Here is a 57671-nt window from a genome sequence, read left to right on the forward strand (position 1 = left end):
GAGGAGGATTGAATATAAATTTATAGTTGGAATTGTAAGTAGACTGGATAAAGAAAAAGTGGGCTAACATGCGTAGTTATATTGACCAGGAAATTCTTTTGACTTATATCAAATTCATGAAAAATACTTTTTATAAATATAAATTGTTAATAAAAACCGCTAAGGAAACTTAGCGGTTTCTTTTTAAAAAGGAGGGATTTGCGTATGAATAGGATCGTAACTGTTTTACTTGCAATTATTATAATGGGGTATTCCATTTATAGTTGGAATGATACTTCGAAACAGAGTGTACTAATTTTACAAACGCTTTTAGGGTTTCTGTTAGTTAGTTTAGGGGTGCAAAATTTAAAAAATAACGAAGATGTAAAATAGCACACCTTATTTATTGAAGGTGTGCTATTTATATAACCCCGTCGTATACATTTCCGTCAATGTATGTACTATCTCTTCTAACTCTAATTTTCTATCATTTTTCACAATCGTCCAAAGAAACATCTCATTCATCGCGAACCAAGCACGTGCTACAATTTCTTTATTTAATTCAGGCTGTGCTAATGCACTTTCTTGAGAGTACGTAATATCCTGCGTAATATTGTTTATAAAGCGTTCCCGAATCTCGTCCCATTTTTGACGTATCTCTTTTGATAATCCAATCGCTTCTTGTACAACTTGCAAAATAGCTCGTTCTTTCTCTGCTAGTTGTAGAAATGCTCTAACTTGATTTTGAATCATTTTATGTGCTTCTTCTTTCGTTTGAGGCGAAAAGGAACGCTCGGCAATATCATAAAATTGATTCATGACATCTTCCATTAAAACGATGAGGAGGTCGTCTTTGTTTTTAAAGTATACATATGCGGTTCCATAACCAGTTTCTGCATGTTTAATAATTTGTGTAATTGTCGTTTTTTGAAATCCGTTATGTATAAAAATCGTGTAGCCAGCGTGTAATAGTTTCTTCTTTGTTTCTAAGGAGCGGTGTTTTCTTGATGAAAGAGTATTGTTTTTCAAAGAATCACCTCTTTATACTGAAATATCTGAAAATATAACTGTATTGTAAAAGAAATGCATATATAAAGTCAACTGACATAATATCATTGACGTTATATCAACTAAGGTGATATATTTCAATTAGTTAGAATAAAAAGAAAATTAAAAGAAGGTGACACCATGTATAAAGAACCATTTCAACCAGCTTATGAATATGCGCTTGAATGTGATAAACATGATGAACTGAAAGATTTTCAAACTGAATTCTATAAAAAAGAAGGAACAATATATTTAGATGGAAACTCATTAGGACTACTTTCAAAAAGAGCAGAAAAATCGTTACTTACGTTACTAGATTCATGGAAGGAGTATGGTATTGACGGTTGGACAGAGGGTGAGCATCCGTGGTTTTTCCTTTCGGAGAAATTAGGTGAATTGACAGCACCTCTTATTGGAGCTTTACCGGAAGAAACAATTGTAACCGGTTCCACAACGACGAACATTCATCAAGTAATCGCGACATTTTATGAGCCAAAAGGAATACGTACAAAAATTCTTGCTGATGAATTAACATTCCCGTCAGATATATATGCACTTCAAAGTCAAATTCGTTTAAAAGGATTAGATCCAGATGAGCATTTAGTACGAGTGAAGAGCCGTGATGGTAGAACACTTTCTGAAGATGATATTATTCACGCAATGACAGATGATATCGCGTTAATTTTATTACCTTCTGTACTATATAGAAGTGGCCAAATTCTTGATATGAAACGTTTAACAGCGGAAGCACATAAGCGTGGTATTCATATCGGATTCGATTTATGTCATTCAATCGGTTCTATTCCGCATTATTTCAAAGAATGGGATGTTGATTTCGCAATTTGGTGTAATTATAAATATTTAAATGCAGGACCTGGTGGTGTTGCGGGCCTTTATGTAAATAAAAAGCATTTTAATAGACTTCCTGGATTATCAGGGTGGTTTAGTTCTAGAAAAGATAAGCAGTTTGATATGGAACATACATTAACAGCTGCTGATCATGCAGGTGCTTATCAAATTGGTACACCGCACGTATTAAGTACTGCACCGTTAATCGGTTCTCTTGAAATCTTTAAAGATGCTGGAATAGAACGTTTACGTGAAAAATCGCTACATATAACAAGATACATGCTTAATTTAATTGATCATGAATTAAAAGATTTTGGGTTCACAATTGGCAATCCATTAGAGAATGAAAAACGAGGCGGACACATTTATTTAGAGCATGCAGAAGCAGCACGTATATGTAAAGCGCTAAAAGCAAATGGAGTTATCCCTGATTTCCGTGCACCTAATGGAGTAAGACTTGCGCCAGTTGCTTTATATAATACATACGAAGAAGTATGGCATTCTGTTCAAATTTTAAAGAAAATCATGAAAGATGAAGAATATAAGCAGTTTGAAAATAAGCGAGAGGTTGTGGCATAAACATGAAATCATCAGAGTGGATTGATATTTCACAACCGCTAAATAATGATATTGCCACTTGGCCAGGAGATACACCGTTCTCGTATGAAGTTTCATGGTCAAAAGAAGAAAGTGGTTCAGTAAATGTCGGAAAGTTAACGATGAGTATTCATACAGGTACTCATATTGATGCACCGTTTCATTTTGATAATGATGGAAAGAAAGTAATAGATTTAGATGTTCAAGTTTATGTCGGCCCAGCGCGCGTCATAGATGTTTCTAATCTTGAAAGCATTGGGAAAAAGGAATTAGAAAGCTTTTATTTAGAAGGCGTAGAACGCTTGTTGTTACGCACATCTTCACATGGTAAAGCGAATGAATTTCCAGATGTAATCCCGCATTTACGTGCTGATATCGCACCATTTCTTTCTGAAAAGGGAATTCGTTTAATTGGGGTTGATGTACCATCAGTTGATCCATTAGATGATAAAGAATTAGCAGCGCACCATCAATTGTTTAAACATGGCATACACATTTTAGAAAATGTCGTACTAGATCATGTAGCAGACGGTGATTATGAATTAATCGCATTACCACTTGCCTTAACAGATGCAGATGGAAGTCCAGTTCGAGCAGTTATTAGACCAATATAAGTAGAAATATATAAAAGGGGCGTTTGGCTAATATGAAAGAAAACGAAAAGGTAATTATGGAAAAAGGAATTCATACGGACTTTAAAGAGAATATGACGTACGGGGAGTATTTACAATTAGATAGTTTACTATCTTCTCAAAAGAGATTATCAGACCATCATGATGAAATGTTATTCATCGTGATTCACCAAGCAAGTGAACTTTGGATGAAGCTTATTTTACATGAGTTAAACGCAGCAATCGAGTCTATTAAAAATGATAAATTACAACCAGCTTTTAAAATGTTAGCACGTGTATCAAAAATTCAGTCGCAAATTATTCAATCTTGGGATATTCTTGCGACATTAACACCATCAGAATACATTGAGTTTCGTGATTCACTCGGTCAAGCTTCAGGTTTTCAATCGTATCAATATCGTATGATTGAGTATGCGCTTGGCTATAAAACGCCGCATGCATTAAAAATTTATGAAAAAGATCCAGAATTACACGCTCGCCTTCATACAGCGCTACATGCACCAAGTTTGTATGATGTGGCAATTCAAGCACTTGTAAAAGAAGGATTCCCTATTCATAAGGATGTGTTAAATCGTGATATTACGCAGCCTTATGAAGAAGATGCAACAGTAGAAGCAGCATGGATAGAAGTGTATGCAGATGTGAAGAAATATTGGGATTTATATCAGCTTGCTGAAAAATTAATTGATATCGAAGACTGGTTACAACAATGGCGTTTCCGTCATATGAAAACGGTAGAACGCATTATCGGACATAAAATGGGAACAGGTGGATCTTCTGGTGTATCTTATTTGAAAAGGGTACTTGATCAATGTTTCTTCCCAGAGCTTTGGAATGTTCGCACGAAATTATAAAAAACAAACCTGTCAGTTCATTACTGGCAGGTTTGTTTTTTATTTGAACGCAATTATGTTTTAATGAAAGTTACAAGATATAATAAATTAGGTAATGAATTAATTGGAGGTAAAGTTTTGGATTTCAAGCAACTAGAAAATAAATTTGAAAAGAAAAAAGTAAATATATTTCTCGTTTATCAAAAAGGTGAGTTAACAACTGAGTATTATAAAACGTTAGAGTGTGAAAATAATCTATTTAAAATAAATTCGATTACAAAAAGCATTGTATCTATATTAATTGGTATTGCAATCGATAAAGGCTATATAAATGATATACATACACCGATTACAAAATGGATTCCAAATATACCAGAAGAAAAAAACGAATTAACAATTTATCATCTATTAACGATGACTACAGGTGAAGATTGGAAAGAGTTCGGAAATGGAGTAGTGTTCCCAAATGATTTTGTAGAATCAGAAAACTGGGTGCAATACATATTAGAAAAACCAATAATTGAAGAACCCGCTACAAAAATGAATTATAACTCAGGGTCTTCGCATTTGCTTAGTTATATTATTCAAGAAGCTACTGGAATGTCGACAGAACAATTTGCAAAAAGATATTTATTTGATCCGTTAGAAATTACCGAATATGAGTGGCAGCAAGATCCTCAAAGCATATATGTTGGTGGATTTGGTATGAAAATGAAATCTAAAGATTTATTAAAACTCGGATTATTATGTTTGCAGAATGGATATTGGCAGGGAAATGAAATTGTATCCTCGAAATGGTTAGAAGAATCAAGTACACCTCTATTTGAAACGTATGAACATGTCGGGGCATATGGATATCACTGGTGGGTATTGAATAACGAAAGATTTCACATACCGTATTGCATGTATTTTGCTATGGGATACGGCGGACAATACATCATTATCATACCTCAATTAGAGCTTGTTGCTGTAATAAGTAGTCATATGCCAAAACGTGGACTCGTTCCATTGAAATTATTTATTGAACATGTACAAGAGAAGGATAAGTTGATATAAGAAGAGGAGAGAATGTATGAGAAGTGTAAAAACATTATCTTTATTTAGACTATGTTTAAGTCTTCTAGCATGTAGCGCCATTATTACGCAATTTATAATAAGGGCACAAGTGAAACCGTTCAATCCAGTTAATTTTTTTAGTTTTTTCACGATTGAAAGTAACATCTTAGTAGCAGTTATTCTCCTTCTTAGTAGTATAGGAACTGCTACATTTGGTCGATCAGAACAGTTTGGTATACTTCGTGGTGCAGCAACTGTATATATACTTACGACAGGACTCATTTATTTTTTACTATTAAGAGGATTAGAAGAATCACTTCAAACCGCAATACCATGGGTAAATACGGTGCTGCATTATATCATGCCAATTGCCATGCTTTTAGATTGGATTTTAAATCCACCAAGTAAGAAAATTACTTGGAAACAAGCTGCAAGTTGGCTCTTATTCCCGTTTTTATACGTTGTATATAGCTTAATTCGTGGTTCAATCGTAAATTGGTATCCATATCCTTTTTTAGATCCAAGAATGGGTGGATATGGTAAAGTGCTTTTATACAGTATAGGGATAGCAGTTGTAATTGGCGCTATTTGTATATTGGTAAGATTTTTAGGGAATCGAAATTTTAGGAAAGAATTTTAAAAATGAAAGAAACCCCAACTGTTTAGCATATGAACAGTTGGGGTTTCTTTTTATCTACTCGTCTTCTGAAACGACATTTTTATAAACTTATCCGTCTTCGTTTCAAACTCTACATCAACAAATACACCATATTCTTTCCCATCCTCACGTAGCCACAATTTAAATTTTTCGATTGTTATTTGAACGGTTTTTGGTTTTCTACCTATATGAAGATAATCAATAATCTCAGCTTTTGGGTATTGTTCTTTCGTCTTTTCTACAGCAAGTTTACCCCATTTGGCATAAGGAGGCTGCGCGTGAACAATTGATGGCCCAGTATATATGTTTGAACATGTTGTTATGAACAGGATGACGAGTGCGATACGTTTTAACAATTTCTTCATAATGAACTCCTTTTATCTTTTTTTATATTGTTTACATATTTTTTTAACGATATGAGTTTGGATTTTTTTGTCTTCTTTACATAAAAGCGAGTCTTTTACAAAACATAACCAAGAAATCATTTCCGTAATTAAGGAGGGAAAATTATGCGTCAAAAAGCTATTTTAAAAATAGCAATTTTACTTACGTTCATTGGGCTATCTTTGATGGTAAGTAGTATACAACTAAAAAATGTAGAAGCTTTTTCTAATCAAGTCATTCAAAGAGGAGCATCTGGCGAAGATGTCATTGAACTGCAATCTCGTTTGAAATATAACGGGTTTTATACAGGAAAAGTGGATGGTGTTTTCGGATGGGGTACATACTGGGCACTTCGAAATTTTCAAGAGAAATTCGGATTACCTGTTGATGGTTTAGCTGGAGCTAAAACGAAGCAAATGCTTGTGAAGGCAACGAAGTATGACAAGTCGACTGCTAATAAAGGAACAACAACGAATAAAGGAAATAGTGGTGGTACTGCACAAGAAAATAAACCATCTCAAAATAAAGGGACAAATGTTCCGAATGGTTATTCTCAAAATGACATTCAGCTCATGGCAAACGCAGTATATGGAGAATCTCGTGGAGAACCGTACTTAGGGCAAGTTGCAGTAGCTGCGGTTATTATAAACCGAGTTACAAGTGCATCATTTCCAAATACCGTTTCAGGAGTAATATTTGAACCGAGAGCCTTTACGGCGGTTGCGGATGGACAAATATATTTAACACCAAATGAAACAGCGAAAAAAGCTGTATTAGATGCACTAAATGGATGGGATCCAACAGGAAATGCATTGTATTATTTCAATCCAGATACAGCGACAAGTAAATGGATTTGGACTCGTCCACAAATTAAAAAGATCGGAAAACATATTTTCTGTAAATAGAGCGGAGGTGGAACTATGTTACGAGGTATTATAATCGTATTATTAACAGTCGGTGTAGTTGGAACGGGTTACTGGGGCTATAAAGAGCACCAAGAGAAGAATGCAGTATTAATTCGAGCGGAAAATAGCTATCAACGGGCGTTTCATGATTTAGCATATGAGGTTGATCTATTGCACGACAAAATTGGAACAACGCTTGCAATGAATTCACGTGCATCTTTATCACCTGCATTAGCAGATGTATGGAGATTAACATCTGAAGCGCGTTCGGATGTAGGACAACTTCCTTTAACATTAATGCCTTTTAATAAAACGGAAGAATTTTTAGCGAATATCGGTGATTTTAGTTATCGTGCAGCCATTCGTGATTTAGAAAAAGAGCCGTTAAATGATCAAGAATATAAAACGTTGGAAACTTTATATTCAAATGCGGGAAATATACAAGATGAGTTACGAAAAGTACAACATCTAGTTTTGAAAAATAATTTACGCTGGATGGATGTTGAGATGGCACTCGCATCAAATCGTGATCCTGCAGACAATACAATTATTGACGGTTTAAAAACAGTAGAGAAAAACGTTACATCGTATTCATCTACAAACTTTGGACCTACCTTTACTAGTGCACAAAAAAATAAAAAAGGTGGATTTGAAGCGGAAGGGAAAGCGATTTCTAAAGATGAAGCAGCGAAAATTGCAAAATCGTTTTTGAACTTAAAAGGAAATGAAAAAGTAGATGTTGAGAAAAGTGGAAAAGGTGCGAAAGAATCTTTCTATAGTGTGAAAATAAAAGATCCAGCAACGAATAATGAGTTTTATATGGATATTACCGGAAAAGGCGGATATCCAATTTGGGTTATGAATAATCGTGAAATTAAAGAACAAAAAATTAGTTTAAATGATGCAGGAAGTAAAGGTTTGACATTTTTAAAGGACCATAAATTTAATAATATGGAGCTTTACGATAGTTCGCAATATGATAATGTTGGTGTATTTACGTATGTAGTAAATGAGAATGGTATACGAATCTATCCAGAAGCAATCCAAATGAAAATTGCTTTAGATGACGGTTCTATCGTTGGATTCTCCGCAAAAGAATATTTAGCATCACATCAAAAACGAACAGTTCCATCAGCAAAGCTAACGGCAGCAGAAGCAAGAAAGAAAATCAATCCAGATGTTAAAGTTATGGAAGAACGAAAAGCTGTCGTAGTAAATGATTTGCATAATGAAGTACTTTGCTATGAGTTTATAGGTACTTTAGGGAAAGACACGTACCAAATTTTCATTAATGCAAATAGCGGCGCAGAGGAAAAAGTGAAGAAAATGCAAGCTGTTGAAAAAATTTATGATTAAACTTTAATAGTAAAGTGGTGAGAATAATGAAGATTCTAATATATATGTTGATGCTTTGTTTTTTAATAACTGGATGCAGTATTGGAAAAAAGGACAATCCAAACGAAAAACCAGAGCAAAAAAATGTTTCGACGAAAAATGTTAATTACACGAACAAACCAAATAAGCCAAATGAAAAAGCAGCGGACCATTTAGCATCTTTAGCCGCAAGTGTGCCAGGTGTGAATGATGCAACTGCGGTAGTGGTCGGCAAATATGCAATTGTAGGTATTGATGTAAAAGCGAAACTTGATCGAACTCGCGTTGAGTCCATTAAATACTCCGTTGCAGAAAGTTTGAAAAACGATCCTGATGGTGCTAATGCAGTCGTTGTAGCAGATGTTGATACGTATGAACGACTGAAACAAATTGGAAAGCAAATTAAAAAAGGAAAAACAGGTGAAGGTATACTTGATGAGTTAGCTGCAATCGTTGGCCGTGTAATGCCACAAGTTCCAAATGACATGATTGAAAATCGAGAAACGAATCCAATTAAAGATAATGATAAACAATTACCAAAAGATGAAGAACAAGAACTAAGAAAAGAACAGAATGACCAATCAAATAATCATTTGAATAAATAAAGTTAACCCCGTACTTAATTGTACGGGGATTTTTCATTATAATATTTAATATTCAGTTTATTTTTAAGGGAATATATGGTTTAATTATGATGGGAGGGACAACTGTTATGATGAAAAAAAGCGCATTAATAGTCTGTAGTTTATGCTTAGGTTTCAGTATGACAGCGTGTGAACAGAAGAAAGAAGTGAAAAAACAAACAGCGACTTCTTCTACTGTGATGGAAAGGCAGCAGAAAGATTCTATCAATTTAAATCATTTCTCGAACATAAATGAAGGAATGACTTATACAGAAGTGAAAGATTTAATTGGTTTTGATGGTAATTTACTTATAGAAGAAGGTGTAGAAGATTCTACACAAATTAAACAAATTTTTTCTTGGAAGGGAAGCGATCCAACTTCATTAGTTGAAATTACTTTTTTAGATGGAAAAGTAATTTCAAAAGCGCAGCAAGGTTTAAGTTAATAAGTTGAAAATGGGAGAGTTTCGCATGAACATACATACAGGGGAAATTCAATTAGTTCCGTATAAGGAGAAATATAAGGAAGTTATACAAACATTTACTTTACCAAGTGAACAAGTTCAATTCACATCAGATCCAGGTGAATTATTGGAGAAAGCAAAAAGTGATCGAACAAAAAATGTGATTGTTATTTTAGATTACAATGGGGTACCTGTCGGTCTTTTCGCATTGCAAACAGGAGATAGAGTACAGGAGTTCACAAACAATGAGGATGCTTTACTTTTAACATCATTTTCTATAAATCACAATAGAAAAAGAAAAGGATATGCTAAAAAGTCATTGGCACTATTACAAGAGTTTGTAAAACGTTATTTCCCGATAAAAAATGAGGTTGTACTTGCTGTAAATGAAAAAAATATTCCTGCACAAAATTTATATGAAAAAGTTGGTTTCCAAGATAAAGGCTTTAGAAGAATGGGACCAATTGGTCAACAAATTATAATGCATTTACCTATCATAAAATAATGAGAAGAAAACTTACTCTTGCATAATAAAGTAGTAAGTTTTTTTATTTAGACCGATAAGAGAATATATATTAAAAGGCTTTATTTAGGAGTAAAGAAATTATAGATAGATACATAAAAAAATAAAGATATTTGAAAAACATTAAATTTAGTTAGTTCTACAATTACTAAATAATACTTTTTGGGGGCGCAACTTTATGGAAATCATTCAATTACTAAAGAAGGATGACTTATTTAATAGGGCAATAGATGTTTTTTGGAAAGAATGGGGTGAGGAAGGTGGGCGTGCATTTTATGAAGATTGTATGATTCATGCTTTAACTGATCCAAATGACATACCGAGTTTTTACATTGCAAAAGTAGATGATAAAATTATCGGAACATATGCATTAATTCGCAATGATTTAAATAGTCGTCAAGATTTGAGCCCGTGGCTAGCATGTTTGTTTGTAGATGAAAAATTTAGGGGTAACTCTATTGGTGAAAAATTGTTGAATCATGGACTGCTAGAAGCTGCAAAAAGAGGGTACCATTTTCTTTATCTTACTTCAGATCTTAACGGCTATTATGAAAAATATGGATGGGATAAAATTGGAGTTGCTTATGGACCTAGTGGAGGATGCATACCTTTGTTTAAAAAGTCAACGGCTCTATAACGAAAGCACTTTTTATTCAACAAACAGATGCCTTCGTTAAATATCTTTACATCAACTTTAAAATACATTTAAACGAGGAGAAACGATATGACAATTTATATTGCATTACTAAGAGGAATCAATGTAGGTAGGCATAAGGTAATCAAAATGGCGGATTTAACACAAATGTTTGAATCCATAGGGTTAAAACAAGTAAAAACATATATTCAAAGCGGTAATATTATGTTCGAATCCGAAAAAGATATTGATTTTCTAAATAAACGAATACAATCGGAAATTAAAAACGTTTTTGGTTTTGATGTCCCAGTCATGTTAAGAACACGTGATGAATTTATAAATACGATAAAAAGGTGTCCTTATGAAGTCGATTCATTGCTTGAAGGGGAAAGTATACATGTTGCCTTCTTAGCAAATGAACTTTCTGAAAAAGAAAAGGATCAACTACTTATGCAAAAAAATGAAACTGAAGATTGTTATATACGTGAAAAAGTTGTGTATTTGTTATTCAAAAACAGCATTAGAAATTCTAAATTAATGAACCAGTTTCAGAAGCTACATACACCAGCCACAATAAGGAATTGGCGGACTGTGAATACATTAAAAATGATATTTGAGGATATGTAAATTTAAAAAGGTGAGATTTTCTGTATATAGAAAATCTCACCTTTTTATTTATATTGTTTTGCGACTATAAGTTCGACAATAGGATAAATAAAGAAAGAAGAACAAAGGGTGATAAAAAGAGGAAGATTCTTTATTTCATCGAGTAATAAGAATGCAAATCCTTCTGATGCTATTAAAATAAAAAACATAAGGCCTATTAGTACAAAATAAGCAATTTTAAAGCTTTTATATTTAATTTGTTGTCCCATTTCATCTTGGCTTTCTTCTGATACTCCGTGAGGATCTCCCCACGTAATATGATTGATGAGGTAGCCAATTAATATAGCGCTTGTGAAGATTGTTCCACCTAAAATCACACCTTCAGAAATGTATTTATAGGCTCCGTGTATAAGTATTCCAAGTAACGATAAAATGATTGTTGGTAAAATGAAATTTTTGCGATTCATATTAGAAATGACACCTCCTATTATGTAAAAAACTCTTTACATTCATAGTATAAAATTGGAAAAGTTTTATGTCAAATACTTTTTACATAAAGGGACAAAAATGTGATATTTTGTTTTTACGATAAACAAAAAATTACATTACATCTGAATGTAAAAGAATGGGCTCGCATATATTTGGAAGGGATGTCAGATTAATTTAGGGGGTAGTTATGTCTATTCTATTAAAAGCTGGTGCTGATGCAGGAAATAACGGTTTGAAGTTAATGGTGAAAGGGCAAGACCCTATTTTTATTCCGAGTATATATTCTTTATATATAGGAGAGCCTACAGGATTGTTAGATGAGGTAGATGTTTCATTATCTGAATTAGAAAATCACATTGACGTGACCATTAGTTCTCCATCGCTAATGTTAAATAACGTGCGGTATATTGTTGGAGAAAAAGTCATTCAAGATCAATTAAAAGGTACTGAGGTTGAGAAGAAATCGAATAAGTCAACTGATGAGTTAATGGTTATTACAATTCTATCTGGTTTAGCGGTAAGTGCTATGCGTCAAAGTCCAACTTCAAGTCATATTAATATTCGTTACGATTTATCTGTTGCTCTTCCTATGCAGCTTATTACACAAGAAATAGCTGCGGAAAATGCGAAACGTTATATGGGTAATCATAAAGTTGTGTTCCATTATCCAAACGGACGTGATGTTACGATTAATGTATCTATCGAGTTTTGTAAATGCCTACCTGAAGGTGCTTCCGGGACGTGGGGCATTGTATATGATGAAGAAGGAAATGTTGTGAAACATAAAATAGAATGTGAACAAAATCAAGTTTCAGAAATTGATTTTGTTGATAAAACACTATTATCTTTTGATATTGGTGCCGGAACGACAGAGGAAGTAGTTTCTCTAGGTGTTAACTTTAGACCACAATTAAGTAAGGGTTTATCATACGGTGTGAAAGAAACGTTGCTACAAATTATTACGAGATGGAACCGGAAATATCCAACAAAGACGATTGATAGCATTACAGAATTTAACCAAATTTATTTACATGAAAAGCACCCGCGAAATGCGTTATTAGTTGAAGAATCACAGCCGGCATTATTAGGTTTAGCAGCGCGTGTCGCAACGGATATCATAAATAAAATTGATGATATGAAAGATGATCCATACGTATTTATTTATGGCGGGGGCGCAGTAATTATTAAAAACAGTTTGAAAATGATTTTAAAGCAAAAAGGACGATTAACAAATGTAATTTTTGTAGATAATCCGTTATTTACAAATGCACGTGGATTATTAGTATACACTTGTTCACCAAAATATAGAGAGCATAAGCAAAAAGAGTTAGGGTTTACAAACTTAACGATAAGTTAGTTGGTGGAAGTATGCGATCTAGGCGATATAAACGTGGTGATCGGGTAAAAATCAATATTCATAAGTCGGTATCACCTGAAATGCTTGCATGGCTAAATAAACAATCGAACCCAACGAATTTCTTTTTCTTTGCAGCGCAGCAACTTTTTAAACAAGTAGGAGATATTGATGTGTCAAAAGCTATACCTAGTAGCCATGTTTTCTCATTATACGTAGAGCCATCTTCCATATTAAAAGTTGAAGTAAACCCTTTTAAAAACGTACCACTAGAAGCTAATAAATCCACCGAAAATATAAAAAAAAAATCATGGGAATCTGTTGATCAATTAGATTGTCCGTTTTTTTAAACATAGAAAAATATAAGAAGTGCCCATCACTATACATATGGATACAGTGATGGGCTTTTTTCATGTAACGAATAAAAGGGCACAAATTGTGGTGTGCCCCTTCTATACGTTATTCACCTATATTTTAGAAGTATGTTCAGTAACAGCATGAATTATGTCTTTCCAGTCATCAGGATGATTCTCATGTCCTGCGCCTTCGAGGGTTAATAGGACTGAGTTAGGAATTTCATCAATAAGTGCGAGAGCATGTTCGAAAGGGAGTGCTGTATCGTCTGTTCCGTGAATAACTAATGTAGGTGATTGTATGGAGTGAAGCACACCTTCATAAGCATCATCACCCTGGAGTAAAGCGTGATTAAACATACTTAATAAATTGTTAGCTCGTTCTATTTCTTGTATTACTTGTTTATAGACTCTGTTTTCATCAAATGTTCGTTTGGATCCACATAATAGGCGAGATCCGGAAACTAAATATTCTGCTACAACTTTATCATTGGTCCAATCTAAATGCGTGCCATTTGCATGATGTGTTAAAATTTTTTCATCCATCGGAGGTAAATCGCGCGTGTTATTGTCAGATCCTATTACACTTGTAGCTAATAATGTTAACGACAATATTCTTTCGGGATATTTTACAGCAGCAATTTGAGCTATCATGCCACCTAAAGACATACCAAATAGATGTGCTTGATCAATATGATAAACATCAAGGACTCCGATTGCATCTTCTGCCATATTTGTAACTGTATAATTGGAAGTACCAGGTTCATATGAAACAGATCGCCCTACATCACGGTTATCAAAACGAATAACAAATTTCCCTGTGTTAGCCAACTGTTCACAAAATTCTTCATCCCAATAAACCATTGAGCACGTAGCACCCATAATTAATAAAACAGCTGGGTTTTTAGGGTTTCCAAAGCTTTCTGTACATATATCAATCCCGTTTATTTTAAATATCTTTTCAGTCATAAAGTTATCCCCATTTCTTTTGAATGTAATTAAAAATACAGTTTTGAATGATTCTAAGGTGTGTGTAAGATTCATTTTGGAATTCATAATCTTTCTTACGTAATTACCTCCAAAAATAAGTTTATGATAATTCAAGGCAAAAAATTTTGAGAAATATTTGTAAGTAATTAAAATAAACAGCAAGGAGGAATGGAAATGAAAGCAATTGTTATAGATCAATATGGTAGTGTTGAAGAATTAAAAGAAAGACAAGTTTTAAAACCGGATGTTAAAGATAACGAGGTATTAATACGTATTCTCGCAACATCTATTAATCCTGTTGATTGGAAAATAAGAAAAGGGGACTTACAACAACAGTTACGATTTTTATTTCCAATCATTTTGGGGTTAGATGTAGCTGGAATTATTGAAGGAATTGGGGAAGAGGTAGAGTGTTTCAAAATAGGAGATAAGGTGTATACGAAACCTGAAAATATAGGACAGGGTTCTTATGCTGAATTCATCACAGTAAAATCGGATTTAGTATCCTATATGCCTACAAATCTAAGTTTCGAAGAGGCAGCTTCGATTCCTCTTGCAGGACTTACAGCGTGGCAAAGTCTTGTAGATTACGCAAAAATAAAAGAACATGACCGAGTACTTATTCATGCTGGAGCTGGCGGAGTTGGAAGTTTAGCTATCCAAATCGCAAAATCATTTGGAGCTTTTGTTGCGACAACTGCAAGTAGTAAGAATGAAGAGTTTTTAAAGTCTTTAGGAGCGGATCTTATTATTGATTATAAAAAAGATAAATTTGAAGAACTATTATCAGATTTTGATATTGTGTTAGATACAATAGGTGGAGAAGTACAAGAAAAAAGTTTTCAAATTATAAAACCTGGTGGTGTGTTAGTTTCGATTGTTCATGAGCCAATTCAAAAAGTAAAAGGGATAAAATCAGGTTTTTTATGGTTAAAACCAAATGGAAAGCAACTAGAAGAATTATCAGATTTAATTGTACATGGAAAAATAAAACCAATCATAAGTAAAGTTGTTCCGTTTAATGAAGCAGGGGTTAGAGAAGCTCATATTTTGAGTGAAGGTCAACATGTTAGAGGTAAGATTGTAATGAAAGTCGGAGGATAATGTTTGAACCACAAAAAAACTCAGAAACAAATACTATCCCAAAAGTCACATTTTCATTTTGGGATAGTATTTCTTATTGGACATGTAATGTTATCTCTATCATATACATTTTCGTATTGTATCATGTAATCTCTCTAAACCAATTAACATATCTTTTTCATTTAACATAGAATAGCTAATTCTTAATTGGTGATTATTTATTTCGGGATTTAATAGACAAGCTGTTCCTGGTAAAAAAGAGACATCTACTTCATTTGCTATTTGTAATAAGCTAAAGGGATCCATCGAGTCAGGAAGTGTAATCCATAAATTAAATCCACCATTTGGTATTTCAAATCTTATTTCTGTAAGTCGTGATAACATATCAATCGTTATATCACGTCTAATTTGTAAAGCGGTACGTAATTTTTCTAAATGGTTTTTCATACGTTCTGCACGCAGGAAAGGTAGAAGTGCTTTTTGTGTTAATAAAGGACTACCGATATCCATTGAACCTTTTACAGCATATAACCATTCGAAAATAGGTCCATCAGCAATAAGCGAGGCGATACGCAGTCCAGGTGCTAACGTTTTACTAAATCCTTTTATATATATTACGTGGCCATTCGTATCAAAATTTTTGATAGGAGGGGGAACAGTCGCACCCTCAAAATATATTTCTCCGAAAGAATCATCTTCAATTATAAAAAACTTATATAGCTCTGCTAGTTCTATAAGTTCCATTCTCCGTTCTTTACTCATTACTGTACCTGTTGGGTTCTGAAAAGTCGGATTTGTATACAATAATACGGGATTTTTACTTTGACAAATATCATCGACTAAATCGGCTCGAATTCCATGATTATCAAGAGAAATTGGAATGATTTGAGCGCCTTTATTGATAAAAATATCAAGTGCGGCACTGTAACACGGACTTTCCACTAATACAATATCACCAGGTTTTAATAATGTTTGAGCAATTAAATCAATTCCTTGTTGAGCGCCGCTTGTAATTAATAATTGAGATGGGTCTGTCAGTAATTGCTGGTGTTCATTTAAGTAACTTGCTATTTCAACTCGCAGTTCATAATCGCCTTGAACTGGCCCATACGTTGCTAGGATCATCTGGTCTTTATCTAGTATTTTATGCATTTCATCGGCTAAGAATGGATTTGGTAATAAGCGAGGATATAAAATTGCTTGTGAAAAATCGTAATATTTCCGGTGCTGATTCATTGCATATTGAGATCGCATAACATTAATCGTTTTCGTTTGTTGCCATGTATACGGAATTGGTTTGAAATCTTTCTTTCCATTCTTATGTATATAAGCACCTTTTCCTTGCTCAATGCGTATATATCCTTTCTTTTCTAACTGCTTATATGCTTTACGAACTGTTAATAGGCTAATCTGCAAATCTTCGGCCATAGAGCGTAAAGACGGAAGTGCATCACCATGTGAAAGCATGCCACTTTGTACTCTTTCAACGATTTGCATATATATTTGCTTGTAATACGGTATGTTGGATTCTTTACGAAGGACAATCTTCATGGTTCCACCTTTTTCGTTTTTATTTCATTAAAGCGAAAAATATAGAGAGAATCAACTACAATTTTAGGTAACTGTTATATACATAGATACACTGTTATACACCATACCTTCTATACTCATGGTAAGAGTGAAAAGGAGGAAGAAAAATGGTTATTTTCAATTATATTTTAGTATGTATTATTTTCGGAACAACATTTTTAACGATAAAAATCGGAATTGAAGCAGGAGCACCTCCATTATTTTCAGCAGGCATTCGTTTCTTTTTAGCAGGAGTAATTTTGATGATTATATTTAAGTTAAAAAGAAAAGAAATTATGCCACATGTATTTTCAAAACGTATTATGTATGCTGGTTTTTGTTTAACGTTTATGACATTTGCATCACTGTACTGGGCAGAACAATTTATTTCTTCGGGATTAGCTGCTGTACTTTCTGCAACGGGACCGATGATGATTTTGTTTTTACAGGCAAGGAGAAATAAGACGAAATTACAAAAGGAGCAACTACTAGCTTTAATTATTGCACTAATAGGTGTTGTTTTTGTTTCTTTACCAGGAATGCACCAAGAAGTAAGTTTCATATGGAGTATTGCTTGTGTTGTTTTAATAATAGGAGAGTTATTTTACGGAATAGGCTCTATTCGCTCAAAAGAAATACTTTCGGATTTACAAAGTGTATCACCATTTCTCATAAATGGTATTCAAATGTTTTATGGAGGAGTTTTACTATTAATCGTGTCTGCCGTAGTAGAACAACCGAATGTATCTGTATTAGCCTCATGGAGTGTACAGTGGCCTATTTTATATCTTATTTTTATCGGATCAATTGGTGGGCATGGATTATATTATTGGCTCTTATCAAAAACAAATCCTGTATTCCCGTCAACGTGGTTATATGTATCACCGTTAATCGCTATTATAGTAGGCTATATCATATTAGGAGAACCTTTAAACCCTACAATGGGGATAGGTGCTTGTTTTATTTTGGCTGGTGTATTTTTAGCTAATCGATCCACACTCCGGACTTATTTCAAACAAGGGAGATTATTTGAGAAGGAAATGTAGTAGAATCAAAAACACAGTTGGAAAAATAACCAACTGTGTTTTTTTACTTAATTTACTTTTTTTATAAATCCTTTATAATGACGTTTCACAAGCTGACTTTCTAATGTCTTCATTGTTTCAAGTGCTACACCGACGATGATAAGTAAGCTTGTACCACCAATTTGTGCAGAAGGTGGTAACGTAGCAATTTTTGTGAATACGAGCGGTAAAATGGAAATTGCACCTAAGAAAATCGCACCAATAAATGTTAAACGGTATAAAATTTTCGTTACATATTGTTCTGTTGATTTACCAGGACGAATACCAGGCACATATCCATTTTGCTTTTTCAAATTCTCAGCCATTTGTTCAGGATTTACTTGAATAAATGCGTAGAAGTATGTGAAAGCAACGATAAGCCCGACATAAAGTGTCATTCCAAATGGATGTGCAAAATCAAGATTTGCAACTATCCATTTGGAGACGCTTGAATCGGGGAAGAGCTGCGCAATTGTACGCGGCGTCATTAAAAATGCAGAAGCAAAGATTACTGGAATTACACCAGCACTATTTACTTTAAGAGGTAAATGAGTGTTTTTTGCTCCTTGATATTGATTGTTTCCTGAAACAGCTTTTGCATATTGAATCGGTATTTTACGCACTGCTTGTTGTATGTAAATAACGCCAACAACTATCGCTAAAATTACGAGACCAATTAAGACCATCTTTATGATGTGCATGAATAATTGATCGCCTGCATTTTGAAATTGTTGCAAATAAATTTGGTTCGCAACATTTGGAATCGCTGCTACAAGTCCTGCGAAGATAATCATCGAAATACCATTACCTACTCCATTAGCGGTAATTTGTTCACCTAACCAAAGTAAAAATGCAGTACCTGCAGTTAAAACTGTCGCAATAAATAAGTATGTAGTCCAGCTTTGATCTGTTATTAATTGTCCGCCTGCTATATTATTAAAACCATAAGACATCCCAATGGCTTGTATGAATGCGAGAATGATTGTAAAGTATCGAGTGAATTGAGCTGATTTCTTACGGCCCATCTCACCTTGCTTTGCCCATTCCGAAAATTTAGGTATAACATCCATTTGTAGTAATTGTACTATGATGGAAGCTGTAATATAAGGTGTAATACCTACAGCGAAGATTGAGAAGTGTTGCAGTGCTCCTCCGCCAAATACGTTTAGCATACCTAAAACGTTAGCTTGATCTTGTACTTTTAATACCTCTGCGTTAGTATGAGGAACTGGAATAAACGTGCCAATTCGAAAAACGATTAGCATCGCTAGCGTAAAAAGAATTTTGTTTCTTATCTCAGCTACTCTCATGAAATTTGAAATCGTACGAAACATGTTGTCGCCTCCTATATTTTTATCAGTTTAAAACTGATTATTATATCCCGATGAAGTAACCACAAACCTCCTTCCGCATTAAATTCATTTGACAAATGGAATTTTATACATTTTGTAGTTTTCTCGGATATAAAAATATAAGGTTTTTTAGCGACCTATAAACTTTTCATAATCATTCAATACACATAATATATCGAATAAATTAACAAATGTACATACATACACATGAAAAATGAATGAATAGGGGCATTTTTTACATTTATTTAATGCTAGATTGATAATTAGGAACGTTTTATGTATTTGTATTGAAAGGATTCCGTGGAAAATATTATGGTGTAGCTGTAGCACACGATAACCTCAAGGAAATATTCAAGGATGTTGAGAAAACTCATATATTTAGTCGTGAATTAGAGAAACAGTAGTGAAGGAAAATCTTTCTTCTATAGAGAATATTTCTAACGCAGGAATCTAAGTATATAGGCTCTAATGAAAGGAGAATTCACATGAACACATTTGTAAAGGACAAGTTTTATGAAAAGAGAAATCAATTATTTGAGGAAATTACTTTGTTAAGTGATGCTCAATTTAATAGAAAACCAAATAAGGATAAATGGAGTATAGCACAAGTTTGTCATCACTTAGTTTTATTAGATGAGAGAGTTATAACGGTTATTTCGTCAGGATTAAAAAAGATGGATAGTTTCCAAAATGAGCGTAAAGAAATTCATACTATTGTATTAGATAGATCGATAAAATTTATAGCACCAGAAATGATTAAACCAAGTATAGAACCATTTGAAGTGCTGCAAATGGTTGATTTGTTAAACGACTCTAGAAAAGAATTGATGCGTTTTCTGAGTTCAATAGAAGATGAATCTAAATTGGTAAAAAAATCAGTGATGCATCCAGCTCTTGGAGAACTATTTCTTGATCAGTGGATAGAATTAATCTATTTGCATGAACAGCGTCATATAGAACAAATCAAAGAGGTCAAATTGCTTTGTGAAGTTGAAAAGTAAAAATTATTATCTATTTATTGAGCGATTTAGGAGAGCATCAAGGGTTTGAGTGATAAAATACAAGTCTTGATTAAAATTACGATGAATTTAGTTGAAAGCAACCAATAAGCAGAAGAAAATACGAAACTAGCAGATCTTACTCTTGAATAGGAAACGAACATTCAAAAAAACTGAATCCGAATTGCTGTATAAGTGTAACCCCGTCTTAAATGAAGAACGGGGTTATTATTTTTGGAAGTAATCTCAGCATTTTCATTTAGAAGGAAATAAATTAGCAATGAAATCCGAAAATGTAACCAGCATTACACACTATATCTTTAAGTTATAATGATTTCCGGAAATGAGTTATATGTCCATAATTATACATCTACTGTTGGTTTAGCGCTCTTCATACGTTAGAGGAAGAAGAAAATACGATTCTGCTAGGGGGGGATATGCATTTTATTCTCTATATTTTCACAACAGAACCACCTCCAAAATTATCTTTTGTAGTTGAATTTTTCCGAATAATAAGTTACATTTTTTAAGTTCAAGCAACTTTATAGCAGTACAAAAAGGGGAGAAATATTGTTATTATGCAAAAAATGAAATGGAAGACCTATTTATGTTATTTTGTTATTTTTATACTTCTTGGAACAGCAGTAATAGTCAAGCCATCTATCTCAAAAGCTGAGGAATCTGATGTTAATATTACATTGTTAGGTACGGCAGATATTCATGGTAGATTTATGCCCTGGGATTATGCGCTCGATGGTGCAAATACGAGCGGAAGTTTAACACAGCTTTATACGGTTATAAAAAAGGTACGTCAAGAAAATCCAAATACCATATTAGTAGATGCTGGGGATACAATTCAAGGAAACTCAGTAGAATTATTCAATGATAAGCCACAATCGCCAATGATGGTAGCGATGAATACAATGGGATATGACGCCTGGGCATTTGGAAATCATGAATTCAACTTTGGATTAGATACATTGAAAAAAGTTAGTGAGCAATATAAGGGAAAGACGTTAGCAGGAAATATTTATAAGGAAAATGGAGAGCGTTTTCTTCCTGCATATACGATTGTTGAAAAAGGTGGAATTAAAGTCGGGATAATTGGTATGAATACACCAATGATTAGTGATTTTGAAAAAGGGACAGATCATTTGGATGGTTTAGTAGTGAAAAATCCAGTAGAAGAGACAAAAAAGGCAATTAATGAATTAGAGGGTAAAGTAGATGTAATGGTAGGGGTTATGCATATGGGACTAGAAAATGAGAATGGAATCCCTGGTACTGGTGTTCAAGATATTGCGAATGCTTGTCCGGAACTAAGTGCTATTTTTGCAGCTCATATGCATAAACTTGTTAAAAAAGAAGTTGTAAATGGCGTTATTATTACAGAACCAGATAAATATGGAACACATATCTCGCGTATTGATCTTACTTTTACAAAGCAAGATGGAAAGCTGGTTCTAAAAGATAAAACTGCTACCGCTATACCTGTAAAAAATACTGATGGAACAACAGTAGTATCTGATCCTACACTTGAAGACACACTGACACCTTTTCATGAGTATGCGAGAGGAGATGCAAATGTTGTTGTCGCTCAATTAAAGGGTAGAAACCTTGTTCCTGAAAATGAAATAAAGGGTATTCCAAGTGTGCAGATCCAAGAAACACCTTTATCAGATTTCTTTCATGAAGTCATGCTCTACTACAGCAAAGCAGATGTAGTAGCCCATCAAATTGATAACGATAATGCTCGTTTGGATGTAGGTCCTATTAAGAAAAAAGATATTGCGTATAATTATCAATATGCTTTGGGAGAAATTACAGTATATAAGGTAACTGGGAAAGACTTAAAAGACTATATGGAATGGGCGGCAGGGTACTTTAACTCATCTCGTGCCGGAGATGTAACAGTTAGCTTTGATAAAACCCGTCGTGCTTCTAAATACAGTACGAATGATTTCTTTGGAGGCGTAAAATATGAAATTGACTTAGCAAAACCATATGGAAGTAGAATTACAAATTTACGTTCTATTCGTACCAATAAACCAATCAAAACGAACGATGTTATGACACTAGGAATGAATGCATATAGAATGGAGGCTCTTCAGGCAAAAGGTGGAGCTTTAGAGGGGCGTAAGTTTGAACAAATTTGGTCATCTAAACAAGAGAATGCATTCGGGGAAACTGGTGGAACCATTCGTAACCTTGCTATTACATATTTAAAAGAGGTAAAGAATGGTGTATACACACCAAAAGTTATGCATAATTGGAAAATTACTGGCGTGAATACACATTCTTCAGAGCATAAGGCTGTAGTGGATCTTGTAAATAAAGGGATTTTAGAAATTCCAAAAACAGAAGATGGAAAATATACAAATATAGCATCTATAAATACTAAAGATTCAATTACAAAAGAAGAGATTGTAGCACTCTCACAAAAAGTTAATATTAATCCAAATCAGTTTAATCATGTAAAAAGAAAAGGTGAATTTTACAAAAAACTTAGTAGGATAATTAAAAAAATATAAAATAGATAGCTTTCATGCAAAAAACTATTAAACTTGGACATACCATTATCCTAAAAAAGTTTGTGATCGGTATGGAAATATAAAGAATCAACGATAAAAAATCCCCTGGATCATTAAACAAATCCGAGGGATTTTTTATTTGAATAATTATGGTTTTATTTCTTACTATGCATATTTATTATATGCTTTAAAAGAACATACCTCGAGCTAATAACATGCAATAGATGTGTCCTTTACTATATTTAAATGGGAGACAAATTAAAGATATTTTTGACAAAATAAAAAAGCCTGAAACTCATATGAGACTTCAGCTATCTCATAATGTTACAATCCATGCAACTATAGACATACATAACAACAATATATTAAAAAATCTAAATTGTAGATGCGCTGCCTCACTAAAATATTTATATACTATATACATCATAAAACAAAACACGCACTTTCTTTTTCTTGTTTATCAAGGTCATTAGTATTCATTTGATCCATCTTTATCCTAAATCAACTTCATGTCCAAAATATAATTTAAAATAAGTAATATAAATTATAAGATGTCCTATAATAATTGTTATTTTAATAGCATTAAACCTACTCTTAAAATAGTAAAGAGTGGGTTTTTATGTTGTTATTTAGATGTAAGGGTACTTTGATTAGAATGAATATAGATAATTAACAACTAACCAATTGGATGAGCGCCTAAAAGAGCTCTTTTTTTATTGAAATTAATATACATATGTGTGTCGTTCTTTATTTATATCATCGGCCATATATATGTAATTTTGCATAATGTTACATGAATTTTGTATTTTCTCTTTTTTCCGACATGAATAGACAGTATACTTTGTACAAGCTTTCTATTTCAAAAATTATACGAGGTGAAAAAATGAAAAACAAAAAGACATTAACTAAGGTAGCTTTAACAACAGGCTTAGCTTTAACAGCTGTAGCACCATACGGAGTAGGTCATGCAGAGGAAACAGATCAACTACAAGTTCAAATTCAGGAAGAATCGTTCCGTTCGGGTGAACTTACACAACCGTCACAAAAAGCGCCAGAGAATGTAGTAAAAGATGCTCTGAAGGAGAAAACAGAACAAGCTCTTTCTCCAAAGCAAGTCAATGGGGAAACAGGAGTAGATTATAAAGTTCTTCAAAAACGTGGTTCATATGATGGGACTACACTTGTACGTATTCAGCAAACATACGAAGGAAAAGAAGTATATGGCCATCAATTAACTGCACACGTAGATAATAACGGTGTTATTAAAAGTGTTTCAGGCGATAGCGCGCAAAATTTAAAACAAGAAGAATTGAAAAAACCTATCAATCTATCAAAAGATGAAGCAACACAATATATTTATACGAAATACGGGAACGATATCAATTTTATTACTGAGCCAGAAGTTAAAGAAGTTATTTTTGTTGATGAAAATAATGGACAAGCTAGCAATGCATACCAGGTTACATTTGAAGCTGCAACACCAAACTATGTTTCCGGAACTTATTTAGTAAATGCACAAAATGGTGATATGTTAAAAAATATGGTACAAGAATCTAACTTAAAAGCAAGTGAAAAACTAGTTGGAGCATTAAAGAAAAGTAAAAAAAGTAATCTTACATCATTAACTGGAACAGGAAAAGATGATTTAGGTATATCACGTACATTTGGTATCTCTAAACAAAATAATGGCACATATGCTCTTGCTGATTATACAAGAGGACAAGGAATTGAAACATATGATGTGAACTATAGAGACATTACTAAAGAAGAAAGCTATTATCCTGGTACATTAGCAACTAGTACTTCGACAACATTTAACGATCCAAAAGCAGTAAGTGCTCATTACTTAGCAACAAAAGTATTTGATTTTTATAAAGATAAATATAAGCGTAATAGCTTTGATAATAAGGGACAAAAGGTAGTTTCAGTTGTACATGCTTGGGATTCCGGAGATACGAATGATCCGAAAAATTGGCAGAATGCTTTAAGTGCGAATAATGGAAGTATGCTTGTATATGGAGATCCTATCGTCAAAGCATATGACGTAGCTGGCCATGAATTTACACATGCTGTTACTTCTAGCGAATCTAATCTTGAATACTACGGTGAATCTGGTGCGATTAATGAGGCGCTATCTGATATTATGGGAACATCTATTGAGAAATACGTAAATAATGGAAGCTTTAACTGGACGATGGGAGAACAAACTGGATCTGTTTTCCGTGATATGGAAAACCCGGCTTCTGTTCCATCTTCACTTGGTGTACCTTATCCAGATGATTACAGTGAATTTAATGATTTTAATGGATGGGATCAAGGTGGCGTTCATTTTAATTCAAGTATTATTAATAAAGTTGCGTATCTCATTGCACAAGGTGGAACTCATAACGGTGTAACTGTTAAAGGGATTGGTGAAGATAAAATGTTTGATATCTTCTATTATGCAAATACAGATGAGTTAAATATGACTTCTAATTTCAAAGAATTGAGATCAGCATGTATTCGAGTGGCAACGAATAAATATGGAGCGAATACAGCTGAAGTTCAAGCAGTCCAAAAGGCATTTGATGCAGCAAAAATTAAGTAAGTTAGAAATATAGTTTTCATTCATATATTATTACATTATGAAAAACAGATACTGTCATTTTAAAGATAGTAGCTATTTTTTATGCAGCAATGTATGAGTGAAAATAAACTTACTAAGCGAAAATGAGGCTGTCTATCTTCAATAAGCTGTGACAAATATATAAGGATTAAAATAAAAAAACTGAAAATTAATAATATATTGACCTATTGATAGGAAGTACTATAGAATGAAAGCGATAACAAACGATTGCTTTAAAATGATTTCCCTGATCTTTTAGTATTTACAAATATATGAAGATATAAACAAATCTATTTTTTTGAATAATTAATGCAAACGTTTTCGTATTGAAAGATCATTGAAATACATATGTGAAATTAGCCAATATGGGGGTGAAGTAAAAGAGATTTCTAGATTAATTTAAATAGTGTAATTTAGTACGAGCATAATAAATTGTGCCTACTATTTAAAGAAAGGGTGTATGTGGTGCAAATGATAAAAAGATTAGTTAACAAATCAGTTTTATTACTTACTATAATCGTTATGTTATCATCTGTTTTCTCTTTTCAAAGTGTAAAGGCAGTTTCAAATTCGAAAACAACTGAAGTTATCATTCATTACAAAGAGCAATCTGGAAATACAAAGAACTGGAACCTTTGGACATGGGGAGAAAATGCAAATGGTAAATCATATGAATTTACTGGTGAAGATGAATTTGGAAAGTACGCTAAGATTAATTTAGATGGTGAATATAATCGTGTAGGATTTATCATTCGTACAAATGACTGGGAAAAAGATGGTGGCGATCGTTGGATTGAAAATATAAAGGACGGTCGTGCGGAAGTGTGGATTCTTTCTGGTGATGATAAAGTATATAACTCTAAGCCTTCTTCGAATCTATCAATTCAAAAAGCAACTATTGATAGTTTCAATGAAATTACTGTAACGACTAATGTCCCGTTTCATATTAAGGAGCGGAAAATTGAAATTGAAGGCATTAAAATAAAGAATATTAGTCCTTATGATACAAGCAGTGGAAATGTTACTAATAAGGTGAAAATAATTACGGAGCAGAAAATTGATTTAAAACAATCATACAAAGTGAAAATTGAAAACGTAGCTGATACGAACACTGAAATCGGTAAAGTCATTCGTAGTGAGGAATTTGATCATTCATTTTATTATGGTGGTAACGATTTAGGGAATGTATATACGCCACAATTTACTAAGTTCCGTGTATGGGCTCCTACTGCGAGTGAAGCGAAGTTAGTTACATATGAAAAATGGAACGATAAAATAGGTACTGAAATAAACATGAAACAAGCTGAAAAAGGGACCTGGATAGCAGAACTTAAAGGAAACAAAAAAGGACTCTATTACACGTATAAAGTGAAAATTGGTGATAAGTGGACTGAAGCAGTTGATCCGTATGCACGTGCTGCTTCTGTAAATGGGGATAAAGGTGCAGTTGTTGATTTAGAAGAAACAAATCCGAAAAAATGGAAAGCAAACAAAAAGCCAAAATTTAAAAACCCGGAAGATGCTATTATTTATGAATTGCATGTACGTGATCTTTCTATTCAGCCCGAAAGTGGCATTAAGCAGAAAGGGAAATATTTAGGCGTAACAGAAAAAGGAACAAAAGGGCCTGAAGGTGTGAAAACAGGACTAGATCATATAAAAGATCTTGGTGTTACGCACGTTCAACTTTTACCGATTTTTGATTATGCATCAGTAAATGAAGAGAATTTAAACGAAACACAATATAACTGGGGATACGACCCGAAAAACTTTAACGTTCCAGAGGGATCCTATTCTACAAATCCATATGAGCCTACGGTACGAATAACTGAATTAAAGCAAATGATTCAAACACTGCATGATAATAACCTTCGTGTTGTGATGGATGTAGTATATAACCATATGTATAATGCTACTGAATCTAATTTTCATAAGTTAGTTCCAGGTTATTATTATCGTTACAATGAAGACGGAACATTTGCAAATGGAACTGGAGTAGGAAATGATACAGCTTCAGAACGAAAAATGATGAGAAAATTTATGGTGGATTCGGTCACATACTGGGCAAAAGAATATAATTTAGACGGGTTCCGCTTTGATTTAATGGGTATTCATGATTATGAAACGATGAATGAAATACGTAAAGCTGTAAATCAAATTGACCCTACTATTATATTGCATGGAGAAGGTTGGGATTTAAATACACCTCTTGCAGCTGAGTTGAAAGCAAATCAAAAAAATGCGGAGAAAATGAAAGGGATTGCCCATTTTAACGATAATATACGAGATGGATTGAAAGGTAGTGTATTTGAGGAGAAAGAAAATGGCTTTGTAAATGGGAAGGAAAACATGGAAGGCCGTATTAAAAAAGGGATTACAGCAGGTATTGACTATGATACAAAGTCGTCTACCTATCAAGATCCAGAGCAGGTGCTAACTTATGTGGAAGCACATGATAATTATACATTATGGGACAAACTTGAGTTGACTAATCCAGGTGACAGTGAAGAAGTGTTAAAACAAATGCACAAATTGTCTTCTTCGATTTTATTAACATCACAGAGTATTCCATTTTTACATGCAGGGCAAGAGTTTATGCGCACGAAATACGGCGATCATAACAGTTACAAATCTCCTGATTCAATTAACCAAATGGACTGGTTGCGCCGTGCAGCATTTAATAATGAAGTAGATTATATGAAGGGCTTAATAGAATTACGCAAAAAGTATCCAGCATTTCGAATGACATCTGCAGAACAGATTAAAAAGCATATAACTTTTATCGATGTTCCAAAAAATGTTGTCGCTTATACAATAGATGAAAAGGTAAGTGGGAATAAAAGCGAATACTTTATGGTGGCTCACAATGCAAATATGGAAGACATTGACATAACACTTCCATCAAAAGGTCCTTGGAAAGTACTAGTGGACGGTAAACAAGCAGGTAGTAAAACGCTTTATGTTGTCAATGATAATAAAATTAAAGTTCCTGCGTTAAGTTCATTCGTTTTAAAAACAGAGAAACCGAATAAATAAATGCAAAAAGCGGAGTGAAATGTTGTTTTCACTTCGCTTTTAAAGTTCAAGTAATCTACACGATTTTAGGACCATCTGGATCTGGTAAAACTACAACTCTAAGCTTAGGTTGTGGACTGGATGTCCCTAAAAATGGTTATGTACTGTATAATGGTAAAGATATTCGGAAAATTGGTTTAGATCGATACCGTAATCAAAACGTATCTGTAATTTTCCAATCTTATAATTTGATTACTTATATGACGGCTCTTCAAAATGTTCTAACAGCGATGGAAATTACAGGTGTCAAAGTGAAAAATAAGACGGTAAGGGCATTAGAATTATTAGAAAAAGTAGGACTCACAGAAGTAGAAGCGAAACGAAACGTCTTGCAACTAAGTGGTGGGCAACAACAACGTGTAGCAATTGCTCGAGCATTATCTTGCAATGTTGATTTACTTATTGCAGATGAGCCGACAGGAAACCTCGACGAAGAAACGACAATGGATATTATAGAACTGTTTCAAGAACTTGCACATAAAGAGAATAAATGTATTATTGTTGTGACGCATTCACAGGAAGTTGCAAAAAAATCCGATCGTGCAGTGTATTTAAGTAAGAAGAAGTTGGTCGTAAACCAAATCTAATACAAATATCTTAGTTTTTAAATCCACATAATTTTCAAAAACCAACCATTTCAAAAGCTTATATTTGATATATAATAAAATTAAACCATAATCAAAATGGTCTCCCTGTATTGAATGTGAAGATAGTTTGTTGTTTCCTTTTTAACAATATTTGAAAAAGAACTTGTAGGATATTCTACAGGTTCTTTTTGTTATGATTAGTTACCTATATTATTGAGGAATCACATATAAAAAACGGGACAGTAATTAGATCTATGATCTAATTACTGTCCCGTTTAACTGTTTATCTACATAGTTATTGAAGAATTAAACCTACTATCATAATTAAACTAAATACTATCATCCAGCCAAATGCACAATAGCCGAAGATTCTAATCCATTTAGGTAATTGATTCATGTTAACTTTATTTGTGGGAACTCCTTGCATAGAAAACATCATTTTTTGGTCTCTATCCCTATTATTTTGTTGTTCATACATAACATCATAACCTTTCTAGAATAGTTGTATGTATAATATATCAGTCTGGAGAAAACTAAATACCGAATATTAGGCGAAATAAAAGTGATTCGACAAATATAGTGGATGGTTCTCTTTTCCAATACTGTATACTATATTTCAAAAAACGAAAATTTGTTTACTCAAAAGCTATATATACTAAAGTATTTGCTAATTTAAAATGTAGTAAACCTTTACCAAGAGATATTTATTATTCGTTATTGATTAATTCGGATAAATTCACTAATACTTCTTAGCGTTTAGACACGTATATGTCTTTCGAAATATAAGTACCGTAAAGTAGGAGTAATTATTTATTCGTTATTTTTAAAGCGTTTAACACTATTTTGGTTACGTCTGCAATAAGTTTATCATCGTATTTCGCATCCTCATTAGCATGATTAGAAAGTATCGCAAGAACAATTGGCTTTTTATTTGGTGGCCAAATAATTGCGATATCATTCCTTGTTCCATAAGAACCAGAGCCAGTCTTATCGGCTACTTCCCATTCTTCTGGAACTCCAGCGCGGATTAAGTTGTCCCCCGTAGTATTTCTTTTCATCAAATCTATTAAAAAGTTCCGTTTCTCAATTGGAAGAATATCACTTAGCGCGTAAGTTTGAAGACTAGTAGCTAATGCCATTGGGGTACTAGTATCACGAGTGTCACCAGGCTGCACTTCATTTAATTCTGGTTCAAAACGTTCAGGATTTGTAACAGAATCTCCTATTTCTCTTAGTGATTTTTTGAATTCACTTGGCCCACCTAATTGTTTAAGAATAAGATTTTGTGCAGTATTATCACTATATCGAATGGAAGCATCTGCAAGCTCCTTCAGAGTCATACCTGTATCTACATATTTTTCTGTAATTGGATTGTAATTCACAAGATCTTTGCTGGTATACTTAATTTTTTGATCTAAATCTTCTATTGATTTCTTTTGTAACAGTGCTCCAACAGTAAGGGCTTTGTGGGTAGATGCGTATGCAAAGCGTTCATCTGAACGATATCACCTCTGGTAGTCATTATAGCCGTACTATCTGTAGTTTATGTGGAGATACAGTAGGAAACTTCATAAGACGTTTAACATATTAACTCCATTTTTCAAGATTGTGTATTCTTCGTAAAAAAGTATTATTCTCCATATTTCCTTTTTATGGAGAAATATTTATGCGCATAAAAAAACTTATCATATAGAAAACTGAACGATTAATATTTACGAAAAACTAATGTATAATAATGTAAAATGCATGTAGTTTTTTAAACTTTTTGAAAATATACTTTCGGAACTTTAATAAAAGGGAGAAAGGGAGATGAATTTAAATATAAAAGAAGCTAGCGAAATTCTAGAGCGTACGCCACAAACTTTGGAGTTTTTTTGCTAATTTAGTAAAGGCCTAAGGTGCGAACTAAGGATTATTTAAATTATGTGAGAAAGGTTGTGAAATTATTTGATGGGTTATAAAGCGATGCTGTTTGATTTAGATGATACGTTACTTGATAGGGATAAAGCAGTAGATAACCTGTTTTTATTAGTTTTAGAAAAGTGTTATAAGGATGTTAGTGATACAGTCAAAAACAATATGTTACAGAAATTTAAGGAGTACGATAAAAGGGAATATGGCATTAGTGATAAAACGATAGTTATAGAATCATTATTTGATGAATTCGCGCCGAAATATAGATTGCCGCGCAATTATATCCAAGATTTTTGGAATGAAAATTTCCCTAAATGTTTTTCAATTGACCAAAATACTATTCATTTCTTAAATCATATAAAGAAACACTTTAAAGTAGGAATAATAACAAATGGCTCAACTCAGAGGCAAAAGGCTAAAATAATTAATACGAATTTAAACAATTACTTTGATACAATCATTATTTCGGAAGAAGTGGGATTGAGTAAACCTGATAAACGTATATTCGAACTAGCATTAAGTAAGCTAAATGCACAGCCGGAAAATACCTTATTTGTTGGGGATGACTTAGAAAAGGATATTGCTGGTCCTCAAAATGCAAATATAAAAGGTGTGTGGTTTAACCCTCGGAAAATCAAGAATACTACCGAAATACAACCGTATGACGAGATTCATACTTTGGATAGTTTGTTAAGTTATGTTACTCCACAATATTTTTATAACAAGTAAAACCAATCTCGGTATTTAATAATTTCATTGACCGTATTAGTAATATAAATAATATATATGAAATAAAAAGAGGCTATTTTATTCACTGTATCTAATTTGAACTATGACTACTATGAAAAGCTGCAATACAAGTTTACTCTTACTGTGTAAGTATAAAAGGAGTGGGACTATGGAAATAAAGAAATTAGTTATCAATGGAATAAATATAGCGGTCATAAAAAACGATAAAGTATTAATTTCCGATGTTCAAACTGCATTGGATCTTATGGCAACAGTTCAATATGAGGTGGATGCGAAACATATTATCATCGACAAATCATTAATAAGCGAAAGTTTCTTTGACTTAAAAACACGACTTGCTGGTGATATTCTTCAAAAGTTTATAAACTACAGAGTAAAGATTGCTATCATTGGAGATTTCTCTATGTATACTAGTAAAAGTTTAAAGGACTTTATATATGAATGTAATAAAGGAAAAGACATTTTTTACTTAGCAACTGAACAGCAAGCAATTGAAAAACTAAGTACATTGAAGCTTTAATAATGCCCCAGTAAAATCTCTTTCTTTTTCACGTCGTTTATTATTTACAACATATAAGAACTGATGTTTGTGATAAACTAAGAGGTGAATAAAGGGGGGATTTTCTTGAATAAATTTAATAATGTAATCCAAAATTTAAACAATATAATTTACAAACCTAACGAATTAATAATCACGAATCTAAAAGAAGAACCGCAAAATGCAGAATATGCAGGTAGTTTATTTCACTTAAATAACAAGACTATCCGTTTTAGAGTATCAAAAATTACTTCTAATAAAATCGGGCAATTTGTTTCTTTTTGGGAAAAAGATGACAATATGCAAAATCAAGCATTTTCTTATGACGCTGCTCCTGACTTATTAGTTATCACTTGTATTGATGATAATAAACTAGGACAATTTATTTTCCCTAAAGAAATTCTTCTTAAAGAAAAAATATTGAAAACGCAAAGTCAAAAAGGGAAGATGGCTATGAGAGTTTATCCAATTTGGGATACTCCTGTTAGCAATCAAGCGAAAAAGAGCCAATTGTGGCAACTTCAATATTTTGTTGATTTAAGCGATCATAATAATTTACCTTTAGATAAACTATTAAATTTGTATTTGTAGTTTCTGTTCTTATGTAATATTGTGAGTGAGACTTTTTGTACCGGTACAGTTAAACGAAATGTACATTGTTTCAGTACCCCATCAAATATACAATCAGCATATACTATTTTAACTTATACATGTTAAGGGGTGCTGACTATGACAAGTCTACAACATAAGCTTTTTACAAGATTGAATCTTGCAAACCGTACTGAAGTGAACTTTGAAGAATTAAACACAATTCTCTTTGCATTTGCACACACTATACCATTTGAGAATTTAGATGTTATAGCACGTAATGCGAATACAATTACTATGGAAAACTTACAGAATAAAATTTTAAATACGTCCCGCGGCGGACTTTGTTATGAATTAAATACTCTTTTTTACTACTTTTTGCAAGATTGTGGTTATGATGTACAGCTTGCACTTGGTACCGTATATAAAAATGATATAAACATATGGGCACTTGAAAATGGACATATAACGATTATTTTAAATTATGATAACGTACGATACTTAATTGATGTAGGTATTGCATCTTTAGTACCACTAGTCCCTGTACCTTTTACTGGTGAGTCTGTTTCCTCTAAAAATGGTACGTATCGAGTGAAAAAACGAGAGACAAGTAAGGGAAATTACGTTCTAGAAAGAAAAGATACGAACGGAGAGTGGAAAGTTTGTCATGCATTTTATAATCGTATCATTGATGAGGCAGTAGTGAATGATGTTCAAAAAAGAGTAATAGAAGATGAGAAATCTATTTTCAATAAAGGACCAATTGCAGTTAAATTGACGGTCTCTGGCCATGTCTCTTTAACGAATACGAGTTTAACTGAAATGATTCATGGGGAAAAAATGAAACGAGTAATTACAGAAGATCAATATAGAGAGCTATTAAATACTTTATTTGCTATTGAGTTGTGATGAAACAAATAGCTAGCCGGTTCTTACGCAGAATCGGCTATTTTTATTAACTTTAATTTGAAACTAACTATTAAAGTTTGATTTTCTAATTAGATATAATACACTAGAACAGTATGAAAAATTATAAACAATGAATTTTGAATGTAAAGGAAGATTTTTATGTCAATTATTGATAAATTGAAACTGAATAAGTATACAAATATGGTCGTAATTAATGAACCTAGTGATTATGATATTTTTACAGGGAAAGAAACTGCATTTTCAAAAGAACACGATGCCATTTTTGTTTTTGTAGAAACACTTGATGAAATGGTGAAACAAACGAGTTATATTATTAGTAATGAAGAATTACTAATTGAAAAAGGCTACATATTCTTCGCGTATCCGAAAAAAGGGAATTCTCGTTACAGTACGTTTATTCACCGTGATGAGATGTTTCCTGCATTAAGCGTTGGCGAAGATGGGTATGTAGGACAGAGTGATATTAAATTTGCACGAATGGTTAGTATGGACGACGTCTTTACTGTTGTAGGTTTAAAGCGTGAAAAGAAAAAAGAGAAGAAAACGCTTGCTATGAGTCAATGTGTTGCCGATTATGCAGATCGTATTAAAGATGTAGAAGCCCTACTGGCTAATCATCCAAATGAACTTAAATTTTATCAAAGTTTAACACCTGGATATCAAAAAGATTGGGCTCGTAATTTATTTTCTGTAAAACAAGAAAAAACACGTGATAAACGTCTGGAGAAAATGATTGAAATCCTTTCACAAGGTTATAAAACAATTGAATTATTCCGTAAGAAGAAAAAATAACGATAAGGAAAGTCACAATGATGCAACAATTAATTACACTTAGCACATTGAAAAAAGAATTCCTTTCAGTATACTAAAGTATGTTCTTATATTTAAATAATTAGCAAAAGAGAAAAGGTGTTTGAAATGAAATCGTATATTGTAGTTGGAGCTGGTATTTTAGGAGCATCTACTGCTTATCATCTTGCTAAAGCAGGTGCGAATGTTACTATCGTTGATCGCCAACAATTAGGTCAAGCAACTGATGCAGCAGCAGGTATTGTATGTCCTTGGCTTTCACAGCGTCGTAATAAAGCATGGTATAAAATCGTTAAAGGCGGTGCACGTTACTATTCTTCGTTAATTCAACAATTAGAAGAAGACGGTGAAACAGATACAGGTTACAACCGTGTAGGTGCAATTAGTTTACATACTGACGAGAAAAAACTAGATCAAATGGAAGAGCGAGCTTATAAACGACGTGAAGATGCACCAGAGATTGGTGAAATCACTCGCTTATCAGCTGAAGAAACGAAAAAATTATTCCCAGCATTATCAGAAGAATATAGTTCTGTTCATATTAGTGGTGCTGCACGAGTAAATGGCAGATTATTACGTAACGCATTAATAAGTGCTGCGAAAAAACATGGTGCTACTTTTATAAAAGGAGATGCTGTATTAGTTCATGAGAGTAATCATATTACTGGAGTTACAGTAAACGATGAAACAATTGTAGCAGAAAAGGTCATTGTAACTGCAGGTGCATGGGCGAATGAACTCTTGAATCCATTAGGAATTAATTTCTTAGTTACATTCCAAAAAGGACAAATTGTTCATTTACAAATTGAAAATACAGCAACGGAAAATATGCCGGTTGTTATGCCGCCAAACGATCAATACATTTTAACATTTGACAATGGTCACGTCGTAATTGGTGCAACACATGAGAATGACACTGGTTTCGATCACCGTGTAACAGCAGGTGGTTTACATGAAGTATTCCATAAAGCATTAACAGTTGCGCCTGGTTTAGAAGATAGCACTATGCTTGAAACGAGAGTTGGATTTAGACCATTTACTCCAGGATTCTTACCTGTTATCGGACCATTGCCTAACTTTGAAGGCATTCTCGTTGCAAACGGATTAGGTGCTTCTGGTTTAACTGCCGGTCCATATTTAGGATCAGAACTTGCTAAATTAGCACTCGGCCAAACAATTGAATTAGATTTAAACGATTATGACGTTGCTGGTGCAATTGAATAACAAAAAAGATTAGGAGCGTTTCCTAATCTTTTTTGTTTATAGCTACTACTTTAATTGCCTTAATAACCTTTTGTTTAGTTCCCACAACGCTGTTTTGTTACTATCCCATTTTAAAAGCGTTACTGCTTCCTCAAAGGATAACCATTTATAATTAGAGTGTTCTTTGGATAATGAAATGTCTTTTGTAGGAACTTTAACTCCAAAGGAAAATTCTTTTATTACATAAACATCTTCTCCCCAAAGAAATTTCCCAACTACATCCTCTACAGGTAGTGAAGAAACAGAATCTAATTTAATATAGGGATATTCTCTTAAAATACCAGCCTCTTCAAATGACTCTCGTTTTGCTGATTCAATAGGAGACTCATCATCTTCTCCACCACCAGCAATTCCTTGCCAATAACCATGATCACTTCGATTAAAAATAGCATATTGAATAGAATCATCAGTTATTATATAAGGAAATATTAATACTTGATAAGGTGCTCTCATTGTATAACTTCCTCCACAAAATAATCTTTAAATAAATATGAATAATTAATTGTTCATAAACATGTTTAATCATAACTGGGCAAAAACTGCTTTTTACCTATCAAAATTTACTTAGCGTGGTTTTTCTCCGAACTTCTATCGATACCCCTTATAGTTAATTGTTATATGAAGTGGGTGTTCTTTTGAATAAAAACACAACTGATAAAACAAAGATTACAGCCTTCAAACCACCCCAATATGGATAAATAGTATGGTTTGTTAAACTAGCATATTGAAAGATATTCTCTAAACCAAAAATCCCAATAACGACTGCTAAGAGAAAAGCGGCTTTTCCAATTGTACTATTACGATAGAGGGTAAATACATATAGAGCACATATAAGTGGTACGATGATTTGTAGTAAGATTGCCATGGATTGTCCCCCTAATTCATATTTTATACTTACATTATATCAAAAAAATGCAATAAAAAGGAATATAAGTTAATTGATGCTAAATAGAAAACAGACTTGTACGAACAGGGATATCACGCTTTCACGTCTATAGTTTTGATACTAATTGAACCACTCTAATCATATTCTTCTATTAAAAAGAATAAAAAGAGGTGTACAGTTAATTGACAAAAGTTAAGGTTCGTTTACAGCCCATCGTTCATAACTTAAATTTACCAACTGTAATAAAAACAGCTATACTTCCAGGTGAATCGACCGAAAGGCACTATTTATCGCAACTCAATTAGGGGAGGTTTTTTACATAGGAGACGGAGCTATAAAGACATTTTTAAATATTCGTCACCGAATTATTAAACTAGGCACATTTGAAGAAGGTGTTGCTAGTAGCGGTTATGATGAACGCGGATTGCTGGGATTAGCGTTTCATCCGCAATTAAATCATAATGGTTTATTTTATCTTCATTATTCAATGGTTGGGACTCAAGGACCAGGTGCACTTTCAGAACAATTTAAACCGAATCCGTGTGACCTGAAAACTTTAAACTTAAAGTGGATTAATAGAGATACTCAATATGATCATATTGATACAATTGAAGAATCGATTTTACAATCAAACGGTCAACCTCAAAAGCGACGAACATTACTGAATATAAAACGGCCATTTTTTAATCATAATGGAGTAAATAGCTTAAACTTTTCACCTGAGACTGGAAAACTGATTTTTACAAATGGAGATGGCGGTTCAGGCTATGATCCATTTAATTTAAGTCAGGATGATTTAGAAATAGCGGGTAAAATAATTGAAATCGATGTAAGTAAAAATACGTCCATAAACAATCCTCCAGTAGTTACACGCTTTAATGAACTACCTTTATCTATACAAGAAACACTTACGGTAATTGCAAAAGGCGTTCGTAATATAACAGGTATTTCATTTCAAAGATTTTATAATCAATATATCAAATATGCCGGAAATGTCGGACAGGATATTGTAGAATCTATTTTTTCTTTTGTTCAATATAAACCAATACCAGTTACCGAACTTGTTCAAAACCATTTAATGAGAGATACTCCCAATCAATATGGATTTATTAATTTTGGTTGGAGAGGGTGGGAAGGAGAATTACCTACTTCTTTTATAAGGCACTGTTCTGAGAATCCTACTTTAGATGAGAGAACAATGGCTTATTATAATGAAACAATAGAAACATCCGCAAAGCGAACCCAACCTCTAATCAGTTATTTTCATAAAGATTCTAGACCAAATAAATTCGGAGGAACTTCACTTACAGGAGTCCAGCCATATATGGGAACTGCAATACCTAATTTAACGGGTAGTATCGTGTTTACTGATCTTGCTAAGAAAGAAAAATCTCAGTCTCCAGTAAAGGGTGCGTTAGCTTATTCTAGAGCTGGTATAGACGGGACACGTAATGATTTTCACGTTATTGAAACTAATTATGATTTTGGTGAGCAAGCAGCATATTTTATGAGTCTAGGAACAAACTTAGATCAAACTAGATTATATTTAGGAGTTTACGGTTCTATGAAAGTAACTGATTTTAACAAAGGTACTATTTTTGAAGTCGTTCCTTAATATGATATAAACTCTCAGATTCATTCTTAATACAATTATTATCTATTGTTTACTTGAAGAAGGTAACAAATAAACAAAAAGTGTATGAATAAAAATAGAAAGTGATAAATTATATATCTTTAGGGGGATTTTGATGAATCACTTTAGTAATTATTGGTATCAACCGATGATCGCGCATGATACGAATTTTGTTCACAAAAGAAAGGTGACACCAGCAAAGAGGTTAGTCATTACAGCGTTACTTGGTTCACTTGCTGCTATTTTTCAATCGGCGGGGAACTTAATCCCTGGTATTGGCTTATTTATTAGCCCTTTTGCTACGTTACCGATTTTTTTAGCTATTTGTTATTCTATTCGCGAGGGAATACTTTCTTATATTCTTACTATTCTCCTATTATTTATTATTGAGCCAAGTGAATTAATTGTCTTTCCTTTTACTACAGGCTTATTAGGTATAGCGTTAGGAGTATCCTTTATACAATTCAAGAGGAGGATTTTGGTGGTTTCCTTTTCAGCGATATGTTTACTTATAGGAATTATGGTCGTTCTTGATGTCTTTCGATTTCCTGTATTAGGTCCTACTGTTCATACAACTATGGATATAAAAATTATATTATCGATATTTATACTGAGCTTTCTATATTGTTGGTTCTATGCAGGCCTTTGTAGAATAATGTTGAATAGAGTATATAAAGTATTGTCTTAACATTTTCATATGTATTTTCAAAGATTGGAGATTTAAGTCGTGTATAACGTTAAAATAAGAAGGCCAAATTCGGATGATTTAGATGAACTTAATTTGTTTTTTCGTCTTGTTATTACTCATACATTTAAAAATGAAGGGTTATCAAAATTATTGGATGACATAGAAAATGAAATACATACGAAAAAGCAGTATTTGAAAAATGATTTGGAGAGTAAGGGAGAAAGTCGTTACTTTTTATTAGCAATTGATACAAGTTACGATAAAATCATAGGAACAATTGAAATCGGTCCAGCAAGTACATTGATTCATAGTTGTACAGGCGGTGTTCTTAAAGATTTATATGAAATAGGAACAGTATTTGTACTACCTGAATATCAACGAAAGGGCATAGGCAATGTATTACTAAATGCAATGTATATTACATTACTTAGCAGAGGAATAACAGAATACTGTTTAGATAGTGGATACAAAAAAGCGCAAAGTATATGGACAAAGAAGTTTGGAGAGCCTAGTTATGTACTGAAGGATTATTGGGGAGAATCAAGTGATCATATGATTTGGAAGATGAGTTTACATGATACTCCTATAATATTTGAATTATAAAATGAAATATGCCTCTGAACGTAGCTTTTCTTACATATGTATGCTATTATTTATCTTTATAATAAAAGAGGACGTGAATGAACTTGATTAAAATTAATATTCCTGAAGCTAATGTTTCAATTACTGAACGTAAACAAGTTTTTAAAGGAGACGAGCCAATAATCACTCCAATTAATGGTTTTATCGATTTCCACTTGTTCCCTAGAGATAAAGGCGGCATTTTTATGTTTTACAATATTAATGACGAACTTCTTTTCGTAGGTAAAGCTCGTAAAATTAGACAACGTATTAAGAAGCATTTTGAAGACAATGTTTCACCAATTAAAAATCACCGTGATGAAGTATACCGCATTGATGCATGTATCGTAGAAGATCCAACAGAAAGAGAAATTTACGAAACATTTATCATTAATGAATATAAAGCAAAATATAACGTTGATAAAGTATTCTATAAATAAGTAACAAAAAAACAATCCTAGCACATATACTGGGATTGTTTTTTTTATTTAAATTTAGTCCTCATATTTTTCACCTTTTTTTAAATGATTAGCAACAATAAAACAGCATACACCTATGCATATAAGTACAATTCCACCTGTTTTATGTTTCCCTTCAAAAAAAGGAATATCTGAAATAACATTTGTCATACATAACCCCACAAACACAAGGATTGGTCCTATCCAAAGTAATACATTGCCGAATTTCGTATGTTGCCACATAGTAACCCTCCTGATCTCTTTTTACATATATATCCATAAAATGAAAGTAAATTCATAGAGAAATATAGTTTTTTTCATATCGAAAATTTAACCTTCATATATTGGTACAAGCAAACGAGAAAGGGGACTATCATGAATTGGTTAGAAGCTTTTATTTTAGGAATCATACAAGGTTTAACAGAGTTTTTACCGATAAGTAGTACAGGTCATCTTTATTTAGGAAGGCATTTGTTTCAATTAGATGAAGCCGGATTGTTTTTAGATACGATGCTGCATATTGGGACTTTGCTTGCGGTGTTTATTTATTACAAAAAAGAATTTATATATTTAATTAAAAATCCATTTTCAAAACTAATGCTATTACTTATTGTCGGAACGATACCTGCAGTTGTAATTGGATTGTTATTTAAAGACTTTTTTGAGGATATTTCAAAAACAGGTATTACGATTGGTTGGGAGTTTTTAGTGACAGGTTTATTTCTATATATGGCCGATAAACAAAAAAATGGTCGTAAAAAAATGGATGACATTACATATAAAGATGCATTAATTATCGGTTCTTTTCAAGCAGCTGCTATTTTTCCCGCAATTTCTCGTTCTGGAATGACAATCGTCGCTGCATTATGGAGGAAGTTAGACCGTGAAACTGCTGCTTACTTTTCTTTCTTGTTATCTACTCCAGCCATTGTCGGAGCTATCATTTTGCAATTAGCAGATGTTTATCATGGGAAAGCAGAATCTATTTCCAGTACATCTTTAATTGTCGGAACGTTATCAGCAGCATTTTTCGGTTACATAGCTGTTTCATGGATGATTCAATACTTAAAACGTCACTCCTTAAAAGTATTCGCGTATTACGTATGGGGATTAGGCATTTTAATTTTAACGTTGCAATATACTAACGTGTTTTAATGTAGTAACTATTCGTTTAGATCCTGTTTCATTCATACAAGGCAGGGTCTTTTTTCATTAAGGAGGAAAATATGTTTAATAAGGCTATTGTGATTGGCGGAAGTATCGCAGGGAAACTCGCAGCAAAAGCATTATCAACTACTTTTAAAGAAGTAATCATTATAGAAGCTGGTGAAAGATGGGATGGAAAAGCTTCGAGAAAAAGAGTTCCGCAAAGTAGTCATCCCCATGTGTTATTAAAGGGTGGAGAAAAAGCAATTGAGGAATTGTTTCCTGCCATCACTAATGAACTAATTGAAGCAGGTAGTATCGTAAATAACTTTACTCGTGATATAAAATGGCATCAATTTGGTTTATGGAAACAGCAATTCATAGGAAAAGTACAAATGGTACAACAAAGTAGGTTTTTGCTTGAATGGCATATCCAAAAACGACTTGATGATGTTTCAAATGTTACCACTAAATATCGAACATTGGTTGAAGGGTTATTAGTAGATAGAAAACTCAACAAAGTATGTGGGGTAAAAGCTAAATGTTTAGAAACTAGCTCGCAGGAAGAAATCCAAGCAGATATTGTCGTTGATGCAAGTGGATTTGGTTCAAAAAGTATAGCGTGGTTACGCGAAAACAATATCGAAGTGCAAGAAGAGAAAGTGCGTATTGATTTATTTTACGCAACTAGAATGTTTAAACTCAAAGAAAATGAAAAATTAGACTGCTGTAATATACTAATGTCTCCAAGTTTCCCTGACAATCCGTACGGTGTTCTAATTCAAACGATTGAGGATCATCGTTATTTTGTTACTTTCAGCGGGTACGCAAATGAGAAAGCACCACAAACTGATGAAGAATTTTATAATTTTGCTGTAAACCTATCAATCTCTACTGTTACAGATTTTCTAAATAAAGCTGAGGCAATTTCAGATATCAAAACGTACAAAATTCCTTTTCAAGTACGGCGGCGATTTGATTTAGTGAATGATCTACCCGAAAGATTGTTAGTAGTTGGGGATGCACATTGTCGTTTTGATCCTGTTTTCGGGCAAGGTGTTTCAGTTGCTGCTATGGAAGCTCACCAATTGCAGTTACTTTTACATAGAAAACCAAAGCTTGATAAAGCATTTACACAGCATTTTTATAAAGAGACCGCTCATATCATACAAACTCCTTGGGAAATGACTACAACGGAAATATCACGTCATCCTCAGTTAAAAAGAGAATTAACGATAAAGCAAAAATTCCAGCTATGGTATACGAAACAAATATATCAACTCTCTGCAACTGACTCTGACGTATATATTCGATTAGTAAGAGTGATGAATTTAATTCGTAGTCCATTGCACCTATTTCATCCAAAAGTACTACTTGCTGTGTTACTGAAGCGAAAGAAATAGAAGGAAAATAGTTGATTAAAAAAGAATATATAACAGTTAGTAGATATAGAAGGAGTAGTTGAGATGAAAATATACATAGAACAATTAATGAAACACGATGCTAAAGATTTATTTACGTTTGAACTTACGAATAAATCTTTTTTTGAAACAATGGTACCAAATCGTGGCTCGCAATATTTTGATTTTGAATATTTTCAAAAACTACTAGACGATTTATTAATAGAACAAGCAGATGGAGATTCTTATTTTTATTTAATTCGTAATGAAGAAAAAGAAATTGTAGGACGAATAAATTTAGTAGATATAGATACGGAATCCCGAAGCAGTTCGTTAGGGTATCGAGTCGGAGAAAAGTTTACTAAAAAAGGAGTTGCATCAGCAGCTGTAAAGTTAGTTTTAGATGTGGCGAAAAATAATGAAATTAATGAGGTGCATGCGAAAACAACTACTAATAATCTCGCATCACAAGTTGTACTAGAAAAGAATGGATTTTCTTCTTATCCAAACGAAGCAGATACAAATTCTGTAGAATTAAACGGGGCACATGTGAAGTTTGTACATTATATATGGAGAAATACTTCGCGTTTATAATAAGGGGGACTTATGCATGAATGATTTACGTTATCCAATTGGGCAATTTACATACAAACGTCCTATAACTGAAGAAATGATTGATACATGGATTCAAGAAATTGAAGATTTACCTAATGAACTAACAAAGGCAATTAAAGATTTAGATCAGAAGCAGTTAGACACTCCGTATCGAGTTGGTGGATGGACAGTTCGTCAAGTAGTCCATCACGTTGTTGATAGTCATATGAATAGCTACATACGTTTTAAATTAGCACTAACAGAAAAGAATCCAACGATTAAACCATATAAAGAAGAGAAGTGGGCAGAACTACCTGATTCTAAATTACCAGTAGATGTTTCACTAGTGATGTTAGAGTCTTTGCATAAAAGATGGGTGAACCTTTTATATTCTCTAGAACTGGAAGATTTAGAAAAGACATTTAACCATCCAGATACAGGTGAAACAAAACTTGCTGCCGCAATTGGACTATATGCATGGCACGGACGTCATCATACAGCTCATATAACTTCATTAAGAAATCGACTAAATTGGTAACATGGAAATTACATTAGAGAAGGCGATAGAAAATGATGCAGCAGTTTTATTCCAAATGCAAAAAGACTCATTTAACCCTTTATTAAATAAATATAAAGACTATAATACAAATCCAGCAAATGAATCTATTGAAAAAACTATTTTAAAGATAAATAATACTAGCAGTAACTTTTATAAGATGATAATAGATTCGAGCCTTGTTGGAGCGATATGTATATCTCAAAAAGAAATACCATTTAAATTTTGGATTAGTCCAATGTTCATTCATCCAAACTATCAAGGGAAAGGAATCGCTCAGAAGGTACTTATTTTAATTGAAGAGATGTTTCCAGAAGCACAGAGCTTTGAACTTGCTACAATTTTAGAAGAAGAAAGAAATTGTTTTCTATATGAAAAAATGGGTTATAAAAGAACAGAAGTAATAAAGAAATTAAATGATAAAACCACACTTATTTATTACAAAAAAGAAAGGTAAAGCATTTGAAACACGCTTTACCTTTTTCTGTTATTAGAGATTAAATATACAAAATTAATGCATGTTCTTCCGAAATACTCGGGTTAGTAATTTCAGAAATGAATAAACATACAAAAAGACGTTATTTTGTCGTATATGTTACTAACGCTTTTTGAATGCTTAAAACACTATCGTCACCTTTAAATTCTTTCGTAATTGGCGTACTCAAACTAGATACCCAAATCTTAAGCTCAGCATCTAAATCAAAATGTCCAGCTGTTTCAATGCTGAATTGTGTAATGCTTTTATAAGGAATAGAATGATACTCTGTTTTTTTACCGGATATCCCTTGTTTATCTACTAAAATAAGACGACGGTTTGTAAATACGATTAAATCACGAATTAATTTATAAGCATGCTCAACTTTCTCATCGTCTAGCATAATCTTTTCTAAATCACGTTCTACACTTTCTGTACTCGCATTTGATGCATTTCCTAAAATACCGCTAAATAAACCCATATGAAATTCCTCCTCCATTATTTATGGATAGTGTTACTTATATTGTACCATGCAATTTACTAAGAGGTTATGACATTACTTTAGTAGTTTCTGGTTATAGTTGCAATTCTTTTATATAACCTCATCTTAAAATCTTGTGCTAACATGTAAGTAAGAAAAAAGAAGCAGAGGGATATAGCATGAATAATATCGGTTTAGTGTTAGAGGGCGGAGGAATGAAAGGATTATATACTGCGGGCGTACTCGAATATTTTATGGAAAAGAACTTATATTTTCCTTATGTAGTTGGCGTATCCGCTGGAGCATGTATGGGAGCCACTTATTTATCACGCCAAAAAGGAAGAAATAAAAAAGTAAATACAGAGCTCGTGTCAGATCATCGTTATATATCTTATCGGAATTTGATTCGAAAACGTGAATTATTTGGAATGGATTTTTTATTTGATGAAGTGCCTAATAAAATTGTGCCATTTGATTTTCAAACATTCTTAAACTCAAATGAACAGTTTGTTATAGGAACGACGGATTGTAATTCAGGAAAAGCAGTGTATTACAATAAAATAGAACACGGAAATGATATTTTAAAAATCATTCGTGCATCAAGCTCTGTCCCATTTATAGCACCTGCTGTAGAGTATGATAATCGAAAATTACTAGATGGAGGGATTATAGATCCTATACCGGTTTTAAAAGCACAAACGGATGGTTATCAAAAGAACGTTGTTATTATGACAAAGCCAGAAGGATATGAGAAACAGCGAAATAAACTATCTGGACTAGCTAAAATTTTATATAGAAAATATCCGAATATCGCAGAGTCTTTAGTAGAACATTATCGTTTTTATAATGAGACGATATCTTTTATGAATCATATAGAACAAAAAGACAACTTTTATGTCATTCAACCTAGCGTACAGCTTCCTATAAGCGGAATAGAAAGAAATAAAGAAAAACTTGTCAATCTATATAATCTTGGCTATACAGATGCCCAATATCATTATGAAAAATTATTAACTTGGATCGAGAAGTAAAGGGGTGGAAAATTGCTATTAGGTAAAAAGGTTATTTTTAATGAATTGCAGAAAATGCATAGCCCGCTGCATAAACCGTTTCCGTATCGTGATACAGGAAAATTGCAGCGAGATTTTAAAAGTAAATTTACCGAAGATGACTATATAAACGCTGATTTTAATCATTATTGGATGCATACAGCAGGTACTTTAAGTTCTGTAGTAAATGGAAACGAACAGAACATTACGTATCAACAAATACAATGGCTAAGGAAATCGTTTTTTGAATGGTTTCCGCAATATCGTTCTATAGAAACAGAAATTGTGAAGTATCCCGTTTTAAATAGAGATTTCATGAATTATGAGAAGGCCCGAAGACTATTACTATATTATCTTACTGAATAAAAATAAAAACGTACAAGTTATGCTGCTTGTGCGTTTTCTGTTCATAAAAAAGACAATATTTATACCTTGTTTAAATAGGGATTTTAAAGTGCAGAAAGAAATACTTATAGAATGAAGTATGGGAGGAGAGGCGTTTAGCGATTGTTTTCCTTTAATGCATTGTCCAACTCGAATATCGTTAGTTATTTATGTTAAAATATTTCGAGTAAAATTAAGTGCTTATTTTATCAATAATAAAACGAGAAGGGACAACATTAAAATGGAAAACATATCGAATATAGATAAATTGGAATCAATCAAATCTTTACAATCGACAATCCGTAAACTTGAAAACGCATTATCACAGATGACTGAAAAAGGTGCAAATACTACATTAGTAAAAAAACGACTTAAAGCAGTTTGCGTAGGTTTAGCAGTGCTAGAAAACGTTTGGAATCAAGAAAGTCACCAGTATAGTCAAGAAGAGTTAGCAGAAGCTCGTAATGTCCTTGCTGGTTTACTTCCATCAATAGAGAGGGCCTATGATAAGTCTAAAGTTGGAAGTCCTCAAAGAACAATTTTGACAAGACGGATAAAAGCTTTAGAACTTTCTATTCAGGCAATTGATAAACTTTCTAATAAATAACTCATCTAAATACATAACATCCTAATCCTAAATTTTATAAAAGTAATCTAGTGAAAAGAAATACAAAGGAGGAAGATGGGTGACTTCAATAATTAGTCCTAAGTTAGAGGAGCTTAATAATCAATTAAAGAATGGAAACGAGCAAGCTTTTTATACTTTTTTACATGAAATAAAGTCGAATAATACGCCACTAATAGAACAATGTCCTCTAGATAGTCAGTATAGGCTTATAACGTATATTTGGTTAGGGGATCAAAAAACTGAAAACGTTTATGTATTCGGCAGTTTTCCTGGTTGGGATCTATCTGTAAATCAATTAAAACGATTGTTACAGACAGATATTTGGTATGCGACGTTTAGGACGGATAAGAGTTTTATTTCAACGTACTATTTTTCAGTAAACGATGTTTTCGAAAATGATTGGATAAAGCGTAGTGAACAGTACGAACTAGACCAATTTAATAGAAATACATTTGGAGAAGGTGCCAATAAAGCGTCTGTGTTAAACATAGGCATGGAAGTGCAGTATAGTAGTCGTTTTCCTTCAAACCATTATCCATCTGGCAGAATTGAAACATATTCTTTTCATAGTTCGATTTTAAATAACACACGTAAAATTCATATTTATACGCCTCATGATTATTCTCACACTTCACATCTTCAAGAAATTCTCATTGTATTTGATGGAAATTCATTCATTAATAACCTTTCAATCGCAAGAACACTCAATTATTTAATTTACGAAAAAGAAATCCCATCTTGTATTGCTGTTGCAATAGATCCTGTTGATCGGCTAGAAGAGCTAACTTATAACGATAAAATGAATGCATTTTTAACAGAGGAATTACTTCCATGGATTCAGGCGAAGTATCGTGTGCATCAAGAAGCGAAACATACAACAATTGCTGGGTTCAGTCTTGGTGTCTTAGCAGCTTGTTATGCAGCGCTTCAAAATCCACACATTTTCGGGAACGTGTTGTCAATGTCCGGATCCGTTCATTGGAAAAAAGATGGTTATGAAAATAAAATTCCTTGGATTGAAAATAAAATTTCAACTATAGATTCAAATGCAACGCAACCTCATTTTTATATAACAGACGGAGAAATTGAAAACGAACCTCTTTTAACGGCTAATAGACGCCTATATAAAGCTTTAAAAGAAAATAGATACCAAATTACTTATGAAGAGTTCCAAGGCGGTCATGACGGCATTTGGTGGCGAGAGAAGTTATTTGACGGGTTGAAAGCTTTAAAACTTACCAAAAACACACTATAAAATAAAAAGGAGAGAGAATCTATGAATCAAGAAGAACTAGATAAAAAACTAAAAAAACAAGAGATATTAGTAAAAGATGAGAAAGTTTGGTCCTATACGTATGAGGATCATATTAGTTCTATCGTTAAAGAAGCAGAAAAGAAAGGGTCTTTTGACAATATGCCTGGTAAAGGGAAACCTCTAAATCTAGATAAAGACCTTTCGTACAATCCTGAAAAGCAACTTTATAGAACGTTAAAGAATAATCATGTTTTACCTAGGTGGATTGAGCTTTCAAAGGAAATTGATGATTTAAAAGAAAGGCTAAAAGAAAATACAAATACTGCAGAAGCAGCGGATTTCATTCGAACTATTAATAAAAAGGTTTTAGAACATAACTTACTTTGTCCACCAAGTGCGCAAAAAACGAGGGTGAAAACGGACTTTTAACAATTTTCAATGAAGCTATCTCATGCTATATAATTAAGCAAGGCATTTTTAATTCATTATTAAAGGGAGGCAAATGTGATGAAGAATACGTATCAACTTCAAATTCCGAAAGAACTAGAGCAGTATCGTAGTATTTTAGAAGAAAGTGTGAAACCGTATATTAAAGTGTCTGGAACATTAGCAGAGACAACGCTTTTTGAGAGTAAGTTTGGTGGTTATCCGTATTTACCTATAGATCAAGAGCACCCTAAAGATTCAAATGGACAACCTATGATGTTACTTGCACAGCTAAACTTTGAAGAAATGCCGCATGTTGAATATATGCCTCAACAGGGAATGTTACAATTTTTCGTAAGTGCTGATGATGAGCTTTACGGAGCAGATTTTGACCATCCAACAACCCAAAAAGACTTTCGAATTATTTATCATTCTACAATTATAGAAGATTTAAATAATGTTATTACTGATTTTAGTTATTTAAACACATTAGAATTAGAGAACTTTATCATACCCGAAGCAGCAAAATTAAAGTTTGAATTAGGTTATCAACCAGTAACACCAAGGGATTATCGATTTGAAAAGATGTTTAGCGAGGAAATTGATTGGGAAGAAATTGTTGATGAAGAAAATAATACAGAATTAGGCGAACTGTATGATGATTTATGTAAAGATCAAGGGCATAAAATTGGTGGTTATCCATTTTTCACACAGACAGATCCAAGAGAATGGGAAGAAAAATACCAACAACATGATATATTATTACTACAAATCGATACATTTGTTAAATCTAGATTTTTCCAATGTTATTTATAATTGGGATTGTTATTAAAAATTTATAAATGAAATACTAGCAAGCTAAAAAATCTTCCTGAAGGTGAGGGAGATTTTTTTATGTTAAAAATGAACGTTATGTTAACTAGAATATAGAACAATGAATGTAATGAAAGTCAAGCGTAAAAAACATAAATAGCTACAAATAAAGTAAAGTTATCAAATGTGTGCAAATAGCAATAAATTCATTAAGTAAAACATAAAATAAAATTATTATTTTCTTTTATGTATAGAAATAATTTTTCTGTATAAAAATTTCTTGCCGCTCAAAAATATTTTTGATTCGTTAAATCTAAAGCGATTATTGATTAAAATCTGCTGTGATGGATTTATAACAAAAAAAACGATAAAAACTGTAGAAATTCGTTTAGATAAAATTTTATGTGAATCTCACTAAAAATCTCCGTTTCGTCTCATTAAGTATAGTTTACTTGGTTTTTGATACCTGATATCACTTTGTTTCTATAACTGCCTATAATATATATTATGTCAACTAACTAAAAATAATAAACTTATTATATGTAAGTTTATTATTTTTAGGCTCCCCTTTTCATTGGATTTATTCTGTGTGATCGATTGTGTGCTTATTTGTTGTTGTTTTATGAGTTGATGATGATATCTTCAGAAATAAATTATATTTAAGACAATAAAAAATGCAATTTGTTTTTATTCATCACATTAAACGAATTGCATGGATATGATTAAAATAGTTTGCTACAGCAATTGCTTCGATTTCAATTAATAAGTTATCGTTAATTAACTTTCTAACTTCTACAGCCGAACTTGCTGGTGGATTCTTAGTATCAATGTATTGATCTCGAATATCTCTAACAATGGCCATTTGAGAAATATCTGTTAAGAAAAATGTTAATTTTACTACATCATTAAATTGTAATTCCAAATTTTCTAATGCACTTTTAATGTTTTCGAATACTTGTCGCGTTTGTGTAGCTAAATCACCAACGCCAACTATTTGACCATCAGTATTGATTGCTACTTGCCCAGATATGTAAAATGTTCGTTTTGCGTTACTAACTTCGACTACATGTGAGTAGCCAAAAGTTGGTGGCATCATTTCTGGATTGATAAATTTCTTTTGCAAGGTGTCTCTCTCCTTTTTTAGTAAATTAATTGTAAAATCTATGTATTTATTATGTTCCATAAATAAAACTAAGAATCCTTTAATGATTTCAAATTAAAAACCTTAGTATAGATATCTTCATACCAATACTAAGGTTTTCTAGAGTTATATATTTAGTTATCACTAGTTGAACTTGTCAAATTAATCTCTTCATACTCTCTTTTAAATTGATTATCATTTTTTAACCAACGTTTAAAAGTTGATTCGCTTATTTCTAAATTAAAACAAGCTGTAGCATTACATTTATTTTTCGCATATTCTTTAAGAAAATTTTGTTTTCTTTGTTTAACGGCAGTTTGAGTTTGTTTTAGTTTTCGATCTTGTAATTGGTCTAAACTTAGACTTTCTTTCTGAAACACGTCATATTTTCTATGCAAATAAATATCTTTGTCTTTATAAATCCATTTTGAAAATAATTGTATTGATTTTCTTCCGGATAAAATGACGCGAAAATGTTTATTTTGATTTAGTAAATCGGCTGTTAAATTGTGATTTTGTAGTATTTGATGTAAAGAATTCATAAAGCTATATGATCCTCCTACAAAGCTTACTGTATAAGTTTCATACTTGACGTAACCATCCCCATCAAAATAACCACGCACAAAATGATGTAAATATTCTTCTGGTACAAAAGGAAATTCAATGTTAAAAGATTTACATGGCATGATTCCGTGTACGTTCATCAAATCGCCTTTTATTGTTTTGCTATTAATATTTAGCATATATACGCCTGTTTTTTTATTTCGATATAGTGGCTGGTTGGTGTTTAGTTCTTGTTTTATATCTTCTAAAATGTAATTTTCTTTTTGAGATATACTGACACATTGATTTTCTTTCTGTATAACACCATCTGCTGCTATAAACCCTAAGCAAGTGTAGCGATTTCTGAGGTACTCTTCCCCTCTGCATATAGCTGCGTTATTTCAGATTTTGATAGTTTACATTTTGATTTCTTTTTTCTATCTATTTGCACTTACATACTCTCCTTCCTACTCTTAATTAAAGACATGCTCTCTTCTATAACATAAAACGAAACATACGTTCTTTATTACGTATAAGTATGAATTTACTAAATTAAAACAATTCACATGTACTTCATATTAGTTTCATCTGCTGCTATATGATTTTTATTTTATATATAAGGATAATGAATTTGACAAATTTATGAAATGTACTGCATTTAAGATGAAAGGTAAAATGATTTCGTTTAAACTACAATTAGCTACAATAACAACATACGTATATTGTTAAACGTAAAAAGGAGAACGAATGAAAAAGAAATATATAAATCAAATTCATACTGATGTAAGTTTTAAACCGAAAGATATTATCGGTTTAATGACTGATTACTTTAAAATGAAAACTAAGCTGCGTCCTATAAAGAATTTACCTATTCTTTTATCGGATAATAATGAGTCTTTAGAGAGTGTGAAATGGTTTGGGCACTCTGCTTCCCTTTTGAAAATAGAGGGTAAAAAATTGTTATTAGATCCGATGTTTGGAGATGCCTCTTCCCCATTTCCACTGTTTAATAGTAAACGTTATAGTGGTGCTTTTTCTTTAGAACGTGAAGACCTTCAAGAAATTGATGCGATTATCATTTCTCATAATCACTATGACCATTTAAATTACAAAAGTATTATGCAGTTAAAAGATCGTACAAAACACTTTTATGTCCCAACTGGAGTTGCGCAATATTTAATTAAATGGGGCGTTTCACCTAGTGAAATTAGTGAGCATAATTGGTGGGACGAAATTACGTTAGATACTATAAAATTAGTTTGTGCACCTGCAAGGCATTTCTCAGGACGGAGTATGACAGATAGAGATTGTTCGTTATGGTGTTCATGGCTTATTCTAGGGAAAGAGACTAAAGTTTTCTTTAGTGGTGATAGCGGTTATGCTCCTCACTTTAAGGAGATTGGTGATAAGTACGGTCCATTCGATCTTACGTTAATGGAATGTGGGCAATATGATCCGAGGTGGTCTGCTATTCATATGTTGCCTGAAGAAACGGTACAAGCTCATATGGATGTTAAAGGAGAACTCCTTCTTCCAATTCATTGGGGTGCTTTTACATTGGCATTACATGAATGGAGTGATCCAATTGAACGAGTAACGAAAGAAGCTAAACGTTTAGGAGTTAAAATCACAACGCCGCAAATTGGTGAATCGATTACGTTAAAATCTACAGACTATCCATCATCAGCTTGGTGGAAAGGAATTTAATTATAAATAAAAAAGAGCGAACTTTCTTATAAGTGATTCGCTCTTTTTATGTATTTAAACTTATTTTACTATATTTGCTTTCCCGCTGTCTAAAATTCTATTTGTTTGTACAGAGGTAATATTAATAACCGTATTCATACTTTTATCAGTTAGTTCAATGAGTTCGTTTTCGTGATTGATTTTCTGTAAATCCCACACCATTCCATTGAACTCGTTATGCTGTCCACTTACTCTTACTATATTTTTTGTTTTACTTGATGGTTGTATTTGTAGATTTGTAAATTGGTTCCCACTAATTTCATTTGGTGTAGTTACATTACTATCCATATAAATCATATTTACACAATCTTCAAGTGAGAAGTTCATAAAACGGTTCGCATTTATCCAAGCATAACCAGATTGCGGTTTCTTTGCTACTAATTTCAGCCCAGTTTCCATTCCTACAACTTTTATATTTTCAAAGTTAATAAATGAAATTTCATTTTCTTTTCCACCAGCATACAAAGAAATTCCAGTACCTTTATTTGTTTCTGTCCAATTGATAATATTTATATCTTTTATTTGTGTCTTGTGCCACGTGTTATAATACTTATTTTTGCCGTCTAAATATATAACTTCAGAATTAAATGTAGGATCGTCTATAGCTATATAGGCTCCTTCGATAGATGCATTTTTTTCTAATTCTAGAACTCTAAAATTACCTTCAACAACAAATTGTGTTCCATAACCAAATAATAACTTTACACCCTGTTTCACTATAATTGGTGACGTAATTTTATACTTTTTATCATCAAGCAATACTGTTTTCATTTTACTAGATTCTGCTTTATTAATAGCAGATTGTATTTTGTTTGAATCATTTTTTCCTTTAAAGTCTTCTACATACACCTTATCATTTTTAGATAAACCATCTTTTTTATTGTATTGATAAAAAGCAAAAGTAATTAAAACTACAGCTATGAGTAAAATAATTATTTTATTCATTACACTCATCCTCATTTAAATTTTCTCCTTAGCTACTCTTCGAATCATTTACGTTATAATTATTTTGCTGTGTATTATAGATTACAATTCCTGCTTTTTATAATTGAACTATATTATCTCTAGAACTGTCCTGCTTAGCCAATTCTTTATTCCTATAATCTATTAATTTATGATTAGATAAAACAAAATTGTGCTCTAATATTAATTCATTGTGGAGTATTTCATATAAAAATTTTGGTATCATCTCTCCTACGCCGTAATTATAGTCACTTAGAATCCAAGAAATCTCTTTCCAGTCTAGAATTCCTTCTGAAACTTTTTTTGGAGTTTGATATATAAATTCATTCAGTAGTTCTATTAAATAAACATACATGCCGCCAGAATATGAAGAGTCCTCCCACTTAATAATGCCTTTAAATTGAATATGGTCATGCGTAACTTTTATATTAGTCTCTTCTTTTATTTCACGAATTGCATTTTCTAAAGGTGTTTCTCCTTTTTCGACCTTTCCTCCTACCCCATTCCACAATCCTTTTACAGGGTCATATTCTCTATTTAACATGAGTATCTCTTCGTTTCTTTTTATAAAACATAAAGTATGCTTGTACATAATGTGATTCCTTCCGCTGTTTTTAATAAGCTCTTACTGGTGATATAAGATGTACTGCTGCAGATTCTGTCCCTGCTTCAATTAATATTGGTCTCATAGAACCGCTGAAACTTAAAGTAACCGTTTCTTCTTTTATCGTCCTTAAAGCATCCATCATAAATCGTCCATCGAAAGATATATTTAATTGTTTTTCACCTTGAATCGCATCTATTTGTTGTGTCTCGGATATTTTACCAATCTGAGAAGAGTTAGAAGAAATTTTCAATGTGGATGCGTTTATGATTTCTAAGTTGACATTGTTATTTGCCCATTCCCTTGCTAATAAGCTGGATCGATCTACACCTTGTAAAATCCTTTTTCTATCTACGTTAATGACTGTCTGAAATTCATTTGGAATTAAACTAGATATATTAGGGTATTTCCCTTCAATTAGTCTTGAATATAATGTAGTTGTGCCGAATGTAAAAATAATGTGACTTTCTGAAAGATAGATATATACGAATTCGGAATTACTACTCATTAATTTTAGAAGTTCACTAATAGTTGCACTTGGTACGATACAACTTGCTTTCACATCTGTAGATATCATCGTTTCGCGTATAGCAAGTCTATGTGAATCAGTTGCTACGCAAATTAATTTATTATGATCTAACTCCAAATGAACGCCAGTAAGAACCGGTCTAGATTCATTTTTAGCTACTGCAAAGACAGTTTGTTTAAACACCTCAATTAATTGTTCTGTTTCCACTTGTATTTTTGCATGATCGTCAATAAGTGGGACATTCGGAAACTCATTTGCTGGAAGTCCATTTAAGTTTAATGTAATTTCTTCTGACTGTATCGTAATGATTTGCTCATTCTTACTTTTTATTGATATATCACTTGGCATTTTCTTTATAATTTCAATGAAATATTTTGCAGGTACTACAATAGTTCCTGCTTTTAATATAGTTGTAATTTGGTCGTTTTCGTTGGAACTAGGGATGAATTTTTCAATGAAAATATTTGAATTACTTGCGATTAAAGTAATTCCAGATTGATCTGCGGTTATTTTTATACCAGATAATATAGGTATTATAGCTTTGGTAGATATAGCTTTACTTACTTCTGAAAGTGCTTGAGTGAAATGATTATGATTAACGATAAACTCCATTTTTTCCCCGCCTTACATGATATGTTAATGTTATGAAGATTGATGAATGATTGTTCCGTTAAAAAAGTAAGGTGCTGTTTCTTTCCTTTGTAATGTATTTAATAATTGTTCTGGTATACGTAAATAAGGTGCTGCTTTATGTAATTCCATCCAAGTAATCTCTTCAATTTCTTTTGGTCTTGTTATATTTGTCTCCCCGTCGATTATTTCACCTAAAAAATTAAAGAAAATGGCATGGTGCCCTCTCTCTTCAAAAAAAGCTTCGCTAATGTAACCAATACCATTTACAGTTATATGTAGCCCGGTTTCTTCTTTCACTTCCCGAATTACTGCCTCTTCTAACGTTTCTCCAAATTTAACTGCGCCACCTGGTAACGTGTAATAAGAGCCATTCTTCCCTTTGTTTTTTACCATTAGAATTTTTTCGTTTGTTTTATCATATAAAAGTGCATATGTAACATTTACTTTTTTCATCTAAGTCCACCTTCAATAACGAGAATTTTCTGTCTTTGTTACATTCTACCATTTAATCGTTTTAAAATATAAAAAAATTAATAGAGTATTTCATTTATCTGCTCTTAGTAAAGTTAATAACCGATAACCTTTCATTGCTATATAAAAAAGAACGTATGTTGAAAGTAATTATTCAATGTACGTTCTTTATGCTTTGATTTATTTTGGGATTCTATATATTTTCTAACCTTTTTTCTAAATAATATCGATTGTGCCCTTTCGGATGATCTTCACTTACTCCAATCACTTTATATCCATGCTTTTTATAAAAATTAGGGGCCTGAAAACTAAAAGTATCTAAATTGATTAGCCTACACTCTTTTTCAATTGCAAATTCTTCAATAAGTTTTAATAACTTGCTTCCATATCCTTCGTGTCTATAATCTTTAGAAACCCAAAGGAAATCGACATGCACGTGGTGCCAAAATGTAATTGCAGTTATTCCACCTACAATTTCTTCCTTTTCATTTTTCACTATAAAACTAATTTTTTCTGAAGGCTTTTTCTCTTCATCCGAAATATGTTTTTGGTTATATTCAATTACCTTTTCTCTTATGTAATCACTATCTTCTTGGACCCATTGTTTTACTATTTTCATTTTAATTATCACGCTCCTTTTAAAGTATCTATTCAATGTAATAATCATAATGTCCTGTCTAATTTAATAGTCGTAGAGCACTGTTTCATTTGACTAAAATAAAGAAAAGCCCTACTACACTCCATCTGTAATAAGGCTTTATACGTAGTTCGATTCATTTAATAAAAACTTCCGTTAGTTTAAACATATTAGTAAAATAATTCAATTGTATGACTGCGAAAAAGAATGAACATTCCTAAACAAATTAGAACTATTGGAACAATAATATGACAATTTCTCTCAAGTACTTTAGCTAAAATAGGAGCTCTTAACAATTTGTAGCTAATAAGACACCATATTGCTATCATGCAAAAAAAGATAACTAATGTAACAATATTTGTTTTAAAATTTTGACTAGCGAACATTGGTATATAAATTGAAATATTGTCAGCTCCATTACCTAATGTAATCGAAGCCACTTTAAATATTGAACCTGAAACGTTATCAATGACTGTATTTCTTTTATAAGAACGAAGTGACAATAGTGCTTTCACTCCCATATAAATTGGCACGAATCCTAATAACCCAATCCACGATATAGGAATGAAAAAAGAGCTTAAAGAACCAATGATACTTAGGAAAATAATTACACTAAACCCTAAATATTGTCCAACAACAATATAGAGTTCTTTCATCTTAGTTTTTTCCGGGACTGCTCTACCTTCTTTCTTAATTACTCCTGTTTTTACTTGTGAAAATAAAACAAGGAGTATAAAAATGTCATCAATATTTGTTGAAATGAATGCCATAAAAGAAGAAATTATGGTTGTAACCAATATAAGCCAACTACCTTCATTATAAATTTATAAGAAAATAATGGTCTATAAATGTATTGCATTTCTAATAACAAAGTTGATTAACTGTAGTTTTTAAGAATATTTTG

60 protein-coding genes and 5 pseudogenes (1 of these 65 cut by a window edge) are annotated in these 57671 nt (G+C 32.5%); 45 read left to right on the plus strand and 20 right to left on the minus strand.

The window, feature by feature from the left end:
• A protein-coding gene (locus tag PDL00_RS18110) for a DUF3977 family protein (RefSeq protein WP_060631115.1) crosses the window boundary here: on the plus strand, positions 1 to 67 show its 3' end. 191 nt of this gene lie to the left of the window's left edge; the window shows 67 of its 258 coding nt (coding positions 192–258); the start codon falls outside the window, past its left edge; it ends in the stop codon at positions 65 to 67.
• Between the two features lie 137 nt (positions 68 to 204).
• Entirely contained in the window at positions 205 to 372 is a 168-nt protein-coding gene (locus tag PDL00_RS18115) for a hypothetical protein (RefSeq protein WP_270730545.1), read from the plus strand.
• Positions 373 to 396: 24 nt separating this feature from the next.
• On the opposite strand, the gene PDL00_RS18120 is transcribed toward PDL00_RS18115, so the two are convergent.
• A complete protein-coding gene (locus PDL00_RS18120) occupies positions 397 to 1008 on the minus strand; it encodes a TetR/AcrR family transcriptional regulator (protein WP_270730505.1) in 612 nt (203 codons plus the stop codon).
• A gap of 159 nt (positions 1009 to 1167) precedes the next feature.
• On the opposite strand from PDL00_RS18120, the gene kynU reads away from it, so the two are divergent.
• The 5 genes from kynU (at position 1168) to PDL00_RS18145 (ending at position 5633) form a co-directional block, all read left to right on the plus strand.
• The gene (gene kynU / locus PDL00_RS18125) at positions 1168 to 2454 is read left to right on the plus strand and encodes a kynureninase (RefSeq protein ID WP_242250649.1); all 1287 of its coding nucleotides are present in this window, start codon (positions 1168 to 1170) and stop codon (positions 2452 to 2454) included.
• Positions 2455 to 2456: 2 nt separating this feature from the next.
• Positions 2457 to 3086, plus strand: a complete 630-nt coding sequence (kynB, locus tag PDL00_RS18130) for an arylformamidase (protein WP_270730506.1) — start codon at positions 2457 to 2459, stop codon at positions 3084 to 3086.
• 32 nt (positions 3087 to 3118) lie between these two features.
• Complete coding sequence (gene kynA, locus PDL00_RS18135) at positions 3119 to 3958, plus strand: tryptophan 2,3-dioxygenase (RefSeq protein ID WP_199694243.1); 840 nt, start codon at positions 3119 to 3121, stop codon at positions 3956 to 3958.
• A 117-nt stretch (positions 3959 to 4075) separates the two neighbouring features.
• Positions 4076 to 4993 (plus strand): serine hydrolase domain-containing protein, encoded by a 918-nt coding sequence (locus tag PDL00_RS18140; RefSeq protein WP_242250645.1) that lies wholly within the window; start codon positions 4076 to 4078, stop codon positions 4991 to 4993.
• A 16-nt stretch (positions 4994 to 5009) separates the two neighbouring features.
• Positions 5010 to 5633: a Pr6Pr family membrane protein gene (locus PDL00_RS18145; protein WP_270730507.1), complete on the plus strand. Its 624-nt coding sequence runs from the start codon at positions 5010 to 5012 to the stop codon at positions 5631 to 5633.
• A 50-nt stretch (positions 5634 to 5683) separates the two neighbouring features.
• Here PDL00_RS18145 and PDL00_RS18150 read toward each other — a convergent pair whose 3' ends face one another.
• On the minus strand, positions 5684 to 6016 hold the full coding sequence (locus PDL00_RS18150) for a DUF3889 domain-containing protein (RefSeq protein ID WP_061679789.1): 333 nt from the start codon (positions 6014 to 6016) through the stop codon (positions 5684 to 5686).
• Positions 6017 to 6160: 144 nt separating this feature from the next.
• Between PDL00_RS18150 and sleB the strand changes: the two genes are divergently transcribed.
• The 7 genes from sleB (at position 6161) to PDL00_RS18185 (ending at position 11185) form a co-directional block, all read left to right on the plus strand.
• Entirely contained in the window at positions 6161 to 6940 is a 780-nt protein-coding gene (sleB, locus tag PDL00_RS18155) for a spore cortex-lytic enzyme (protein ID WP_270730508.1), read from the plus strand.
• Positions 6941 to 6955: 15 nt separating this feature from the next.
• The gene (gene ypeB, locus PDL00_RS18160) at positions 6956 to 8296 is read left to right on the plus strand and encodes a germination protein YpeB (RefSeq protein ID WP_097818025.1); all 1341 of its coding nucleotides are present in this window, start codon (positions 6956 to 6958) and stop codon (positions 8294 to 8296) included.
• A 26-nt stretch (positions 8297 to 8322) separates the two neighbouring features.
• Entirely contained in the window at positions 8323 to 8919 is a 597-nt protein-coding gene (locus PDL00_RS18165) for a YhcN/YlaJ family sporulation lipoprotein (RefSeq protein ID WP_061679794.1), read from the plus strand.
• 107 nt (positions 8920 to 9026) lie between these two features.
• Positions 9027 to 9383, plus strand: a complete 357-nt coding sequence (locus PDL00_RS18170; protein ID WP_242250636.1) for a hypothetical protein — start codon at positions 9027 to 9029, stop codon at positions 9381 to 9383.
• Positions 9384 to 9408: 25 nt separating this feature from the next.
• Entirely contained in the window at positions 9409 to 9906 is a 498-nt protein-coding gene (locus PDL00_RS18175; protein WP_270730509.1) for a GNAT family N-acetyltransferase, read from the plus strand.
• 196 nt (positions 9907 to 10102) lie between these two features.
• Positions 10103 to 10561: a GNAT family N-acetyltransferase gene (locus PDL00_RS18180; RefSeq protein WP_242250635.1), complete on the plus strand. Its 459-nt coding sequence runs from the start codon at positions 10103 to 10105 to the stop codon at positions 10559 to 10561.
• A gap of 87 nt (positions 10562 to 10648) precedes the next feature.
• A complete protein-coding gene (locus PDL00_RS18185) occupies positions 10649 to 11185 on the plus strand; it encodes a DUF1697 domain-containing protein (protein WP_270730510.1) in 537 nt (178 codons plus the stop codon).
• A 44-nt stretch (positions 11186 to 11229) separates the two neighbouring features.
• On the opposite strand, the gene PDL00_RS18190 is transcribed toward PDL00_RS18185, so the two are convergent.
• The gene (locus PDL00_RS18190; protein WP_270730511.1) at positions 11230 to 11631 is read right to left on the minus strand and encodes a hypothetical protein; all 402 of its coding nucleotides are present in this window, start codon (positions 11629 to 11631) and stop codon (positions 11230 to 11232) included.
• A gap of 209 nt (positions 11632 to 11840) precedes the next feature.
• Here PDL00_RS18190 and PDL00_RS18195 point away from each other — a divergent pair, with 209 nt between their 5' ends.
• Both PDL00_RS18195 and PDL00_RS18200 read left to right on the plus strand, forming a co-directional pair.
• Positions 11841 to 13010: a ParM/StbA family protein gene (locus PDL00_RS18195; protein ID WP_242239590.1), complete on the plus strand. Its 1170-nt coding sequence runs from the start codon at positions 11841 to 11843 to the stop codon at positions 13008 to 13010.
• An 11-nt stretch (positions 13011 to 13021) separates the two neighbouring features.
• Positions 13022 to 13357 carry a hypothetical protein gene (locus PDL00_RS18200; protein WP_061679806.1) on the plus strand — a complete coding sequence of 112 codons (336 nt, stop codon included), beginning with the start codon at positions 13022 to 13024 and terminating at the stop codon, positions 13355 to 13357.
• Between the two features lie 117 nt (positions 13358 to 13474).
• Here PDL00_RS18200 and PDL00_RS18205 read toward each other — a convergent pair whose 3' ends face one another.
• Positions 13475 to 14329 carry an alpha/beta fold hydrolase gene (locus PDL00_RS18205; protein ID WP_242250631.1) on the minus strand — a complete coding sequence of 285 codons (855 nt, stop codon included), beginning with the start codon at positions 14327 to 14329 and terminating at the stop codon, positions 13475 to 13477.
• Between the two features lie 195 nt (positions 14330 to 14524).
• Here PDL00_RS18205 and PDL00_RS18210 point away from each other — a divergent pair, with 195 nt between their 5' ends.
• On the plus strand, positions 14525 to 15454 hold the full coding sequence (locus PDL00_RS18210; RefSeq protein ID WP_242250628.1) for an NADP-dependent oxidoreductase: 930 nt from the start codon (positions 14525 to 14527) through the stop codon (positions 15452 to 15454).
• Between the two features lie 99 nt (positions 15455 to 15553).
• On the opposite strand, the gene pdxR is transcribed toward PDL00_RS18210, so the two are convergent.
• Positions 15554 to 16984 (minus strand): MocR-like pyridoxine biosynthesis transcription factor PdxR, encoded by a 1431-nt coding sequence (gene pdxR, locus PDL00_RS18215; RefSeq protein WP_270730512.1) that lies wholly within the window; start codon positions 16982 to 16984, stop codon positions 15554 to 15556.
• Positions 16985 to 17130: 146 nt separating this feature from the next.
• Between pdxR and PDL00_RS18220 the strand changes: the two genes are divergently transcribed.
• Positions 17131 to 18048: a DMT family transporter gene (locus tag PDL00_RS18220; protein ID WP_242250626.1), complete on the plus strand. Its 918-nt coding sequence runs from the start codon at positions 17131 to 17133 to the stop codon at positions 18046 to 18048.
• A 47-nt stretch (positions 18049 to 18095) separates the two neighbouring features.
• On the opposite strand, the gene secY is transcribed toward PDL00_RS18220, so the two are convergent.
• A complete protein-coding gene (gene secY / locus PDL00_RS18225; protein ID WP_000490104.1) occupies positions 18096 to 19400 on the minus strand; it encodes a preprotein translocase subunit SecY in 1305 nt (434 codons plus the stop codon).
• 503 nt (positions 19401 to 19903) lie between these two features.
• Between secY and PDL00_RS18230 the strand changes: the two genes are divergently transcribed.
• The 5 genes from PDL00_RS18230 (at position 19904) to PDL00_RS18250 (ending at position 29214) form a co-directional block, all read left to right on the plus strand.
• Positions 19904 to 20419 (plus strand): DinB family protein, encoded by a 516-nt coding sequence (locus PDL00_RS18230; RefSeq protein WP_270730513.1) that lies wholly within the window; start codon positions 19904 to 19906, stop codon positions 20417 to 20419.
• A 575-nt stretch (positions 20420 to 20994) separates the two neighbouring features.
• Positions 20995 to 22947 carry a bifunctional metallophosphatase/5'-nucleotidase gene (locus tag PDL00_RS18235; protein ID WP_270730514.1) on the plus strand — a complete coding sequence of 651 codons (1953 nt, stop codon included), beginning with the start codon at positions 20995 to 20997 and terminating at the stop codon, positions 22945 to 22947.
• Positions 22948 to 23830: 883 nt separating this feature from the next.
• Complete coding sequence (locus tag PDL00_RS18240; protein WP_242250623.1) at positions 23831 to 25534, plus strand: M4 family metallopeptidase; 1704 nt, start codon at positions 23831 to 23833, stop codon at positions 25532 to 25534.
• Positions 25535 to 26017: 483 nt separating this feature from the next.
• Positions 26018 to 28588 carry a type I pullulanase gene (pulA, locus tag PDL00_RS18245; protein WP_270730515.1) on the plus strand — a complete coding sequence of 857 codons (2571 nt, stop codon included), beginning with the start codon at positions 26018 to 26020 and terminating at the stop codon, positions 28586 to 28588.
• 14 nt (positions 28589 to 28602) lie between these two features.
• A complete protein-coding gene (locus tag PDL00_RS18250; protein ID WP_270730516.1) occupies positions 28603 to 29214 on the plus strand; it encodes an ABC transporter ATP-binding protein in 612 nt (203 codons plus the stop codon).
• Between the two features lie 295 nt (positions 29215 to 29509).
• Here the strand turns inward: PDL00_RS18250 and PDL00_RS18255 are convergent, their stop codons facing one another.
• Positions 29510 to 29692, minus strand: a complete 183-nt coding sequence (locus PDL00_RS18255; protein WP_002172101.1) for a hypothetical protein — start codon at positions 29690 to 29692, stop codon at positions 29510 to 29512.
• A gap of 328 nt (positions 29693 to 30020) precedes the next feature.
• A pseudogene (bla, locus tag PDL00_RS18260) lies at positions 30021 to 30719 on the minus strand (class A beta-lactamase); the annotation flags it as partial.
• Positions 30720 to 31164: 445 nt separating this feature from the next.
• Between bla and PDL00_RS18265 the strand changes: the two are divergent.
• The 6 genes from PDL00_RS18265 (at position 31165) to PDL00_RS18290 (ending at position 35968) form a co-directional block, all read left to right on the plus strand.
• Positions 31165 to 31857 (plus strand): HAD family hydrolase, encoded by a 693-nt coding sequence (locus tag PDL00_RS18265; protein ID WP_242250660.1) that lies wholly within the window; start codon positions 31165 to 31167, stop codon positions 31855 to 31857.
• Positions 31858 to 32026: 169 nt separating this feature from the next.
• Entirely contained in the window at positions 32027 to 32398 is a 372-nt protein-coding gene (locus PDL00_RS18270) for a DUF4180 domain-containing protein (protein WP_270730517.1), read from the plus strand.
• Positions 32399 to 32503: 105 nt separating this feature from the next.
• On the plus strand, positions 32504 to 33007 hold the full coding sequence (locus PDL00_RS18275) for a MepB family protein (RefSeq protein ID WP_270730518.1): 504 nt from the start codon (positions 32504 to 32506) through the stop codon (positions 33005 to 33007).
• 138 nt (positions 33008 to 33145) lie between these two features.
• Positions 33146 to 33913, plus strand: coding sequence for an arylamine N-acetyltransferase family protein (locus tag PDL00_RS18280; protein WP_242250614.1), 768 nt, complete (start codon positions 33146 to 33148; stop codon positions 33911 to 33913).
• A gap of 159 nt (positions 33914 to 34072) precedes the next feature.
• Positions 34073 to 34726: a YdeI/OmpD-associated family protein gene (locus tag PDL00_RS18285; RefSeq protein ID WP_270730519.1), complete on the plus strand. Its 654-nt coding sequence runs from the start codon at positions 34073 to 34075 to the stop codon at positions 34724 to 34726.
• A 126-nt stretch (positions 34727 to 34852) separates the two neighbouring features.
• The gene (locus PDL00_RS18290; RefSeq protein WP_242250612.1) at positions 34853 to 35968 is read left to right on the plus strand and encodes an NAD(P)/FAD-dependent oxidoreductase; all 1116 of its coding nucleotides are present in this window, start codon (positions 34853 to 34855) and stop codon (positions 35966 to 35968) included.
• A gap of 45 nt (positions 35969 to 36013) precedes the next feature.
• Here the strand turns inward: PDL00_RS18290 and PDL00_RS18295 are convergent, their stop codons facing one another.
• A complete protein-coding gene (locus PDL00_RS18295) occupies positions 36014 to 36460 on the minus strand; it encodes an NUDIX hydrolase (protein ID WP_270730520.1) in 447 nt (148 codons plus the stop codon).
• A gap of 154 nt (positions 36461 to 36614) precedes the next feature.
• The gene (locus PDL00_RS18300; protein ID WP_132132317.1) at positions 36615 to 36872 is read right to left on the minus strand and encodes a hypothetical protein; all 258 of its coding nucleotides are present in this window, start codon (positions 36870 to 36872) and stop codon (positions 36615 to 36617) included.
• Between the two features lie 203 nt (positions 36873 to 37075).
• On the opposite strand from PDL00_RS18300, the pseudogene PDL00_RS18305 reads away from it, so the two are divergent.
• The 4 genes and pseudogenes from PDL00_RS18305 to PDL00_RS18320 all read left to right on the plus strand — a co-directional run bounded on the left by PDL00_RS18305 (position 37076) and on the right by PDL00_RS18320 (position 40275).
• Positions 37076 to 38508 (plus strand): annotated as a pseudogene (locus PDL00_RS18305) (PQQ-dependent sugar dehydrogenase).
• 133 nt (positions 38509 to 38641) lie between these two features.
• The gene (locus PDL00_RS18310) at positions 38642 to 39214 is read left to right on the plus strand and encodes a hypothetical protein (protein ID WP_270730521.1); all 573 of its coding nucleotides are present in this window, start codon (positions 38642 to 38644) and stop codon (positions 39212 to 39214) included.
• 39 nt (positions 39215 to 39253) lie between these two features.
• The gene (locus tag PDL00_RS18315) at positions 39254 to 39817 is read left to right on the plus strand and encodes a GNAT family N-acetyltransferase (protein ID WP_270730522.1); all 564 of its coding nucleotides are present in this window, start codon (positions 39254 to 39256) and stop codon (positions 39815 to 39817) included.
• A 77-nt stretch (positions 39818 to 39894) separates the two neighbouring features.
• Entirely contained in the window at positions 39895 to 40275 is a 381-nt protein-coding gene (locus PDL00_RS18320; RefSeq protein ID WP_270730523.1) for a nucleotide excision repair endonuclease, read from the plus strand.
• Between the two features lie 54 nt (positions 40276 to 40329).
• Here PDL00_RS18320 and PDL00_RS18325 read toward each other — a convergent pair whose 3' ends face one another.
• Positions 40330 to 40536, minus strand: a complete 207-nt coding sequence (locus PDL00_RS18325; protein WP_270730524.1) for a hypothetical protein — start codon at positions 40534 to 40536, stop codon at positions 40330 to 40332.
• Between the two features lie 132 nt (positions 40537 to 40668).
• Here PDL00_RS18325 and PDL00_RS18330 point away from each other — a divergent pair, with 132 nt between their 5' ends.
• From PDL00_RS18330 to PDL00_RS18350, 5 genes and pseudogenes are all read left to right on the plus strand, one after another.
• Positions 40669 to 41448 (plus strand): undecaprenyl-diphosphate phosphatase, encoded by a 780-nt coding sequence (locus PDL00_RS18330; RefSeq protein ID WP_097817990.1) that lies wholly within the window; start codon positions 40669 to 40671, stop codon positions 41446 to 41448.
• Positions 41449 to 41519: 71 nt separating this feature from the next.
• Complete coding sequence (locus PDL00_RS18335) at positions 41520 to 42842, plus strand: FAD-dependent oxidoreductase (protein ID WP_270730525.1); 1323 nt, start codon at positions 41520 to 41522, stop codon at positions 42840 to 42842.
• Between the two features lie 63 nt (positions 42843 to 42905).
• Positions 42906 to 43433: a GNAT family N-acetyltransferase gene (locus tag PDL00_RS18340; protein WP_242250605.1), complete on the plus strand. Its 528-nt coding sequence runs from the start codon at positions 42906 to 42908 to the stop codon at positions 43431 to 43433.
• Positions 43434 to 43449: 16 nt separating this feature from the next.
• The gene (locus PDL00_RS18345) at positions 43450 to 43971 is read left to right on the plus strand and encodes a YfiT family bacillithiol transferase (protein WP_151582856.1); all 522 of its coding nucleotides are present in this window, start codon (positions 43450 to 43452) and stop codon (positions 43969 to 43971) included.
• A gap of 1 nt (position 43972) precedes the next feature.
• A pseudogene (locus PDL00_RS18350) lies at positions 43973 to 44446 on the plus strand (GNAT family N-acetyltransferase); the annotation flags it as partial.
• Between the two features lie 121 nt (positions 44447 to 44567).
• Here the strand turns inward: PDL00_RS18350 and PDL00_RS18355 are convergent.
• Positions 44568 to 44945, minus strand: a complete 378-nt coding sequence (locus PDL00_RS18355) for a PH domain-containing protein (RefSeq protein ID WP_000522465.1) — start codon at positions 44943 to 44945, stop codon at positions 44568 to 44570.
• Between the two features lie 179 nt (positions 44946 to 45124).
• Between PDL00_RS18355 and PDL00_RS18360 the strand changes: the two genes are divergently transcribed.
• The 6 genes and pseudogenes from PDL00_RS18360 to PDL00_RS18385 all read left to right on the plus strand — a co-directional run bounded on the left by PDL00_RS18360 (position 45125) and on the right by PDL00_RS18385 (position 49519).
• The gene (locus tag PDL00_RS18360) at positions 45125 to 45976 is read left to right on the plus strand and encodes a patatin-like phospholipase family protein (protein ID WP_270730526.1); all 852 of its coding nucleotides are present in this window, start codon (positions 45125 to 45127) and stop codon (positions 45974 to 45976) included.
• Positions 45977 to 45988: 12 nt separating this feature from the next.
• Positions 45989 to 46360 carry a YxiJ-like family protein gene (locus tag PDL00_RS18365; RefSeq protein ID WP_270730527.1) on the plus strand — a complete coding sequence of 124 codons (372 nt, stop codon included), beginning with the start codon at positions 45989 to 45991 and terminating at the stop codon, positions 46358 to 46360.
• 259 nt (positions 46361 to 46619) lie between these two features.
• Positions 46620 to 46985 (plus strand): hypothetical protein, encoded by a 366-nt coding sequence (locus PDL00_RS18370; protein WP_270730528.1) that lies wholly within the window; start codon positions 46620 to 46622, stop codon positions 46983 to 46985.
• 79 nt (positions 46986 to 47064) lie between these two features.
• Positions 47065 to 48261: an alpha/beta hydrolase gene (locus tag PDL00_RS18375; protein ID WP_270730529.1), complete on the plus strand. Its 1197-nt coding sequence runs from the start codon at positions 47065 to 47067 to the stop codon at positions 48259 to 48261.
• Positions 48262 to 48282: 21 nt separating this feature from the next.
• Positions 48283 to 48690, plus strand: coding sequence for a J-domain-containing protein (locus tag PDL00_RS18380; protein WP_242250601.1), 408 nt, complete (start codon positions 48283 to 48285; stop codon positions 48688 to 48690).
• Between the two features lie 78 nt (positions 48691 to 48768).
• Positions 48769 to 49519: pseudogene (locus PDL00_RS18385) on the plus strand (YwqG family protein).
• 675 nt (positions 49520 to 50194) lie between these two features.
• Here PDL00_RS18385 and PDL00_RS18390 read toward each other — a convergent pair.
• Both PDL00_RS18390 and PDL00_RS18395 read right to left on the minus strand, forming a co-directional pair.
• A complete protein-coding gene (locus tag PDL00_RS18390) occupies positions 50195 to 50623 on the minus strand; it encodes a RidA family protein (protein ID WP_270730530.1) in 429 nt (142 codons plus the stop codon).
• A gap of 152 nt (positions 50624 to 50775) precedes the next feature.
• Positions 50776 to 51635: pseudogene (locus PDL00_RS18395) on the minus strand (LAGLIDADG family homing endonuclease).
• A 296-nt stretch (positions 51636 to 51931) separates the two neighbouring features.
• Between PDL00_RS18395 and PDL00_RS18400 the strand changes: the two are divergent.
• Positions 51932 to 52891, plus strand: coding sequence for an MBL fold metallo-hydrolase (locus PDL00_RS18400; RefSeq protein WP_242250597.1), 960 nt, complete (start codon positions 51932 to 51934; stop codon positions 52889 to 52891).
• Between the two features lie 60 nt (positions 52892 to 52951).
• Here PDL00_RS18400 and PDL00_RS18405 read toward each other — a convergent pair whose 3' ends face one another.
• The 6 genes from PDL00_RS18405 to PDL00_RS18430 all read right to left on the minus strand — a co-directional run bounded on the left by PDL00_RS18405 (position 52952) and on the right by PDL00_RS18430 (position 57564).
• A complete protein-coding gene (locus PDL00_RS18405) occupies positions 52952 to 53890 on the minus strand; it encodes a hypothetical protein (RefSeq protein ID WP_270730531.1) in 939 nt (312 codons plus the stop codon).
• Between the two features lie 82 nt (positions 53891 to 53972).
• Complete coding sequence (locus PDL00_RS18410; RefSeq protein WP_270730532.1) at positions 53973 to 54485, minus strand: NUDIX hydrolase; 513 nt, start codon at positions 54483 to 54485, stop codon at positions 53973 to 53975.
• A gap of 22 nt (positions 54486 to 54507) precedes the next feature.
• Positions 54508 to 55638: a DNA polymerase III subunit beta gene (dnaN, locus tag PDL00_RS18415; RefSeq protein ID WP_270730533.1), complete on the minus strand. Its 1131-nt coding sequence runs from the start codon at positions 55636 to 55638 to the stop codon at positions 54508 to 54510.
• A 30-nt stretch (positions 55639 to 55668) separates the two neighbouring features.
• The gene (locus tag PDL00_RS18420) at positions 55669 to 56112 is read right to left on the minus strand and encodes an NUDIX hydrolase (protein ID WP_270730534.1); all 444 of its coding nucleotides are present in this window, start codon (positions 56110 to 56112) and stop codon (positions 55669 to 55671) included.
• A 211-nt stretch (positions 56113 to 56323) separates the two neighbouring features.
• Complete coding sequence (locus PDL00_RS18425; RefSeq protein WP_098578511.1) at positions 56324 to 56749, minus strand: GNAT family N-acetyltransferase; 426 nt, start codon at positions 56747 to 56749, stop codon at positions 56324 to 56326.
• 188 nt (positions 56750 to 56937) lie between these two features.
• Positions 56938 to 57564: a cadmium resistance transporter gene (locus PDL00_RS18430; protein WP_098578510.1), complete on the minus strand. Its 627-nt coding sequence runs from the start codon at positions 57562 to 57564 to the stop codon at positions 56938 to 56940.
• Positions 57565 to 57671: the final 107 nt, after the last annotated feature.

This window comes from Bacillus cereus group sp. TH152-1LC, assembly GCF_027710505.1.
Classification (GTDB): Bacteria; Bacillota; Bacilli; order Bacillales; family Bacillaceae_G; genus Bacillus_A; species Bacillus_A mobilis.

Bases quoted from the DNA above. Each gene is read 5' to 3' on its own strand.
- PDL00_RS18210 (WP_242250628.1), top strand. From the start codon at position 14,525: ATGAAAGCAATTGTTATAGATCAATATGGTAGTGTTGAAGAATTAAAA.
- PDL00_RS18340 (WP_242250605.1), top strand. From the start codon at position 42,906: ATGAAAATATACATAGAACAATTAATGAAACACGATGCTAAAGATTTA.
- PDL00_RS18405 (WP_270730531.1), bottom strand. From the start codon at position 53,890: ATGAGGATGAGTGTAATGAATAAAATAATTATTTTACTCATAGCTGTA.
- secY (WP_000490104.1), bottom strand. From the start codon at position 19,400: ATGTTTCGTACGATTTCAAATTTCATGAGAGTAGCTGAGATAAGAAAC.
- PDL00_RS18150 (WP_061679789.1), bottom strand. From the start codon at position 6,016: ATGAAGAAATTGTTAAAACGTATCGCACTCGTCATCCTGTTCATAACA.
- PDL00_RS18325 (WP_270730524.1), bottom strand. From the start codon at position 40,536: ATGTGGCAACATACGAAATTCGGCAATGTATTACTTTGGATAGGACCA.
- PDL00_RS18165 (WP_061679794.1), top strand. From the start codon at position 8,323: ATGAAGATTCTAATATATATGTTGATGCTTTGTTTTTTAATAACTGGA.
- PDL00_RS18220 (WP_242250626.1), top strand. From the start codon at position 17,131: ATGGTTATTTTCAATTATATTTTAGTATGTATTATTTTCGGAACAACA.
- PDL00_RS18230 (WP_270730513.1), top strand. From the start codon at position 19,904: ATGAACACATTTGTAAAGGACAAGTTTTATGAAAAGAGAAATCAATTA.
- PDL00_RS18190 (WP_270730511.1), bottom strand. From the start codon at position 11,631: ATGAATCGCAAAAATTTCATTTTACCAACAATCATTTTATCGTTACTT.
- PDL00_RS18320 (WP_270730523.1), top strand. From the start codon at position 39,895: ATGAACTTGATTAAAATTAATATTCCTGAAGCTAATGTTTCAATTACT.
- PDL00_RS18265 (WP_242250660.1), top strand. From the start codon at position 31,165: ATGGGTTATAAAGCGATGCTGTTTGATTTAGATGATACGTTACTTGAT.
- PDL00_RS18420 (WP_270730534.1), bottom strand. From the start codon at position 56,112: ATGAAAAAAGTAAATGTTACATATGCACTTTTATATGATAAAACAAAC.
- PDL00_RS18280 (WP_242250614.1), top strand. From the start codon at position 33,146: ATGACAAGTCTACAACATAAGCTTTTTACAAGATTGAATCTTGCAAAC.
- PDL00_RS18300 (WP_132132317.1), bottom strand. From the start codon at position 36,872: ATGGCAATCTTACTACAAATCATCGTACCACTTATATGTGCTCTATAT.
- sleB (WP_270730508.1), top strand. From the start codon at position 6,161: ATGCGTCAAAAAGCTATTTTAAAAATAGCAATTTTACTTACGTTCATT.
- PDL00_RS18200 (WP_061679806.1), top strand. From the start codon at position 13,022: ATGCGATCTAGGCGATATAAACGTGGTGATCGGGTAAAAATCAATATT.
- kynB (WP_270730506.1), top strand. From the start codon at position 2,457: ATGAAATCATCAGAGTGGATTGATATTTCACAACCGCTAAATAATGAT.
- PDL00_RS18290 (WP_242250612.1), top strand. From the start codon at position 34,853: ATGAAATCGTATATTGTAGTTGGAGCTGGTATTTTAGGAGCATCTACT.
- kynU (WP_242250649.1), top strand. From the start codon at position 1,168: ATGTATAAAGAACCATTTCAACCAGCTTATGAATATGCGCTTGAATGT.
- PDL00_RS18380 (WP_242250601.1), top strand. From the start codon at position 48,283: ATGAATCAAGAAGAACTAGATAAAAAACTAAAAAAACAAGAGATATTA.
- PDL00_RS18410 (WP_270730532.1), bottom strand. From the start codon at position 54,485: ATGTACAAGCATACTTTATGTTTTATAAAAAGAAACGAAGAGATACTC.
- PDL00_RS18285 (WP_270730519.1), top strand. From the start codon at position 34,073: ATGTCAATTATTGATAAATTGAAACTGAATAAGTATACAAATATGGTC.
- PDL00_RS18145 (WP_270730507.1), top strand. From the start codon at position 5,010: ATGAGAAGTGTAAAAACATTATCTTTATTTAGACTATGTTTAAGTCTT.
- PDL00_RS18425 (WP_098578511.1), bottom strand. From the start codon at position 56,749: ATGAAAATAGTAAAACAATGGGTCCAAGAAGATAGTGATTACATAAGA.
- PDL00_RS18180 (WP_242250635.1), top strand. From the start codon at position 10,103: ATGGAAATCATTCAATTACTAAAGAAGGATGACTTATTTAATAGGGCA.
- PDL00_RS18115 (WP_270730545.1), top strand. From the start codon at position 205: ATGAATAGGATCGTAACTGTTTTACTTGCAATTATTATAATGGGGTAT.
- PDL00_RS18270 (WP_270730517.1), top strand. From the start codon at position 32,027: ATGGAAATAAAGAAATTAGTTATCAATGGAATAAATATAGCGGTCATA.
- PDL00_RS18185 (WP_270730510.1), top strand. From the start codon at position 10,649: ATGACAATTTATATTGCATTACTAAGAGGAATCAATGTAGGTAGGCAT.
- PDL00_RS18295 (WP_270730520.1), bottom strand. From the start codon at position 36,460: ATGAGAGCACCTTATCAAGTATTAATATTTCCTTATATAATAACTGAT.
- PDL00_RS18370 (WP_270730528.1), top strand. From the start codon at position 46,620: ATGGAAAACATATCGAATATAGATAAATTGGAATCAATCAAATCTTTA.
- PDL00_RS18170 (WP_242250636.1), top strand. From the start codon at position 9,027: ATGATGAAAAAAAGCGCATTAATAGTCTGTAGTTTATGCTTAGGTTTC.
- pdxR (WP_270730512.1), bottom strand. From the start codon at position 16,984: ATGAAGATTGTCCTTCGTAAAGAATCCAACATACCGTATTACAAGCAA.
- ypeB (WP_097818025.1), top strand. From the start codon at position 6,956: ATGTTACGAGGTATTATAATCGTATTATTAACAGTCGGTGTAGTTGGA.
- PDL00_RS18400 (WP_242250597.1), top strand. From the start codon at position 51,932: ATGAAAAAGAAATATATAAATCAAATTCATACTGATGTAAGTTTTAAA.
- PDL00_RS18310 (WP_270730521.1), top strand. From the start codon at position 38,642: ATGAATCACTTTAGTAATTATTGGTATCAACCGATGATCGCGCATGAT.
- dnaN (WP_270730533.1), bottom strand. From the start codon at position 55,638: ATGGAGTTTATCGTTAATCATAATCATTTCACTCAAGCACTTTCAGAA.
- PDL00_RS18205 (WP_242250631.1), bottom strand. From the start codon at position 14,329: ATGACTGAAAAGATATTTAAAATAAACGGGATTGATATATGTACAGAA.
- PDL00_RS18330 (WP_097817990.1), top strand. From the start codon at position 40,669: ATGAATTGGTTAGAAGCTTTTATTTTAGGAATCATACAAGGTTTAACA.
- PDL00_RS18360 (WP_270730526.1), top strand. From the start codon at position 45,125: ATGAATAATATCGGTTTAGTGTTAGAGGGCGGAGGAATGAAAGGATTA.
- PDL00_RS18335 (WP_270730525.1), top strand. From the start codon at position 41,520: ATGTTTAATAAGGCTATTGTGATTGGCGGAAGTATCGCAGGGAAACTC.
- kynA (WP_199694243.1), top strand. From the start codon at position 3,119: ATGAAAGAAAACGAAAAGGTAATTATGGAAAAAGGAATTCATACGGAC.
- PDL00_RS18175 (WP_270730509.1), top strand. From the start codon at position 9,409: ATGAACATACATACAGGGGAAATTCAATTAGTTCCGTATAAGGAGAAA.
- PDL00_RS18355 (WP_000522465.1), bottom strand. From the start codon at position 44,945: ATGGGTTTATTTAGCGGTATTTTAGGAAATGCATCAAATGCGAGTACA.
- PDL00_RS18195 (WP_242239590.1), top strand. From the start codon at position 11,841: ATGTCTATTCTATTAAAAGCTGGTGCTGATGCAGGAAATAACGGTTTG.
- PDL00_RS18255 (WP_002172101.1), bottom strand. From the start codon at position 29,692: ATGTATGAACAACAAAATAATAGGGATAGAGACCAAAAAATGATGTTT.
- PDL00_RS18235 (WP_270730514.1), top strand. From the start codon at position 20,995: ATGCAAAAAATGAAATGGAAGACCTATTTATGTTATTTTGTTATTTTT.
- PDL00_RS18345 (WP_151582856.1), top strand. From the start codon at position 43,450: ATGAATGATTTACGTTATCCAATTGGGCAATTTACATACAAACGTCCT.
- PDL00_RS18240 (WP_242250623.1), top strand. From the start codon at position 23,831: ATGAAAAACAAAAAGACATTAACTAAGGTAGCTTTAACAACAGGCTTA.